Consider the following 55,953-nt stretch of genomic DNA (forward strand, 5'->3'; position numbering starts at 1 on the left):
TCACCTCAATCTCTACCCACACCCCCCGATCTCCTTTTGGGGGGGGTCCCGGTCGGGCCCGGGGCGCCCGGTTTTTTGTTTCGGGGGGGGGCCCACGGCCGTCACTCGAAGATCCGGTCCCTGACCGCCCTGGCCACGCCCGGGTCGTCGGAGAAGACTCCGTCGAGGCCAAGCCGGTAGAGCTTTTCCAGCCAGCCCGTCACGTCGCCCGTCGCGCGCGGGAAGGCGGGGTTGGCCGGGTTCCCGAGCCGGAAGTCCACTGGGAGCTGGGAGTTCTCCGGCCGAATGGTCCAGGTGTGGACCTGCAGCCGGACCCGGTGGGCATCCTGGATGAGGGTGGTCGGCTGCTGGGTGCGCCCCTCCGCGTCGACGGGGACGATCCGCCGGGTGTCGACGCCGACACCGTCCGCGTAACCCGCCACGTCACGCAGTCCCTCCGGGGTGACCATGGTGTCGTAGGTGCGCGGGTCTCCGGCCGCCGTCCAGTCGTACGGCGCGCCGGTCGCGTTGACCAGCTGGATCAGCGGCAGCCTGGTCTTCTTCCTCAGCTCACGCAGGTTCGCGGTCTCGAACGACTGGATGAAAACCGGGTCACGCCGCCCGCGCCAGCCGTACCTGCCGAGCACCTCCAGCAGCGGCTCCTCAAGAGAGAGCCCGATGGAGTCGAAGTAGCTGGGGTGCTTGGTCTCCGGGTAGACACCGACGCCGTGCCGCTGCGCGAGCTGGACGACCTCCTCGAAGGTCGGGATCTGCGCGAGCCCGTTGAAGACGGTGTTCTCCGGGCGCAGGTCGGGGATGCGCTCCTCCGCCTTGAGCGTCTTCAGCTCGGCGAGGGTGAAGTCCTCGGTGAACCACCCCGTGATGGGCCGCCCGTCGATGGTCTTGGTGGTACGGCGGGCCGCGAACTCCTGGTGGTTCTCCACGTCGGTGGTGCCGGAGATCTCGTTCTCGTGCCTGGCGACCAGCACGTGGTCCTTGGTTGAGACCAGGTCGGGCTCGATGTAGTCCGCGCCGAGCGCGATCGCGGTCTCGTAGGAGAGCAGGGTGTGCTCAGGCCGATGGGCGCTGGCGCCCCGGTGACCGATGACGATGGGAGCACGGCCTCGGTGGTCCGCCGTCGCGGGTTCGGGTTGTTGCAGCACAACCGCGACGGTACCGGTCACGAGAACGGCCAGCGCCACGGCCGAAAGCCTACGGATCATGCACAGGACGGTAGGAGCGGAAGGTGGCCGCCGAGTGCCGGGAACACGACCGGCACCGCACGCGGAGGTGACCGTCGGGGCGCCGGTGAAGCGAGGAGCTTCCGGGCTGCGACCGGAGGACGAGAGGTGCCGCTCCCCCGTGGCGTCCTGGCGGTCCCCGCGCACGGACAGGCGCCCCTGCCTGGCCTTTCCCGCCGAACGGGCGCCGACGGGAAAGGCTCAGAGCGTTGGAAGGACCTCAGAAGGGATACGTGGCGATGTCTGCCTGCATCGTCACCCACCGGGTCTCGGTGAACGCCTCGATGTTGGCCCTGCCTCCGCCGAAGCGCGAGCCGGTGCCGGAGGCGCGCAGGCCGCCGAACGGCGCCACCGCCTCGTCGTCGACGGTCTGGTCGTTGATGTGGACGATCCCGGTGGGGATGAGGTCGGCCAGCGCCAGTCCCCGCATCGCGTCCCGCGTGAGGATGCCCAGGGACAGGCCGTACTCGCTGTCGGCGGCCAGCGCGGCGGCCTCCTCCGCCGTGGAGAACGGCATGACCGGCGCGACCGGGCCGAACACCTCCTGGGCGTAGGCGGGGGCGCCGCCGGGCAGGTCCGCCAGCACCGTCGGCCGGTAGAACAATCCCTCATACGTGCCGCCTGCGGCCAACCGCGCCCCGGCCTCGACACTGCCGGTGACCAGGGCGTGGACCTTGTCGCGCTGACCCGCGTCGATCAGCGGGCCGAGCGCGACCTGCCCGCCCGCCGGGTCGCCGACCGGCAGGCGCTCTGCCTTCTCCGCCAGACGCGCGACGTACTCCTCCGCGATCGAGGAGTGCACCAGGTGGCGGCCCGTCGTCATGCAGATCTGCCCTTGGTGCAGGAACGAACCCCACGCCGCCGCGGAGACCGCCAGGTCCAGGTCGGCGTCCTCGAGCACGACCAGCGCGGAGTTTCCGCCGAGCTCCAGATGGGCCCGCTTGAGCAGCCGCCCGCACGCCTCGCCGACCCTGCGCCCCGCCGCGGTCGAGCCGGTGAAGGAGATCACCGGCACCAGCGGGTCGCCGACCAGCGTCTGGCCCGCCTCGACGCCGCCGGGCAGCACGTGGAGCAGCCCCTGGGGCAGCCCGGCCTCCTCGAAGACGCGGGCGATCGAGAAGCCGCCGGAGACGGCGGTGCGCGGGTCGGGCTTGAGGATCACCGCGTTGCCCAGCGCGAGCGCGGGCGCCACCGAGCGAATGGCGAGGATCAGCGGGAAGTTGAACGGCGAGATCACCCCCACGACCCCGACGGGAACGCGACGGGCCATGCTGAGCCGCTTCTTCGCGGTCGGCAGGATCTCCCCCAGTGGCTGGGAGGCCAGCGCGGCGGCCTCGTAGCACTCCTGGGCCGCGATGTGCGTCTCGGTGCCCGCCTTCGCGCGGACCGACCCGGCCTCGCGGACCAGCCAGTCCTGGATCTCGCTCTCGTGTTCCTCGAACAGCCGCCCGGCCCGCCGCAGCACCGCCGCCCGTTCCTCGAAGGAGGTGGCCGCCCACTCCCGCTGGGCTCGTACGGCCCGCACGACCGCCGCCGCGACATCCTCCGCGTCCGCCGTGCCGATCCGCCCGAGCTCGGCCCCGGTCGCGGGCTCGACCACGGCCGCGTCCCCACCCCGCGGAACGGTCCAGCCGTCCCCGAAGACCAGCCCCGTCCATGTTTTTGCGTCCATCAGCGTCATGGGGTCTCCCTCTGTCGAGACATGGTCCGAGGGACGACATGTTCAAAAATGAACATTCGTCCGCACGACGAACCTACACAGAGAGGACATCTGCTGACCATGGCATCTTTACCTCCATACAGTGGCGGGACGCACCGCGAAGTTCACCGGGCGAGAGCCGCCGCGAGGAGGGGGCACCGCACGCCCGCTCCTCGCCTGCCGCCCGCTTCACGAGTACGCCGTGGCCCCTGCCTCGGGCACAAGGTCTGCTATGGGCGGTATCACCCCATACGATGAGGCTCGTGCGCACCCTCGTCCTGTGGGACATCGATCACACACTGATCGCTGCCGGGCCGTTGACCAGGAAGATCTACGAGACGGCGTTCACCACCGTGACGGGCCGGACCATGGCCACGCACGGGCTGCCCTCGTTCGCCGGGCGGACCGATCGGGCGATCATCACCGAGACGCTGCTGATGCACGGCATCGAGACGTCCGAACCGCTGCTTCAGCGGCTTTCCCACGAGTTCGCCGCCGGGTTCGGTTCGCGGATCGAGGAAATCCGCGACCACGGCCGTGTCCTGCCGGGCGCCAGGGAGGCGCTGGCGGCCCTGGCGGCTCGCCCGGACGTGGTCCAGTCGGTGCTCACCGGGAACATGAAGCCCATCGCGATCAGCAAGCTGGCGGCGTTCTCACTGGACGAGTACGTGGACTTCGAGATCGGCGCCTACGGGCTCGACCACGGGGAACGGCCTCCGCTCGTACGGCTGGCACAGGTGCGGGCCGCGGACAAGTACGGCGGGGAGTTCGACGAGCACGGCACCGTCCTGGTCGGCGACACGCCGTACGACGTCCAGGCCGGGCACCACGGCGGCGCCCGGGTGGTCGCGGTGGCCACGGGAGCGAGCGACGAGGCGGCGCTGAGGCGGGCCGGCGCCGAGCTGGTGCTGGCCGACCTGGCGGACACCGACGCCGTGGTGCGGGCGGTGCTCGGCACGACGGCCTAGGCGCAGGACGTCCCGAAGGCTCCTGAACCACCACGCCCCCGACGCGATTCCGAGCGATGGGGCGTTCTTCCCACTCGGCAGGGTCTTTTCCGTTTGTCCCTGCGCTTCCCCGCTCGCGTGACAGGCTGTCGTCATGACATTTCCTGAGGTGACCATGACCTCGTCGGCACGCCGCGGACTGTTCTCGGGGATGTTCGCCAGGGGCGGCGCGGCGCCCGAGGTGTCGGACGCGGCGTGGCTGGCCGCGATGCTGGACGTCGAGGCGGCACTGGCCACGGCACAGGCGAAGGCCGATCTGGTGCCGTGGGAGGCCGCCGCCGCGGTGTGGGAGGCCTGCGCGCCGGAGCACTTCTCACCGGCCGAGCTCGGCCACGCGGCCGTACCGACGGGCAATCCGGTGATCCCCCTGGTCGCCGCCCTTCGTGAGCGGGTCAAGCCTGAGCTGCGCCGGTTCGTGCACTACGGCGCGACCAGCCAGGACATCAACGACACGGCGTCGATGCTGGTCGCCGCGCGCGCCCTGGCGCCGCTCACGGCAGACCTGTCCGCGTGCGCGGACGCATGCGCCCGGCTGGCCGCCGAACACCGCGACACCCTGGTGACGGGCCGCACGATCCTGCAGCACGCCGTACCGATCACCTTCGGCCTGAAGGCCGCGGGCTGGCTGAGCGCCGTCGACCATGGCCTGGCCGGTCTGGCCGGGCTGCGCCTGCCCGTCCAGTACGGCGGAGCCGCAGGAACCCTGGCCGTCCTCGGCGGACGGGGCCACGAGGTGCTGCCGCACCTGGCGGCGGAGCTTGGACTGGCCGAGCCCGCTCTCCCCTGGCACACCGACCGGACTCCGATCGCCCGGCTGGCCTGCGCCCTCGGCACCGCGGCCGGGGTGCTCGGGAAGATCGCGACCGATGTGAAGCTGCTGGCCCAGCCCGAGGTCGCGGAGGCGGCCGAGCCTTCCGCTCCTGGGCGCGGCGGCTCGAGCGCGATGCCGCACAAGCGCAATCCGGTCGGCGCGATGTCGGCGCTGGCCTGCGTACAGCGCGTCCCCGGCCTGGTGGCCACCGCGCTCAGCGGCATGCTCCACGAGCACGAGCGCGCGACCGGCCTCTGGCAGGCCGAGTGGGAGACGCTGAGCGACCTGCTCAGGCTCACCGGCAGCGCGGCGTCCTGGCTCCGTGAGGCGCTTGAGGGGCTGACCGTGGACACCGCGCGGATGCGGGCCAACCTCGGCGCGACGAGGGGGCTGTTGATGGCCGAGCACGTCGTCGTCAAGCTCGGCGGCACCCCGCAGGCCAGGGCGCTGGTCGACGCCGCCTGTGCCAGAGCCGCCGACGAGGGCGGCTCGCTGCGGGAGGCGCTGCTGGCCGCCCCCCAGGTGGACCTGACCCCCGGGGAGGTGGACGCCGCTCTGGACCCCGCGGGCTACCTCGGCTCGGCGGAAGCCTTCGTCGACCGGGCCCTGCGCGCGCATCGGGGAACGCCCTGACCGGCGTCGGGCGGCCCGGCCGCGCGGCCCCGGTCAGGGCTTGCGCCAGGTCGTGCGGACCTCGTGGATCGACAGCGCCGTCGAGGTGAGGAAAGCGGGAGCGGCATGGTGCGCGTCACCGCCTCGGTGGACGGCCTGCACTGGGCGGCTCTGGTCGCCGCCGTGACACTGAACACGGGCTACGACCTGTCCGCCGAGCGCGCCAAGGGGCTGTATACGGGGTAGCCGGGAGTCTGGTGCCAGAACCGAGCTGTAAGGCCCTGCGTCCTTTCCGATCGTCGGCACACCGATGTCTGCTCTGGCCGGTCGACGCCGGGGCGTGCCGGATCACGTCGGCCCGGGGTCCTGGCTCCTGATAACGAGCCCTGTCGGCGCTTACCGGCCGCTGACCGTGTTGCCCGTCTGACGACCTGATCCGTCGGGGCTCGTGCTTTTCGAGGCGTTCCACCAATGTGGACATGTGATTGGCTTCTCTTTCAGAGGCGACTGCGGTTGGCGTCGGCCTAGATGAGATCACCGCACGGTAGAACTGTAACGAGTCACGCCGCAAGCGGCAGACGAGCTGCTGATAAAGCCAACGGGGGCCAGGTCGACGCCGGCACCCGGTAGACATTTTCGAAAACAAGGCAGTCCTATTTTGGGCGCCAGTTCAAAATATGGGTCATACCGGGTGCCAGCGTCGAGGGTGGCAGGCCCAGCCGGGCCGTAGGTCAAGAATCACCGTTCCGATGCTCGTCACGCTCCGAATCTGCGGCCGGAACTTCGAGACCTTTTACTCTGGTCGCCGCCTACATGCGATGCAGATTCGCGTTGTCGATGACAAAGAACATGTTATGTCCCCGACAGCCCTTGGGGGGCGTGAACTTGGAATAGGCTTGATAGTGTGGTCGGATCCATGATCCACCCCCGCTCAAGGTATCCCCATCAAGGATCTTCTCCCCTATCGGAGTAATGACACCTCGCCTACCGTCCGAAGCGCGTAGCGGTAAGGTTTCTTTGGGCCATACCGGAACAGCGGTTCGTTCTGGTCGGTAATTGGTGGCAACCACAACTAGACAGGATTGGTCTGCGATCCACTTCAGACGTGCGGTCAGCGGCATCAGCTGGCTGTCGAATCGATCATTGTGTACGAGAATGACCGGGTCGGTACCGATCGCCGTGGAGCGGGGGGGGAGTCGGCTCTGTAGTGTTGCCAGCGGATTGACTATCGGCCACGCAGGCGGCCAGCGCCGTGATGCTAGCAAGTACGGCAGTGAGAGTCGCACGTCTCATATGGATTCACCTATGGCATGAGGTCTAGGCCCCGCACCAGGATGCGCGGCCCAGCATCGGATCTATCGGGTCCATACGTAATAACGTGCCCCGTTGTAGTATCGGTTCACCGGTGTGAAAGAGCACCACAGAACGCCACTGTCATCGTAGAGGGAGCCGCGTAGGACACCGTATGCTTCCCCGCCGTCCCGGTGGAACGGCCCACCACTGTCACCGTGGTCACATGTCGTGGCACCCACCGGGATGGTCGTCCTCACGAGGCCGCCGATTGTGCCGTCCATGGTGGTCTGGTTAATTGCGGCAACTGTGCCACAGCTTCGCCCCGTTTTGTATCCGAACTTGCACACAGCGTCACCTACCTTGGGGGCTGCGGATCTGGCGTCGGCATACTTCTTCTGGCCCCAGTCCCAGTAGAAGGTGCGAGTGGCCGTGAGTTCCGTGCCGTGATCGAAGTAACCGACATCGCCGCCGTTTCCGACGTAGCTCCACCTACCGGTGATGGTGGTGCAGTCACCGTCGCCAGATTGATTGCAGTAGGTCTCTGCAACGCCGGTCTCCACGCAGTGGCCAGCCGAACCGAGTCGCTTGGTGGCGCCGCTTTCGGAGATCAGGTTGAAGTTGGAGGTGCAGTTTTGGGGCCCGAGGTTGCCGCCTCCTCGAATGTATCCATCGAAGGGGCTGTCAAGCTGCTCCACGGTGCTGATGGACACGTTGACCTTGATAGCAGGGGTCGCCGCTCTCAGTGACGCTAAAGACGACTGTAACGTGTCGTTTGTCAGCGCTGATACGCTATCCGCCGAGGGTACCACGACACCCTCGATTCCCAGTTCAGGGTCATACCAGGTGCTGACTGCCTTCACGCCGGGTGCGCGCCGCAGAGCGCGGTCGATCTGCTCTTGGGCTCTGGATAGGTCAACCTCGATATAGCCAAGGTTTCCGCGTAACTCAACCTGACCAGGAAGAGTTTTAGCTAGTTGAACAGCTTGCTTTGGAATCGCGCCTTTGAAGCCGATCCAAGCGCCGCCTCCGTTCTTGTTGATGAAGCCGGATAGCTGATCAGGGAAAGCGGTTTTCAGTTGGCCGGAAACCCTGTCACCGTAGCGCTGGTAGCCGTATCGCTCGATTGCCTCTTCCAGAGGGATTTGCAGGGACTCGGCCATCCCCTCCAGGTCGTTGATCTGCGAAGCCGACAAGTCGTCGATCACGACGTCGGGGATGTCCACTGGGCCGTCAACCCAATTGGCGGTAGCGGAGCGTTCGGTCTTGATTTTCTCATCGATGTAGGCGTGGATTGCCTGCCGCAAGGTGATCTCTTGGGCGGTCGCTTCCTTCTATCGAATAATGATAGATAAGTCTTGATCTGAATCCTCTCGTGAGCGACCCAGGCAGTAAGTAGCCTGATACTGTCCGCGTTCTACCGCACCAATTCATTTCCTCCAGGGTGGACTGGGGGCCGCGGGCGGATACAGGGCGCCAGTCCATTCCCTTACCCGGGTGCGATGGTCGTGGGCCTGGTCGGCCAGGCCAGGCACCCGGGCCAGCAGTGCGTCGGCCTGTTCCTCATCATCGGTGCCCCGGCCAATTACCACGGCCAGTGCATCGATCAAGGTAGTTGTGCTGAGGCCGGGCAGCAGGCCGCGCCCAGTAGCGGCTGCTCGTGTGCCAGCAGTCGATCTTCCACCTCATCCGCGCCCTGTTCCCGGTCGTCCGCTCCTCTCGCCCTGTCGTCGTGCCTAAGGTTTTGGCTCCTGATAACGAGTCATCAGGCGACGTTCGCCTTGTGACCAGGCGTTTTCGCTGACCTTCAAGTGAAGTACAAGTACGTTCTGCGACTTTTGGTCACCGATGCCGAGATCGCAGGAGACTTTTCATGGGGGTTCGCAGCTTCTTCCCGGACAGCCGGATGGGCAGGTCGACGACGCCGTTTCTGCCATATGTGTCTGGACCGGGGGAGGTCCTGGAGACCGCGCGGCGCGATCTGCGGGTCATCGGGGACGCGAAGGAGATCTCGCGGGGAGAGCCGGGAGAGCCCGGAGAGAGGGTGGGCCCGAACGGGCTCATCGAGGCCGCGACGGATCTGGAGATCCGGGTGGAGCCATCACGATCCTGGCGGACCGCCTGTGTGGCGTACTCGGGTGCCTTCGACAAGGACAACGAGGAGGCCTTCGTCTCGTCGGCGGGCGGGAAAGCCGAGGTGTCTGACGAGACCACCGCGACGGACGTCCGGCGGGGTCTTAGGAGTCGTGCACCCGCCCGGCCGGAGACGGCGGCCATCGCTGTCTTCACCGCGGGTGCCACGATCGCCCTGGTCACCCTGGTCGCGTTCGGCGCCGTGCTGGACCAGGTCTGGCTGATGCCCCCGCTTGTCGCCAGCGCCGCCCTGGTCTTCGGTGCGCCGACCCTGCCGCTGGCGCAGCCGCGAAGCGTGATCGGCGGTCAGCTGCTGGCGGCGCTTACCGGATTCGCCGTGCTGGCCGTCGCCGGCTCCTCCATCTGGGCCGCCGCCGTCGCCGGTGGCCTGGCCCTCGGGGTCACGGCTCTGACTCGTACGCCGCACTCGCCCGCCGCCGCCACCGCCACGATCGTGGTGGCTCAGCAGCAGCCCGTGCTGCCGTTCCTGCCGATTCTCTTCGCCGCAACCGTCATCCTGGTGATCGTCGGCATGCTCGTCGGACGCAGCGGAGTGACAGCGCGCTACCCCACCTACTGGTGGTGACGGCCACGACTCCGCCGTTTCTCCCAGGAGACCCGCGATCGGATCGGTTTCGGGAATCTCCCAGCCGCTCGGCCAGTGTGGCGGGCGGCGCGATCTGCCGGGTGATCCGCGGGCGACAGAACGTTCGGTACGGGTCACCATGAACCCCATGGACGGCAATCGGGTGCTGGGCGTCGATGGATGCAAGAAGGGCTGGGTCGGTGTCGCCCTCGGCGAGGGGCGAGTGAGTGCGTACTTCGCAGCGCGGATCGGAGATCTCGTCTCCCGCGCAGAGGAGGGCGGCGCTCTTGAAGTCGTGGCTGTCGACATACCGATCGGCCTGCCTGACAGCGGGCGCCGGCAGGCCGATGTACTGGCGCGCCGGGAAGTAGGGCCGCGTTGGCAGTCGGTGTTCATGACTCCGACCCGTGCCGCGTTGGAGGCGGCCGACCACACGTCGGCCATCGCGATCAATCGTCGGCTGGCCGGTGAGGGGGTCTCGCGGCAGGCGTTCGCTCTGAAGAAGAAGCTGCTGGAGGTCGATCTGTGGGTCCACCGGGCACGACAGCATGTGGTCGAGGTCCATCCCGAGCTCTGCTTCGCCCGGTTGGCGGGCGCTCCTCTGCCGGTCCGCAAGACCACCTGGGCGGGTGTGGAACACCGGCGCGCCCTGCTCGCCGATGCCGGCATCGTGATCGCCGGGGACATCGGCCTGGCCGGTGTGATGGCGGGTGTGGACGACGTTTTTGACGCTGCGGTCGCGGCCTGGACGGCACAACGCGTTGCCGTGGGACAGGCCCGTTCCGTTCCCTGCCCGCCCCAGGTTTTCGGTGACGGCCTGTCCTGCGCGATCTGGGCTTGATCGGCCGTGAGGAGTACGGCCTACGTCCGTGACCACCATCCCCGCGACCAGGCGAGCACCGCGAACACGATTCCACCTTGAGGCGGGCAAGTCCGTGACGCGGATGAGCGGGCACGGGCTGAACCTGCTGGTGCGCCGCGCCGCCGTACGGGCCGGGCTGCCCAACGCCGAGGCGTTCAGCGCGCACTCGCTGCGCGCCGGCGGCGGCGCGCTCGGCCTACGCCGACGGCTCCAACCTGCGGGTGCGCTCCAGCGGCATCGTGCACGAGGTCGCGATGACGAAGTGGTTCGCCGACGAGCGGATGCCCGGCCCGGCGTGCATGGTGGGCGTCAGCGGGTGGGATCCGGGTGCGGCCCATCCGGACCGCGGGCCGGTGACGTGCCGCCGTTGCCTGAAACTCACCGGCACCGAGCCGCTCGGCGAGCAGCTGGAACTGTTCGCCGCCGCGGAGCAGGACGGGCCCGCGGACGGCGGGGACGGTCCGGCGGACCAGCCCACCAGTCCGGTCGGCCCTCCGATGCCGTCGAAGTAGGTCATCAACTCCGCGGGAACATTTGTCCAAGACTGATAGTCGACCGCCCGTGCATAGTCTCCGCATGAGTGAGTACGACATTGAGCACTCGCATGGGATGCACGTGGTCCATGACGGCCCGCGGCAGGCGCCGCCGTTGTTGCTCATCCACGGATCGGGGGCCTCGAGCGGCTTCTGGAACCCGGTGGTCCCGGCACTGGTCGGCCACCATCACGTCATCCGGGTCGACCTCCCGGGCTGCGGCCAGTCCCCGCCCGCGCCGTCGTACGACGTGCCTGCGCAGGCGGCCCGGGTGGCGGCGCTGCTGGACGACCTCGGCCTTCGTCACGTCGCCGCGGTCGGGCACTCCAGCGGCGGCTACGTCGCCACCGCGCTTGCCGAACAACGTCCCGACCTCGTAGGTTCGCTTGCACTGATCAGTAGCGGCCCAAGTCTGGATGCGCTCCTTCGGCAGCCGTTCATCCTTCGGGTCCTGTTGGCCTTGCCTTTGGGTCCGCTCCTCTGGTCGAGGCGCTCGGATGCGATGATCCGCAGGGGGATCAGCGCGACGGCCGCTCGCCCGGTGGACGTCCCGGACGACGTGGTCGCCGATGTACGGGGCATCACCTACCGCGTGATGAGGACGGTGCTGCGCCGGAACACCGCGTACATCGCCGAGCGGAGCGTGCCCGAGCGTCTCACCGCCCTCGAGGTCCCCGTGCTGGCCATCTTCGGCGCTGCCGACCCCCGTTGGAAGCCGTCGTCGGCGCACCAGTACGACGCAGTGCCGAACGCGCGGGTCGAGCTGCTGCCCGGTGTCGGGCACCTACCCATGTTGGAAGCGCCCGAGACGACCGGCAAACTGCTGCTGGGCTTCACGGCAACGGGCCGCTGACAGTCCGTCCATGATCCCTGAGGCCTAGACTGGTCACGTGTTGTCGATCGGGACGCCACCTGACCGGGTATGGGTGGACGTCGCAGTCCCACGCCCGTCGGTTCGGCTGCCCGGGGTCAGCATGGCCGGGTTCCGCCATCGTGCCCCGGCCTTTGTGGACATCGCCATGGTCGCGTACCCGTCCGTCACCCTGCTCGTCGATCTGAGCGGGGGAGAAGGCGTCATCTACGAAACCCATGGTCGGCACGAGCGCGGCAGTGTCGTCGTCGGGCTCCTCCCCGGCGATCTCCGGGCAACTGGCTGGGGAGTCGGCGAGTTCCTCCAGATCCGGCTGGAGCCGGTCGCGGCGGCTACGTTGTTCGGCGCATCGACCGAGCTCAGCGGGACGGTGGTAGCCCTTGAGGGGGTCTGGGGCCGCGACGCCGGGCGAGCCGAGGACAGGCTGCGCGCCGCCACGTCGTGGGACGAACGGTTCACGATCGCGGTGGACATCCTCGGCCGACGGCTGGGCGCCCACCCACCGGTCGATCCGCAGGTCGCCTACACCTGGCGGCGGACGCTCACCAGCCGGGGGCGGGTGCGGGTCGGCGGCCTGGCGGACGAGGTCGGCTGGAGCCGCAAGCGCCTGTGGTCCCGCTTCCGGTCCCAGCTCGGCATCACACCCAAACGCGCCGCCCGACTGGTGCGCTTCGACCACGCCGCCCACCTACTCGCGGCGGGTCACGCCGCCGCCCGCGTTGCCACCGAGAGCGGCTACGTCGACCAGTCCCACCTCCACCGCGAGGTCACGACGTTTGCCGGGCTCACGCCCACGGCCCTGGCCGTCGCGCCGTGGCTCGCGATCGACGACGTTGCGTGGCCGGCTTCATCGCCAACCCAGCGCCCGGCCTGGGACCGGATTGGCTCCCGTCGTGGTTCCACTGCGCTGACCTGGTCAGATGCCGTCCCAGGAACCAGATTCGCCAGGGTCTCTACGCGCGCGGGGTATCGGTAAGAACCGGGCCACTCGCCGGAGGCGGCGGCGGTCAGTCGAAGACCTCGGTGACTGCGGCCCTGACCCGGTGGCCGTTGCTGTCGACGACGAGATACCAGTAGTCGTCGTAGGGCACCTCCAGGACGACGGGGCTGATGTTGTAGAAGCCGCCGTAGTACTCGTACTGACCGCCGTCGAGGTAGGCCTGGTAGTCGTCGCTGTCCATGAGGCACACCCTGGCGGCCGAGCCTCGCAGTTCCACCTCGAAGCAGGTGCCGCCCGCGCGCGATCCGAGCTCTCAGTACAGATGCTCCACACGTCATTAGTAACGCCTCCCGCGATGGAACGGCAGGCAAAACCGGGGCCGACCGCTTGGAACGAGGCGCGACTTTCGCGACTTTCGCGACACCCTACGCGCACGCGCGAAGAAGGCCATGGACCCTGAAGAGGTGTGACGCGCGACGTTCTTTGACAGGGTCCCAGCGGCGTTCTTTGGCAGGGTCAGTTGGTCCCGATGACAAGGGCGTCGCGGGCGGCGTCGATGACCTCAGCAGTGATCCGGTCGATGTCGTCATTGAGGGTGAGCACGCGTTCGGCTTGGCTCATCAGCCGGGAGACTAGCCGGAAGTTGCCTGCGGTGGTTCGGGCGTAGCCGAAGTCCATAGACCCTCACCCGTCTCGAAACCTGACGCCGTGACCAGGGTTATGAGTAGTCACTGTCTCGATGGCCCCATCTCGCCCTGCTTCACATAAAAAGGACTCATATGTCCGTGTCTCACGGCAGTCTGACAGAGAGGGGGTCGAGTGCCACCCCAGACCGGCCCGCACCCTGGCCTCGCGCGCCTTCCTCTCGGTCCCCAAGGTTCGCGAGGCGGTGGCGCGACGGCCTGTGAAGCCGGGCCGTCGCGCCTGTCTCATGCCGTCTCAGCCGTCGGTGCGTCGGCGGAGGCGGGAAGCTCGGTGAGGCGTGCGGCGATACGGCGTGCGGCGTCTCCCGCCTCGGAGACGGAGGCCTGTTCGGCGCGCTCGCCGGTGACGTTCCAGAAGAACGTCCGCTCGTGGTGGTCGGTCCAGATGGTGACGTCGGCCTGTACGACGTTCAGCCGTGGGGCGCCGTCGTCGTGGCCGAGTGTGGTGAAGACGTTGTGGTTGATGAGGAGCTGCTGCAGGCGGCGCAGCGCGGTGGCCGCGGGGTCGTAGGCGCCAGTGATCTTGCGCATGGCGGTGGCGGCGGGCGTGCCGGGTGGGAACACGGTGGGCTCCTTCACGGTGGGGTGTGGCGGCCCCGGGATCGTCCGGCAGGCGACCTGTGGTGAGGTCACCGGCCGTTGGGGAATGATCCCGGGGCCGCCCGGGGAGGTGGCATGGTCCCGGTGACCCTTACGGGGGCTGCGGGGTCACCGCGGGGGCGGGACCCGCCACATGTTCATCACGGGGTTGAGGGCCTCCATCGAGCTCAGCGGCCGGGCAGGGGAGGTGGCCACGATCGTGTGGTCGCCGCGCCGGGATGCCGAGAAGCGGCGCCCGTACAGCAGCCACATCACCCCGGCAAGGCGTTGGGGTCGCTCGGCGGGCAGGTCATCGGGGAAACGCACACCGATCTCCTTCCGGGGGGAGGCGTTGGGCGGCGAGCCGTACGGCGGCCAGGGCGGGCGTGCGGTAGATCGCCCATCGAGACCTGCCGTGCTGTCCCCGGCGCGGGGCGGGCCACCAGATGTGCTTTCCGTCGGTCACGGCCACCAGGCCGGGCCCGATCGGTACGGCGACGCGGCCGGACTCGAACAGCAGCGTGTCCGTGTGAACGCCGTGGTCACGGAGCGCGGCCTGGAGTTCTGCGGCGACCTGTACGGCTTCAGCCATCTGCGGCCTCCAGCAAAGCCCTCAGGCCGTCGAGGTCACGGTGGCGAAGTCGCGCCTCATCATCAGAGGCTTCGGCAGGCCGGGCGCACCAGTCACCGTGGACGCCCTCTGCGATTTCCCGCCAGATCAGCCATTCGGGATGGGCGGCCTGAAGGACTTCGGCCGTGCTGGGCCCGAACGGCAGGAGAAGGTCCTTGTCGTTCACGCCGCTTACGTTACGAAGTCGCTCGATTACCAGCCAGTCGCGGAGCGCCGTAGATTACCGGCGCCACGCGCTGAACCGCTACGCGGCGTGGCACCTCAGCCGGTGAGGCCGAAGAAGTCCACCAGGGCCCGCTGCTCGTCGGTGAGCCTGCGCTTGGCGGTGCTGACGATCTCCCGGGTCGTGTCATGCCCGAGCTGTTGGTAGCGCAGCCACTCCGGTGCCTTCAGCCGCAGCCCCGTCATGATTTCCGTCGCCCGGCCGACGTCGCCGATCCGGGTGTTCGCGCGGGCCTCGTCCAGCAGTGCCCGGTTCCAGGTGCTGGAGACCGTACGCCCAACTCCACGGGGCAGCCTGCCGAACAGCTCGACCGCCTTGCCGGGCTTCCCGGCGACCATTGCGTTCTCCGCTTGATTGAGGGCTGCCGTCAGCGGCCCGAAGGATCGGTCGGAGTCGCCGTGGTGCTCGCGCCCGATCCGGTTACCGGCCAGGACGGCGAGATCAGCGTATTCATCCGCCTCGTCGGGCCGGTTGTCGCGGGCAGCCGCCGCGGAGGCTCGGCCCAGCAGTACTCCCCAAGAGCTCAGTTCCTCCGGGGTGGCGCGGGACATGCGAGGCTCAAGCTCGTCGGCGGCGTGTACGCACAAGTCCACGACCTCGCGGAAGCGCCCCTGCCGTATCATCGCCCACCCCTGGATGTTGATCGCGGCGCTCAGAAGCGCCGTGTCGCCGATGGTCACGGCATCCTGTTGGGACTTTTGGACGGCGATCAGGGCCAGATCATGGGCGCGGATCTGGATGAGGTAGCGAGCGGCCAGGCTGTAGGCGCTGGCGCGCAACCGCAACGCGTTGGCGCGGGTGGGGGCATCGGCGAGGTGGGCGACGTGGTGCTGGGCCGACAGCAGCAGCGGCGGCAGGAGCTGCGCGAGGTCGTCATACCTGTTGCTGTGGTAGATCGCGCCGACGGCCGCGACGGTCGTCGTGAGCCGCTGCAGGGACAGCTCGGCGGCGTCCGCGAAGCCGTACATCGGCTCCCCGCGCGGGCTCACCGCCGGGATGACCGCCGCCCGGATCGGGGCCAGCATCGTCTCAGGCGGCCCGTCGAGCACCGGCTCGGGCGGCCCTGCCGCGACGAACGTCATCGTGACCACGTCCAGCGCCCTGGCCAAGGCGTGATAGGTCTCCATTCGAGCGGTTCCGCCCTGCTCGATCTTTCTCACCACGCCGACGCTGACCCCGCTGGCATTGGCGAGTTCTTCCTGGGTGAGACCCCGGTTCATCCGCAGTGTGCGGATCCTGTCGCCGAGGCTGACGTGCTGCGCGGTACTTTCGGGCATGGCCCTGCACCTCCTGATGGCAACGACATCCACAGATTAGATGTGCGGGGTTCACTTGTATGCGGATCTCAACAGGACCCTCACTCCCGAGACGGGCCCGGGGTCACTCTCGCGAACACCTGGGCCTGGACCAAGCGCCGCATCGCCTTACGGGAATGATCCCCGTTGGGAGTTCCGGTGGAGACCCCACGGTTCCGGGTGGCAGGTCCGGTACGGATGATTTTTCGCGAGCACCACCGGCTCCCTCCTGACCGGCTGGGCGGATGACCTCGGCCGCGACACAACGCCATCACACACCGTGACTCGCCGACACGTTCCGTCATTCGTGCTACTAAGGGCTCGTTGATCTTTCCAGAGCACCTCAGGAGGTTCGATGGGACTCATCCGAGCAGGTCACGCCATAGCCCTGGCAGCCGTTCTGATGACCGGCCCCTTCCTGTCCGCGCCCGCGGCGAACGCCGCGGACGGCGCGGACGGCGACGCGGCGGCGAAGCCCGGTCTCAGGTTCAGGACGACCCTGGTGGCCAGGCACAGTGGCAAGTGCCTGGACGTGTCGGGCGTCAGCACACAGACCGGTGCCAACGTCCACCAGTGGACCTGCATCTACAACCAGCCCAACCAGGAATGGAACCTGGCCGCGACCAGCGACGGCTACTACACCCTCAGAGCCACGCACAGCGGTAAGTGCCTGGACGTTTCGGGTGTCAGCCTCGACAACGGGGCCAACGTCCACCAGTGGGACTGTCTCTACAACCAGCCCAACCAGGAGTGGAAGCTCGTCCAGCGGGACAGCGGCTACTTCATCCTCGTGGCCCGCCACAGCGGCAAGTGCCTGGACGTGGCGGGGGTCAGCACGGACGACGGAGCCAACGTCCACCAGTGGGCCTGCATCTACGGCCAGCCCAACCAGGAGTGGAGGCTCGCCTGAGCTGACGGCGCGAAGCGCCCCACGTCTCCGCGCCGGTCACGGTGCGGCGTGCCCGAAGACCCATGACGTTCCTGATCACGGTGCCCGATCAGGAACGTCCGGGGCTCAGAGGTCAGCCCTTCAGCGCCCCGGCCATGAGACCGCGCATGAAGAACCGGCCGAGCAGGACGTAGACGATCATGGTGGGGAAGGAGGCGATCAGGGCGGCGGCCATCTGCTGGCTGTAGGGGACGGTCTGGGCTCCGGCGATGTTGTTGAGCATCACGGTGATCGGCCAGCTCTGCGGCCCGGTGAGGAAGACGGCGAACAGGAAGTCGTTCCACAGCGAGGTGAACTGCCAGATGATCACGACCGCGAAGGCGGGTCCCGAGACCGGCAGCACCACCGACCGGTAGGTCCGCAGCATTCCCGCCCCGTCGACCCGGGAGGCCTCGATGAGCTCGTCCGGGATGGTGACGTAGTAGTTGCGGAAGATCAGCGTGCAGATCGGGATGCCGTAGACCACGTGCGCGAGGAGCAGGCCGGGGATCGCGCCGTAGAAGACGCCGTGCGCGCCGGTGAGCGACTCGGTGATCTCGTTGAGCCGGACCAGCAGTTGCACCAGGGGGATCATGACCCCCTGATAGGGGACGAACATGCCGAACAGCAGCAGCGTGAACAGCACGTCGGCGCCGGGGAAACGCCACTTCGACAGCACGTAGCCGTTCATGGAGCCGAGGGCCGCCGAGATCAGCGCCCCGGGTACGGCCAGCAGCACACTGTTGACCACGCCCGGCGCGAGCTTGTCCCAGGCGACCCGCCACGGCTCCAGCGTCCACGTCTCCGGAAGCGCCCAGGCACGGCCCGGGTCCGCCTCGGTCAGCGGCTTGAAGCTGGTGACCAGCAGCACGTAGATCGGGATCAGGAAGACGACCAGGAAGGCGAGCAGTAACGCCAGGCGGACGCCGCGGGCTGTACGGGCCCGGCGCCCGGCCCGCGCGCCCGGACTCCGCGCGCCCCGGTCCCGCCTCCCGCCCAGGGTGCCGCCGGCCGCCTCGGCCTTCACGACCGCCTCCCGCCGCGCTCTTTGCGAAGGGTCCAGACCAGGTAGGGGACGACGAACAGGCTCACCGCGAGCACGATGTACGAGGCGATGGTCGCGCCCTTCGCCGGATCATGGGAGTCGAAGACCGCGACCCACATGAACACCGCGGGAACGTCGGTGATGATCTGTTTGCCGGAGACCGCCACGATCAGGTCGAAGACCTTCAGCGAGATGTGGCCGAGGATGATCAGCGCGGACAGGGTCACCGGGCGGAGCAACGGCAGCACGACGTGCCGGTAGACCTGCCACTCGGTGCAGCCGTCCACACGCGCGGCCTCCCTGAGCTCCTCGGGGACGCCCCGGAAACCCGCCAGGAACAGCGCCATGACATATCCCGACATTTGCCATATTGCCGGGATGGCCATGGCCGCCATCCCCCAGTCCGGGTCCCGGAACCACTCCCACTGCAGGAAGTCCAGGCCCAGGAGGTCGAACAGCCGGTTCAGCCCCACCGCCCGCTCCGCCTGCCCCGAGTTCATCAGCCAGCGCCAGACGACCCCGGTCGCCACGAACGAGACCGCCATCGGAAACAGGTAGACCGCCCTGAACGTCCCCTCCCCCTTGATCCCCTTCTCCATGAGGAAGGCGAGCAGCCAGCCGAGCGCCAGCGCCCCGAGCACGAACACCGCGGTGAAGACGATCGCGTGGTGCACCGAGATGCCCCAGCGCTTCTGATCCCAGAGCGTGATGAAGTTCTCCAGGCCCACGAAACGCCCCTCGGAGATCTCGTCGTGCCTGTCCGTCATGGCCAGCCGGAGGTTCCAGCCGAGCATGCCGTACACAAAGACCCCGATGACGACGATCGACGGCGTGACGAGCAGCAACCCCGGCAGCCACCTGCGCACCCGTGTCACCGGCGTCCTTCCCGCCCGAGGGGCTTTCCTGACCGAGTACGGAGGGCTCCGCGGGCCCGCGGGCCATGGCCCGCGACCGGACGGGTTACCGGGCGCCGCCGGGGCGCCCGGTCCGCCTCACTGGCCCGAGTTCTTGGCGGCCTCGGCGAGCGAGGCCTGGAGCGCGGTCACGTTCCTGTCGGTGTGGAAGACGCCGACCGCCTCGTTGATCGCGACACGCCACGGGTCGTTGACGTTGACGCCGTGCTGGACGGACCCGGCGAGCCTGTTCGTGCTCCAGTCCTTCAGCGCGTCGGCGAGGTAGTCGGTGTAGAGGGAGGTGTCGGCGTCCTTGCGGGCGGGGATGGAGCCCTTCTTCGGGTTGAAGGCGTCCTGCCCCTCCTTGCTCGCGGCGACCTTCAGCCAGGCGATCGCCCCGTCGCGGTTCGGCGCGCCCTTCGGCAGGGTGAAGCTGTCGGACAGCCACATGAAGGTGCCGCCGGTGCCGGGTGAGGGCGCCCAGTCGAAGTCGGTCTTGGACTTCTTGCCCAGGCCGCCGTTCGGTGGGTTGTGGAAGTAGCCGTAGGCCCAGTCACCCATGATGGTGAACGCGGCCTGCCCGTCGGCCACCTGCTTGGCCGCGGGCTGCCAGTCGTCGGCCGGGTCCCCGGCGTAGGACAGGATCGTCTTGAAGTCGTTCAGCGCCTTGGTCATCGCCGGTCCCGACCAGTCGGAACCGGCCGTCCAGAGTTTGTTGTAGGCGTCGGTGCCGAGCGAGCCGAGCAGCACGTTCTCCAGCAGGTGCACCATCGTCCACTCCGAGCCGATCGCGAGCGGGACCTTGCCCGTCTGCTTGACCTTCTCCAGGGCCGCGACGAACTCGTCGATCGTCCTGGGCACCTCGGTCACACCCGCCTGCTTCAGCAGGGCGGGATTGAACCACATCACGTTGGAGCGGTGGATGTTCACCGGAACCGAGTAGATCTCGCCCTGCACGCTGATCTGGTCGACGAGCTGCTTCGGGAGGACGTCCCTCAGCTTGAGCTCGTCGTAGAGGAAGGTGACCGGCTCAAGCTGCCCCGCCTTGATGTATCCCTGCAGCTCGGCGCCCGCGTGCCCCTGGAAGGTGTCCGGCGGGGTGCCGGCCTGCAGCTTGGTCGTCAGCAGGGCGCGCGCCTTGTCTCCCGACCCGCCCGCGACGGCCGCGTCGAAGAACTCAAGACCGGGGTTGTTCTTCTCGAAGATCCCCTTCATGGCCTTCAGACCGTCCGCCTCTCCCGGCCCCGTCCACCAGGAGAAGACCTCGACCTTCTTCCTGCCACTCGCCTGCGGGCTCTGCCCCGCTCCCTGGCCACCGCTGCATGAGGTCAGGGTGAGCAGGGCCGCCACGGTGACCGCGACGGCCGCCCTCCAACGTCGTCGCATCGTTTCCCGTCCCTTCGGGGTAGGAGTCGCGCAGGTTCCCCGAAAACGATGACACCGTTGTCAGCGTGCCCGCATAACAATCAACGCATTTGTCAGCGAGTGGCGTCAAGGCGCGCACGGGTGACATCACACGCCGCAGTCACTCACGCCGAACACGCCGCGGTCACCCACGCCGAAGACCACATCACACACGCTGGACGGCTCCGTCGAGCAGTGCCAGGACGGTGACGCCGAAGTCGTGGATGGTCGCCGACAGCTCCTCCGAGGCCAGGCCCGGAGCGACCACGACCAGGGAGCCGCGCATCAGCGCCAGCCCGACCAGGGTCGTCAGGGCCAGGGTGGACGTCAGCGGCCAGGTCACCAGCAGGACGTCGGACTTCTCCAGCACGACGAGCCTGTCCAGCTCGCACATCCGCCAGATCAGGTCCTCGTGGGTGAACACGCTGCCGTCCTCGACCTGCAACGCGGGCTGTACGGACGGGTCGAGGTGCGGCAGCGGGGCCGGAGCGAGCAGCAGCAGGTCGGCGAAGTCGACGGTGTCACGCGCCTGGCCGAACGCGATCACCTGCCGGACCCTGGAGACGTCGGCGGCCTGCAGCGACGTCTCCGCCAGACCGGGGGTCGTGATCAGCAGCCGCGCGTCCAGCCGGACCAGCAGCTCGCCCATCTCCCCGCCCCGGGAGGCGACGGGCGCCGCGATCCCGCCCGCCGCGATGACGGTGTGCACCGCGAGGGTCTGGGCGGCCACGTTGTCCACGTGGATGCCCGCCACCTGCCGTCCTCGCGCACCCCTTCTGACCAGCCCTGAGGCTCCCCGCGTCACCTCCTCGGCCAGGCGGCGGTGGCCGTAGACCACCCCCGCGCCGAGATCGATCAGCGCGGGCCGGTCACCTCGCTCGTGCGCGCAGCCGAACACCGCCTCGGTGACGGTGGCCTTGATGGACGAGGAGGTGAATCTCATGCCGACGACCGTACGACCGACCTGTCCGAACGGGCATCGACAGATATATGTAAATGAGTGTGTATCCGGGCCCGCCCCCTCTGATGGGCCTTTCCCCGATTAGTTGATTCCCCGGCCTTCGGCACATGGGTGCGGGCTCGAGCCCTGCGCGGCTCGAGCCCGCTGCCGCGTGACCCGTGGCCTTCGGTCCCCACCCCTCCGAGGAGACCTCGACCGTCGGGAGGGACACGCGACGCTCCCGATGTGCTCGACCGAGACGCCTGGGATGGTGTGGGCCTGCCGTACCGGACCGCCGTCATGGCGGGTACGACCCGGAAGGCTGGGCGTCATCGGTCGAACACGAGGAAAACGTACGGTGGGCCGCCGGTACCGCGCATGCTCCGGAGTGCGTATCCCGAGATGTATCTGTGCGGCGGCCCGATGTGTAGCCCCTGTGTGTAGGGCGGTCGCGGCGTTCAGACGCGGTTGTGCTCGATGACCCAGGTCGCGACCTGGGTGCGCGAGGAGAAGCCGAGCTTGGCCAGGATGTTGGCCACGTGCCGGGCCGCGGTCGCGGGGCTGATCACCAGCTCGTCGGCGATGGCCTTGTTGCTCAGGCCCCTGGCGACCAGCTCGGCGATCTCCCACTCACGCCCGGTGAGCGTGGTGAGCGGGGCGGCGGCCGGGCCCTTGCCGGTCGGCAGCGGTATGTCGGCCTGCTCCTCGCCCTCAAGGGCGTAGCGGACCGCCTGCTCCTGGCTCATCTCCTTGCCGAGCGTCCACAGCTGGGCGACCAGCGCGTCGCCGAGCCGCGCGCGGGCGGGCTGGAGCAGCTCCTCCATGCGCGCGCCGAAGCCGGAGGGCATGACGACGCCGCTCATCGCGTGCCTGATCGCGGCCGAGGCTCCCGCCAGGCGCACCGCCCGCTGGTCGTCCTCCTCGGCCAGCGCGAGCTGGGCGAGCGTCTCGATGCGCCGGGCGACGCCGAGCCGCTGACCGGTCCCCCGGCACAGGCGCAGGCTCTCGATCAGCCGGGCGCGGGCGGTCGCGAGGTCTCCCTGGGCCAGGGCGATCCGGCCGAGGCCGGACAGGCAGGTGATGGTCTGCCAGTGGGCCGTGATGTCCTTGAGCATCTCGAGAGCCTGCTCGTAGTAGGAGCGGGCCTCAGCCAGGTCGCCCCGCATCCAGGCGACCTGGGCCAGACCGATGAGCGCGACCGGGGCGGCCCAGTGGTTGTCGAGACCGTTGGCGATCGCCAGCGCGGCCTCGAACGAGCGCTGTGACTCCTTGGCCCTCCCCTCGGACAGCGCGAACGTCCCCTCCATCGCGCGGATCACCATCTCGTGCCAGGGATCGTCGACCCTGCGCACCGCCTCCAGTGCCTCGTCCAGCAGGCACCGGGCCCGGTCAGGGCGCCGCTGGTAGATGGCGACCCAGGCCAGGATGGCCAGCGCCCCGCTGAGCGGCCCGTGCAGGCCCGCCGTCTTGCACAGTTCGGCCGCCTCGGTGCAGGCGTCCTGCGCCTTCCCCGGATCACCCTGGCCGAAGGCCACCTGGCCGCGCAGGACGAGGGCGTCGCCGCGCACGCGCGTGGGCAGCACCGCGGGCGTCGCCGCCAGCAGGCGGTCAAGCCACTCGTCGGCGGGAGTGAACCTGCCGCCCGCGATGGTCGGCCAGCGCAGCAGCACCAGGAGGTGCAGCGCGCTCTCCGGCTCGCCCGCCTCGGCCGACCAGCGCACCGCCGCCCACACGTTGGCCTGCACCTCGTCCAGCAGCACCAGCATCGGGCAGACCTCCGCCCAGGTCGGGCGGGGACGCCGGACGATCAGCTGGTGGATCCGGTCCGCGATCTCGACCATGTGGTCGCGATGCCGCCGTCTCAGCTCGGGCTCCTCACCGGAGCCCTCCAGCTGCTCCGCGGCGTACTGGCGGATCGTCTCCAGCATCCGGTAGCGCGTCTCGCCCGCGACCTCGGCGTCCGCGAGCACCAGGGACTTGTCCACCAGGCCGCACAGGACGCTCAGAACGTCCTCGGCCCACAGGCCGTTGCCGTCGCAGACCCGCTCGGCCATGTCCAGCGTCCATCCGCCGGTGAAGACCGCGAGCCGCCGCAGCAGGATCCGTTCCTGCTCCTTGAGCTGCTGGTAGCTCCAGTCGACGGTCGCCTTGAGCGTCTGGTGCCTGGCGGGGGCGGTCCTGTCTCCCGCGGACAGCAGCCGGAACCTGTCCCTGAGCCGGGCGTGGATCTGCTCGACCGTCAGCACCCTGCACAGCGCGGCGGCCAGCTCGATGGCGAGCGGCATCCCGTCGAGCGCCTCGCACAGGCTGGCGATCTCGTCGGCGTTGTTGTGGTCGAGGGCGAAGCCGCGCGCGGCGGCCTTCGCCCGGTCGACGAAGAGCCGTACGGCCTCGCTGGCGGCCGCCTGCTCCTGACCGGCCGCCCTGGGCAGCGTGAGCGGCGGAACCCGCCACACCGTCTCGCCCGCGACCCGCAGCGGCTCCCTGCTGGTGGTGAGCACGCGCACCTCGGGGCTGATCGTGAGCAGCGCCCTGCAGAACCGGGCGGACTCGTCGATGAGTGACTCACAGTTGTCGATGACCAGCAGTAACTGCCGGTCGGCGAGAGCGTCGAGCAGCGTTTCCGCCAGCGGGCGCGACGGCTCGGCCTTGACCCCGAGCACGGCGGCGACCCGGGGCACGATCAGTTCGTCACGCATCGCCTCGGCCAGCTCGACCAGCCAGACGCCTCCGGGGAAGTCCGCCGCCAGGTGGGTCGCCACCTTGACCGCCAGCCTGCTCTTGCCGATGCCGCCCGTCCCGCACAGGGTCACCAGCCGGGCGACACCGAGCAACTTGACGAGCTCTTCGACGTCGGCCTCGCGGCCGACGAAGTCGTTGGGCTCGAGGGGGAGATTCCCCCCGGCAAGAGAAATGTGCGCGGTGTCCTGTGTCATCGGCTCTTAATGAGGTCGCGGGGCAGCCGTCACAGAAAGTGTGACACCAATTACCGTGCCGTGCCCAGGCTTAGCACCATTTCGGATGCTCGGATTGCCTGACCGTCCCTAATGTCAGGCCGCAGGGAATTAGTGGCGGCGGGTGCCACCCTACTGACCGTGACCGGCCATCGGATGGCGAACTGTCGGGGAGGCGATTCACACTGCAAACATGCCGGACACTCCCCCAGCCTCTAATCCCGCCTCTCCCCCCTCCCCACGCCGCGCTCCCGACGCCCTGCCCGATCCCCCGTCTCCCCCGTCCCCCCGCAAGGCTCCCGACGCCCTGCCCGGCTCCGCGTCTCCTCCCTCCCCGCGCCGGGCGCGCGACACAGCGTCCGACACAGCGTCCGACGCCCCGCCCGGCTCCGCGTCCAACACCGTGCCCGTTCCTCCGCCCGGCGTGGCGCCTCCTGTTCCCCCGCCCGGCTCCGCGCCCGTTCCCTCGCCTGGCACAGCGTCCGGCACAGCGTCCGGCACGACGTCCGGCACGACGTCCGATCCGGTGCTCGGCGAGCTCAACCTCTCCGAGTGGTACGCCCACGTCAACAAGATGACCGGTATCGGCTTCCTCACCATCTCCAGGCGCCTGCCCGCCCTCGTCGCGCAGGCCGTACGGCTGGGCTGGCTGGCCAGCCCCCGCGACACCGTCATCACGATCAGCCTGAGCCTGTTCAGCGGCGTGTTCACCGCGTTCGGACTGCTGGCCACGACCGGGGTGCTCTCCGCCCTGTTCCAGGCGGGCCCGACCCCTGAGCGGGTCGTCGCCGCGTTGCCCAGCCTGATCCTGGTCGGGGTCGCGGGCACCCTGCGCACGCTGACGCAGGCGGGCGCGGGCTGGGCCCAGTCCCGGCTCGACCCCCAGGTGAGCCGAATCGCCGAGGAGCGGCTCTACGGACTGACCAGCCAGGTCGGCCTGGCGGCCTTCGACGAGCCCGACTTCCACGACACGCTCCAGCGGGCCAAGGCACGCGGGGTCGCGACGGCGGACAGGGTGGTCGGCACCGCCATCAACGTGCTGACCGCGCTCATCGGGATCGTGGCGGCGGCCGGCGTGCTCGGGGTGCTCCATCCCGTCCTTCTGCCGCTGCTGGTGCTGGCAGTGCTGCCGGACGCCTGGGCGGCGGTCCGCACCGCCCGCATGCGCTACACCGCGATGTACGCGATGATCCCCGCGAACCGGCGTAAGTGGATCATCTCGGAGCTGCTCGCCGAGCGTGAGTCCGCGGCCGAGGTGCGTTCCTTCACGATGCGGGGCTTCCTGCTGCGGATGTACGACGCGGTGGCGACCTCGGAGCAGAACGTCATGCTCGGCCTGGCGCGGCGGGAGACGTTCGCGAGGATCCTCGGCGAGGCCCTCAGCGGGCTGGGGACGGCCATGGTCTACGTCGCCCTCGGCCTGCTGCTCGCCGCGGGCTCGGTGCCGCTGGCCGTGGCGGGCACCGCCGTACTGGCGATCCGCTCCGGCCAGACCTACCTGTCGAACCTGCTGTACGCGACCAATCGCCTCTACGAGGAGGGGCTGTACTTCACCGACTTCCTCGACTTCTGCACGGAGGCGGAGAGCCGCGTCAGCCCGGAACGTCCGGGGAAGACTCCGGAGACGTTCGAGCGGATCACCGCGGAGGACATCGTCTTCACCTACCCGGGCTCAGAGACCCCCGCGCTGCGGGGAGTCTCCGTCCACATCGACGAGGGCGAGGTGATCGCCCTCGTCGGCGAGAACGGCTCGGGCAAGACCACGCTCGCCAAGCTCCTGTCCGGCCTCTACGAGCCGGACAGCGGACGCGTGCTGTGGGACGAGACCGACCTGGCGGAGGTGAACCTCGACGAGCTGAGACGCAACATCGCGGTCATCGCCCAGGACCACACGCGCTGGCCGCTGACCGCCAGGCACAACATCAGCATGGGCACCGACAAGGGAGAGGCGGCGCTGGTCGCCGCCGCCGAGGTCGCGGGCGCCGATCAGGTCGTGGCCGAGCTGCAGCACGGCTACGACACCCTGCTGGACAGACGGTTCAAGGACGGCCAGGAGCTGTCCGGCGGCCAGTGGCAGCGGATCGCGATCGCCCGCGGTTTCCACCGGGACGCCCCGCTGCTGATCTGCGACGAACCGACCGCCGCTCTCGACGCCCGCGCCGAGCACGCCCTCTTCGAGCGCATCAGGCGGCACGCGGACGGCCGTACCGTCCTGCTGATCACCCACAGGCTGGCCAGCGTCCGTTACGCCGACCGGATCTACGTCCTGGACCACGGCAGGATCGTGGAGCACGGCACCCACGAGCAGCTGATCGGCCTCAACGGCCTCTACGCCGACCTGTACGGCCTGCAGGCCAGCGCCTACTCGGCCTGATCGGCGGGCCTGTGGGAGAGGACCTACTCGGCCTGATCGGCGGCCCCGCGGGAGCGGGGCTACTCCGCCTGGCCGTCGGACTCGCCGGGCGGAGCCTCCTGGGCCTGATCATCCGGACCGGACGGCCCGAGTACGGCCCGCATGATCGCCCTGGCGATCGGAGCCGCGACCTGACCGCCCGACCCGCCGTGCTCGACGAGAACTCCCACCGCGACCCTGGGGGCGGCCGCCGGGGCGAAGCCGGTGAAGACCGCGTGGTCCTGGCCCGTGGTGGAGTTCTCCGCGGTGCCGGTCTTCGCGGCGACCTCGACGCCCGGGATGGCGGCGGCCTCTCCCGTACCCCCCGGCCGGGTGACCGTGACCATCATCGCGGTCAGCAGGTTGGCCTCCGCCGCCTCCATCGTCCTGCGGTACGGCGACGGCTCGGCCCCGTCGACCACCGCACCGTCGGCGAGCCGGATCTCCTCGACCAGGTAAGGACGCATCAGTGAGCCGTCGTTCGCGACCGCCGCCGACAGCATGGCGACCATGAGGGGGGTCACCCTGGTGTCGAACTGCCCCAGCGCCGACATGGCGGTCTGCGCCTGGTCCATGTTCTGAGGAAACACGCTCTCCGCGACAGGCATGGGCACGGTCAGGTCGTCGGCGTCGAAGCCGAACGCCCGTGCCTGCTCGCGCAGCGTTTCCTGGCCGAGGTCGATGCCCAGGTTGGCGAACGGGGTGTTGCAGGAGAGCTTGAACGCGTAGGCCAGCGGCGGGTTGCCGTCCCCGCAGGAGACGCCGCCCGCGTTGTGAAGGTAGGCGCCGCTTCCCGGCAGGCGCAGGGTGGCGGGCGCGCTGACGCCGGTGGTCGGACGGTACCTTCCCGAACCGAGCGCGGCGGCGCTGGTGACGACCTTGAAGGTGGATCCCGGCGGATAGTTCCGCTGGATCGCCCGGTTCAGCAACGGGTCCCGGGGGTCGCTCCGCAGCAGTCTGTCGGCCCTGTCCAGCTCGGCGCCGTCGAAGGTCGTGTAGACGTTCGGGTCGTAGGAGGGGAAGGAGACCATGGCTAGTATCGCGCCGGTCTCCGGCTCGATGGCGACGGCGGCCCCGCGCAGCCCCGTGGCGCGCAGTCCCTCGTAGGCGGCCCGCTGCGCCCTAGGGTCGATGGTGAGCCTGAGCGTCGCCCCAGCCCCAGCCCGCGTGCCGTCCATCAGCGCGCGCAGCTTCACCCGGGGGTCGGTGCCGGACAGCACCGCGTCCTGCGCGCGTTCGATCCCGGTGGCGCCGTAGAGCGAGAGGTGACCGGTCACCGGCGCGTAGAGAGGGCCGCCGGGATAGACGCGCCGATACCCGTACCTGCCGCCCTGGCTCTCAACGCTGGTCGCGACGACGGTGCCGTCACGCAGCAGAATGTCGCCCCGGGGACCGTCGAACCGGGCGATCGTCGTCCGCTGGTTGCGCGGGTCGTCGGTGAGCCGGTCGCTCCGGAAGGCCTGGAGGTAGGTCACGTTGGCCAGCAGCGCGAACATCATGACTCCGCACGTCAGGGCGACGTGCCGAAGTGGAATGTTGATCCGGCGTGCGCGCGGTGCGGCCATCGGCCCTCCCCCGGTCCCGCTACCGGTTTAACAGGCGAAGCGGAAAGGAGGGGCCGCTATGGGGCAAAGCGGTCGTACGACTTCACCAACCACCGCTACGGCCCCGGCTCACACACTCCGCACCTGCCGCCACCACGGCCCCCGGCCCCGCGCATCGTCCCGGAACCGTCCGGCGGCTCGCTCCGGCCGACCGCGCCGACCGCGCCGACCGCGTCAGCCGCGTCCGGCACGTCCGGCACGGCACGTCCGGCGCGTCAGCCGCGTCCGGCGCTCCGAGCGAGCGGCTCGCACTGGGGCATGTCGACCACGTCGCGGTAGTAACCGATCTTGGCCTGGACCGCCCGCTGCTTCTCCCGCAGGTTGGCCACCTGCTCCTCGACCCGCCGGTCATGGGCCTCGAGCAGCGCGAGCCGGTCGGGGATCGTGTGGTCGCCCGCCCTGACCAACTCCGCGAAGCGGAGCATCTCGGCGATCGGCATCCCGGTGTCCCGCAGACAGCGGATCGTGCCGAGCCATCCGACGTCGTCCTGGGTGAACCTGCGCTGTCCGGCCGCGTTGCGGCCGACCCTCCTCAGCAGTCCGATCCGCTCGTAGTAACGCAAGGTGTCGAGGCTGAAACCGGTCTCCTCAACCACCTGTCCCGGCGTGTAGACACTCACGTCCGGCAGCATCCCACCTGGAGCGCACTCCAGGTCAAGCCGAACGCCCCCCGGACGACCGCCCGGCCCGCGCCCCGCCCCGGGCCGCCTTCCTTCCCCACCCGCAGCCCGCCCCGGGCCGCTTTCCTCACCCGCGACCCGCCCTGCCCCCAGGATCGCCCGTGACACGCGGGCTCGCGTGTCACGAGCGGGCCCCGGGCGACCCCGTTGGGCGGTGTCAGGGGCAGGCAGGCGAGATCAGTCGTTGGGCAGGTAGTCCGACAGATAACGGCGGACCAGGCGCTTGCACTCGCCGATCAGCTCGGGGTCACCGTCGCGCCGGGAGCGGAAGGCGAGCTTGAGCACGGCGTCCGCCGCCTCGACCGCGACGATCAGCGCCCTGTCCAGTTGCGGCCCCATCGGGGCGCCGAGCAGCTCGATGGTGATCGTACGAAGCCTGTCGGCCACGATGACGTTGTTCTCAAGGGCGGCGTCGAGCATCCGCTCGGTCCCCTTGAGGGCGGGACCGCCGGGGGTGGGCAGCACCTCACCGAAGTCGACGACCGCGAACCCCGGCGTTGACCGCTTCATCGCGACGAACTCGTCGATCGCGAGGTCGACCATCTCGGTCCAGTCGGACAGTTGCACCGTCGCGAGCCGCGCGGTGACGCGACCGAGGAACGCCTCCAGGTTGCGCAGCGCGAGCGCGCGCACCAACCCCTGCTTGTCGGGAAAGAACTGATAGAACGTGCCAATCGGCACCTCGGCCCGGCGCGCGACCTCCTTGGTGGTCAGGGCCTCGTAACCCACCTCGTCGAGTAACCGCGCGCACTCGTCCAGCATTCGCTCGACGCGTTCGAGGCTGCGGCGCTGAGCCGGACGACGGCGGAGCGTCCCTCCGGAAACGTTCGTCATCACTCCATCATCCACTATGTGACTGACAGCGATTATCATGATCTTTATTGACGTCTTCTATGATCTTTATTGACGTCTTCTGGAGGATGAATGTTCCTTTGGGGAACGGCGACCGCGTCCTACCAGATCGAGGGCGCCGTCGCGGAGGACGGTCGGGGCGTCTCGATCTGGGACACCTTCACCCACCGGTCAGGGCGCGTCCACGACGGTCAGACGGGCGAGGTGACCTGCGACCACTACCACCGCTGGCCGGAGGACATCGCGCTGATGGCGGACCTCGGCGTGAACTCCTACCGCTTCTCCGTCGCCTGGCCCAGGATCCAGCCCGAAGGCAGGGGCGCGGTCAACCAGGCGGGACTCGACTTCTACGACCGGCTGACCGACGCACTGCACGAGCGGGGCATCGTCCCGGCCGCCACGCTGTACCACTGGGACCTGCCGCAGGCCCTGGAGGACGAGGGCGGCTGGCTGAACCGCGAAACCGCCTACCGTTTCGCCGAGTACGCCGCTCTGGTGGCCGACAGGCTGGCCGACCGGATCCCGGTGTGGATCACCCTGAACGAGCCGTTCGTGCACATGGTGTACGGCTACGCCCTGGGCAACCACGCCCCGGGCAGGTCCCTGCTGCTGGACGCGCTGCCGGTGGCCCACCACCAGTTGCTCGGGCACGGGCTGGCCGTACGGGCGCTGCGTGAGCGGGGCGCCGAACGGGTGCTGATCACCAACAACTGCACCCCGGTCTGGCCGGCCTCTGACGATCCGGCCGACCTGGCCGCCGCCGACGCCTACGACACGCTGCACAACCGCCTGTTCAACGACCCCGTACTGCTCGGAACCTATCCGGATCTATCCGCGTACGGCATCGCGCCTGTCCCTTCCCGGAACAGCACCCTCCCCAGCGCGCCCGCCGACCATGTCCGGAACAGCGACCTCAACGCCTCCCCCGACCGGGCCCGCGACGGCGCCCCCGTCTCCTTCCTCGACTGCGTCCTGGAGGGTGACCTCGACATCATCGCCACTCCCGTCGACGGCCTCGGCATCAACTATTACAACCCCACCCGGATCGCCGCCCCGACCGCCGAGGGCCTGCCGTTCACCGACACCGGCATCACCGGCCATCCCGTCACCGGCTTCGGCTGGCCCGTCGTCCCCGACGGCCTGCGCGAACTCCTCACCGGCCTCAAGGCCCGCTACGGCGACGCCCTTCCGCCCGTCTACGTCACCGAGAACGGCTGCTCCCACCCCGACCTCCCCGGCCCCGACGGCGTGGTGGACGACCAGGCCAGGATCGCCTACCTCGACGGCCACATCGAGGCCCTGGAGCGGGCCAGGGCGCAGGGCGTGGACGTGCGCGGCTACTACGTCTGGTCCCTGCTGGACAACTTCGAGTGGGCCGAGGGCTTCACCCAGCGCTTCGGGCTGGTCCATGTCGACTTCCCCACCGGCAAACGCACCCCGAAGGCTTCATATCACTGGCTCAGAAACCGAATCACGAAATAGGAAAGCCGTTCCCGGGCCTCCGCTTTCGAAAATCCCACTGGCGGCTCAGGTATTCCAGATGCGAAACGCGATTCGAATCCCCGGAAACCGGACGGTACGGCCCGCCGCACGTGGCCCGACACCGCACCCGAGCCGACCCGGCGCGGGACCCGATACAGGTCGGGCCGGATACGGTGTCGGGCCTGCCCCGGTGCGGGACCCGATCCGCCATCACGCCTCCTGGCCGCCGTCCTCCTCCGCCTCCCTGCCCAGCGCGGACAGCCGCTCGAACTGCTCGTCGGACAGCGAGACCTCCAGCGCGGCGACGTTCTCCTCCAGGTGCCTGGGCGAGGTGGTGCCGGGGATCGGGATGACCGTCGGGGAACGGCGCAGCAGCCAGGCGAGGGCCGTCTGGGACGGGGTCGCGCCGATCTCCTCCGCCACGGCCGCGACCGGGCTGTCCGGCCCGGCGTGCCCGCCCATCGCGATCGGAAAGAAAGGCAGGAAGGCGATACCGTGCGCGGCGGCGTAGTCCACGACGTCGTCGTGCTGCCGGGTGACGAGGTTGTACATGTTCTGCACTGCGGCGATCGGCGTGATCTCCGCTGCCTCCCTGAGCTGCTCGACCGTCACCTCCGACAGGCCGATGTGCCGGACCTTGCCCTCGTCCCGCAGCTGCTTCAGGGCGCCGATCTGGTCGGCCAGCGGCACGTTCGGGTCGATCCGGTGCAGCTGGAGCAGGTCGATCCGCTCGACACGGAGCCGCCGCAGGCTCAGCTCGGCCTGCTGCCTCAGGTAGGCGGGGTTGCCGAGCGGGATCCATTCGGCGGGGCTTGGCCGTACGACACCGATCTTGGTGGCGATCACCAGTCCCTCAGGGTATGGGTGCAGGGCATCGGCGACGAGTTCCTCGTTCGCCCCCAGCGCGTATGAGTCGGCGGTGTCAACCAGCCCGACCCCCAGTTCGACCGCCCTGCGCAGTACGGCCAGCGCGCCCTCGCGGTCGGCCGGAGCGGTCCAGATCTGGGCGGCCCCGGCCTCCGCCGGCTTCTCCGGCCCGTCGGCCAACCGCATGGCGCCGTACCCGATCCGCCTCACCGTCAGGTCACCGCCCAGGGCGAAAGTGGTGGTCACCGCTGCGTTGTCTGTCGTGTTCGTCATGTCCGCAACGCTAGAAGCTCACATCCATGTGAGCTTCAAGCCGGTGTGAGACAGATCACAAGGATCTCGTCGCGGCGATTCCGGATGAGATCACCCGCCCGACGCCTTGTACAGAACGGACCCGGCGAAGGCCCAGTGGGACCGGCGAAATCTGATCAACGCTCGTGTGAGGTGACCCCGTGCAGACCAGCACCCTGGACCGCAGGACGAAGAGCGGTACCGCGAACACGAGGAAGAACCTCATCACCCCGGCCCGCGGGGCGACCCCCAGCCCCTCCACACGCGGGACGAACCTTGGCTCTTCCAACCGCGAGATGAAGATCGGCGAGCTGGCCCGCGAGACGGACGTGAGCCCCCGCCTGCTGCGCTACTACGAGGAGCAGGGCCTGCTCACCTCACACCGCAGCGAGAGCGGCCATCGCCACTACACGCCCGAGACCCCGACGATCGTCCGCCACATCCGCACCCTCCTCGCGGCGGGCCTGCCCACCCGGACCATCCGCGACATCCTCCCCTGCATCGAAGGCCCGGGCCCTGACCTTCACCCCTGCGTCCGGAACTACCTCCAGGACCACCTCAAAGATCTCGACACCCAGATAACCACCCTCCAGCAGTCCCGCTCCTCCATCGCCGCCCTTCTGACCGCCACGGAGAAAACCCGCGCCTGAACCGGCTACGGCAGAGCACCTCCCCTTTTTCTCATCCAAGAGAATCTGATAGCGAAATACATCTGACCGCTTCGTTGCCAGTCGGGCGATCTGTACACCTCTGGACCTGCCGCATTCACACACCGTCCAAGAAAGGCCCCCCATGGACAACATCTCCTGAAGTCACACGACTGGAGCAGTGAAATCATCAACGACCTCAAGCTTCGGACCTTCACCGCCGCCAAATCAAGAGACGTAAGACAAGAAGCCTTCAGAAACGAAAGCTTTTTGAATTACCTGAAAAATTAAGCATCCACAGCAAGGTCGCGCCGAACACCTTCGTCCGTGTATGCATGGACGGCAACTGGAAGCTCAGACCAAAAGCCAATCAAGGCGATTCTCAGCGGAGATATCTCCTGGTCAATCATCCTGCCGTCCGCAGAGCACACGATCTTTGTGATCGACTCTCCGGCAGCGAACTCCAAGAGACGAAGCGAAGCTCCCGCACCGTTGTTCAGGTCCGGCTCGGAGATCCATACTTCGGAAGCACCGATGTTCACAACGTCGTCCGGTACGACGAGCCGCGCCGAGAAGACGTCTGGATAGTCTCCGGTGCCCGAATCAACACCGAGGGAAGTCCAGGAACCAGTCCGGCCCCGAGCAGCCACCGACAGTTCGGAGGCCAACCTTCCGTTCCCTCTATGACGTAAGAACAGAACAGCTCCCACTCCGGCCTCCGCGTCCCGCCATCGGGCGACCGGTACGACCTCCCCACGCCAGGGAGGTCGCAAGGTCACGAGAGCTGATGCCTCAAGAACAAGAGGAAGCAGATCCCTCTTCGACTTCGACGCCGCCATCGCAATCACTCCGATTCTGAGCGCTCAGACCGGCGCTTATCTTGCCCAGCAAGTGTAGTGGGCGTTACTGAGGTTGAACTCATAGTGTCGTGTGCGGTTATGCCGACGTGAGGGTCAGGCCTGTTCCCGCGAGGCAGCCGTCGATGAGGTCGCTGCAGTATTGAATGATGCGCAGTCCCTGCCGGACGGTGCGAATCAAGTGCTCCGGGCCAGTGAAGGCGATGTTGGACAGGAAGCAGCGCCATAGCAGCGACCAGATGCCCTCGACCGGATTCAAGTCGCTCGAACGCCCTCGCGCTCACCTACGACCTGCTGGGTGAGTTCTCCACCGCGGGCCGCCACTACGAGCGCGCACTGGAGCTTTTTCGCGATGTCGGTGATCAGGACCGCGAGAGGACGCCCCTTGGCAATCTGGGTATCTTCCATGCGCGCAGATGTCAGTTCGACAAGGCGATGAACTACTGGCGGCAGGCACTGACGTATTTCAGCCGGGTGGGGAATCCTCACGGCGAGGCCGCGATCCATATGAACATCTCCACCGCCGGAAACCGCATCGTCCGGCCGGAGCTGGTGATAAAGCATGGTCTCAGCGCGTTGGATCTCTATCGAGAGCTGTCGGAGCCTCATGGAGAAATCTGCACGCTCAACAACCTGGCTCTCGCCTTCACGTACGCGGCCGACCACGAAGCGGCTGCCAGAGCCCTGGAACAGGTGGAAGAACTCCTTCGCGACTTCGACAACCTTGAGGCCAGAGTGCACACCGCAGGCACAGGCGGAGCCATTCACCTGCTGAACGGCGATCTCGAACAGGCTGTGATTTTGCTGCACGAGGCCCTGGAGTTGAACAGAGAGCTGAACGATCCGCACATCGAATGCGAGACGACGAACCGGCTCGGCCGCGCCTGCCACGGCCTTGGTGACCACAGAGCCGCCGTGGCCCACCGCCTCCGGGCGCTGGCGGTCGCCGAGCGCGTCGACGACCGCCTCGAAATAGGGCACGCCCACGAGGGGATCGCCGACGGCCTGGAGGCTCTCGGCGACCGTGAGAACGCCGAGACACATCGTGGAAAGGCGCGCGCGGTCCTCGCCGACCTCGGCATGTCCCCGCCTTCCTCCGTCGAATGACTCACATGCGCACAGGCCCGGCCCCACGATCGGGCGGGTTCCCGCCGCCGCTTCATCCCGATCGCTCGGGCCACGAGCCGACTGTTCGAGGCTCCAGGAGGACATCCCGGGGCAGAGCCTGGTGAGGTCTCCGCGAGCGGCTTCCTCATGGGAAGACAGAGGCTATGCGCGGCGAGGACGCCACCCGGTGTCGGCTGGATGTCCTCGTGCGTATCCCCAGAAGGTCGATACAGGTATTTATCCCGTTATGTCCCGATCGCGGTGGATGAACACTGGCTTCATCGGACAGGACTCCGCCGCCCGGCGGGGATCAGCGGGAATCGAAGGACGAGTCATGTCGCCGTACCAGCCTCCGCAGCCGCCAGGCACCACCCAGGACCCCTGGGCGCCCGCTGCCGCGACACCCTGCTCCCTCTGGGGCGGCGACAGGGGCCCGCTCCGCTTCCGCACCTGGGAGGCCGCCCGCCGGCGCCTCGGCTTCACGTGCTTCGAGCCCTTCTCCGCGCCCGGGGCGCGCCGCCTGGTCTCCGCCACGCTGGACGGGTGGGGACTCATCGGACACGGCAGGGTCGCGGGAACGCTGGCCGACGAGGTGGTCACCGGCGCGCTGCGCCGTGGGCGCGGACCGGTCCGGCTGACCCTGTCCCACGAGGACGGCCTGCTGCACTGCGAGGTCGAGGACACCGCCTCGCCCTCACAGGGTCCGGTGACCGAGGAGCGCGAACGTGAGCTCTATCTCCTGGACCAGGTGGCCTGCTGCTGGGGCGTCAAGCGTACGCCCACGGGAGAGATCGTCTGGTTCGGACTCCCCACGGGAAAGCCCGGGAAACCGGGAGGTCACCGGCGTGTGGGAGGGCGTCAGAAGACCGAGACGTGGACGTGGTCGTAGTGGTTGGCGGTGATGCCGCCCCGGTCGGACATCATCCGCCAGCCCGCGCCGGTGCGGATGTCATAGTAGCGCTGCTGCCAGATGATGTACATGATCCCGAGGTCGCGGCCGTTGTCGATGGCCCACTGGGCCAGGCGGTCACCGCGTTCCTTGGCCTCGGGGGTCGGCATGCGGCCACCGGTGCTCATCATGAAGTCGCAGGCCCGGCCGCTGCCGTGCTCGCCGGGGTCGCCGGGGCGCAGGCAGCCGTAGCTGTAGGGCATCGGGAAGTTCTGCAGGATGGTGTTGCGCACGCTGATCATGCGGGGGGTCAGGCCCTCCCCGCCGCTGGGCTGCTGGAAGCCGTACTTGGCGAGCAGGCCCTCGATGCGGACGCGGTCCTTCTTGAGCTTGACGATGTCGTCCTTGAGTTTGACGATCTTCGCCTCGGCCGCCTTCTCCGCGTTCTTGGCGTCCTTGATGAGCTGTTTGATCCGGTTGAGCTGGCCGGCGCGCTGACCCGCGAGGTAGGAGATGGTGGCGGCCCTGTCGAGGGCGATGCCGGGGTCGCCCTGGAAGGCCAGCAGGTTGGTGTCGTCCAGGATGCCGCCCATGTACGAGGTCTGGGCGAAGCGCATGACGGCGGTCTGCGCGGTGGCCAGGGTCCGTTTCAGGCTCTTGGCGTTCTCGGTGGCCTTGCTGGCCTGGACCCGGGTCTCCTCCAGGCTCTGCACCTCGCCCCGGTATCTCTTGTTGAGCTCGCTCGCCTCCCGGGTGAGCTTCTTCAGCTCTGCCTCCGGGTTGGGTTTGGCCGCCTGGCGCACCGCAGCCCCGGCCATGACCGGGGTCGTGAGCAGGGCGGAAAGCATGACGCACAGCGCGATCGAGCGACTCGATCTCACGCTTCGCTCACCTCCAGAGCCCCCTCATGGCCGGAGCGAAACTATAGAAGACGATCTTGAGGCCCGCCACCGAAACGATGGAACTCCCGCACCATTGACGAACTATCTACCAGTCTGCGGTGCTTTAAACAATTGCCCCTGGGGTCACAATCTTCTCTCCGGTCACTCATCCACCCTCCGGGGCGCCCCTTGCCGTCGCCATTAGAACATGATTCGGTCTCATCGACAGGGCAGAGCCCGGCAATCGTCGGCATTGCGGGCCCCTCCCCCTCGACCGACACTGTCCGGGTAGGCACCGGCTCACGACCGGCTCCGGCCACCGACCAGGAGGCACCGCTCATGTTCCACGACACGTTGTTCATCGGGGGCGACTGGGTGGCCCCTTCGGGCACCGGGACGATCGAGGTCGTCTCCCCCCACACGGAGGAGGTCGTCGGCCGTGTCCCCGACGGGACCCCCGCCGACATGGACCGCGCGGTCGCCGCCGCCCGCCAGGCGTTCGACCGCGGCCCCTGGCCGCGGATGACGATGGCCGAGCGCGCGGCCGTCGTGGGCAGGCTCGCCGAGGTCTACGCGGCGCGCCAGGCGGAGATGGCCGAGCTCATCACGCTGGAGATGGGCTCCCCGATCAGCTTCTCCCGGATGGCCCAGGCCCCCCAGCCGCTCGGCATGCTGCGGTACTACGCCGAATTGGGAAAGACCTTCCCCGTCGAGGAGGAGCGCCCCGGCACCTTCGGCCCGGTGACCGTCCGCCGCGAGCCGGTCGGCGTGGTCGCCGCCGTGGCTCCGTGGAACGTTCCCCAGTTCGTCATCATGACCAAGCTGGCCCCGGCCCTCGTCGCGGGCTGCACGGTCGTGATCAAGCCCGCGCCGGAGACCCCGCTGGACGCCTACCTGCTGGCCGAGATGATCAAGGAGGCGGGCGTCCCCGACGGCGTCGTCAACGTCGTCGCCGCCGGGCGCGAGACGAGCGAGTACCTGGTGTCCCACCCCGGCGTCGACAAGGTCGCCTTCACCGGCTCGACGGCGGCCGGGCGCCGCATCGCCGGAATCTGCGGCGAGCAGCTCAAGCGGTGCACCCTCGAGCTGGGCGGCAAGTCAGCGGCGATCATCCTGGACGACTGCGACCTGCCCTCCGCGATGGGCTTCCTGTCGATCGCCTCGCTGATGAACAACGGTCAGGCCTGCGTCGCCCAGAGCCGCATCCTCGCCTCGCGGGCCCGCTATGACGAGGTCGTGGACGCGGTCGCGGCGATGGTCAGGAGCATGCCGGTAGGAGACCCCGCCGACCCCGCGACCGGCATCGGGCCGCTCGTCGCCGCCAGACAGCGGGAACGGGTCGAGGGCTACATCAGGCTCGGCATCGAGGAGGGGGCAAAGCCGGTCGTCGGCGGACTCGGCCGCCCGCGCGATCGGGGCTGGTACGTCGCGCCGACCGTCTTCGCCGGGGCGACCAACGAGATGCGCGTCGCCAGGGAGGAGATCTTCGGCCCGGTCCTGACCGTGATTCCCTACGAGGACGAGGCGGACGCGGTCCGCATCGCCAACGACACCGACTACGGCCTGGCCGGCACGGTGTGGACCTCGGACACCGAACGCGGCCTCGACATCGCCCGCCGGGTCCGCACCGGGACCTACGGCGTCAACCTTCTCATGATCGAACCGAGCTCCCCGTTCGGCGGTTTCAAGAACAGCGGCGTCGGCCGCGAGCTGGGTCCGGAGGGCCTGTCGTCCTATCTGGAGTACAAGTCCATCGCGCGCCTGGGCTGACGCCCGGTTCTCCCCGAACCGGCCCGCCAGAGCCCTGTCGGCCCGCCAGAGTCCCGCTGCCCCCTCCAGGCCCCGCCGCCTCGCCAGAGCCCCGTCCATCCGTCAAGACTCCCGCCCATCCGCCGGAACGGTCCTGGCGTTCCCCGCCTGCCCGCCCTGTCCGTCCACCCGATCCGTCCGACGGGGGAAGAGGCCAGCGGCCCAAGAGCGTGCTTGTACGGCTCCGCGGAGCCGTACAAGCACGCCTGCGGATGCATGAACGGCCCAGCACGCCCCCGCGACGCTGGGCCACCGCCTGTCTACCCGAGTTGTCCCACGACTCCCGCGAAAGCGGAGGGCCGAGTCCCGTGGACCTCTCCCGGCGGATCTCATCCATCTGATTTAGGTAGACGCGTTTTACCCACGATTGGTTCGAGAAATAATCTCGAGAGTTTGCCGGGAGATCTCCAGCTCCTCGTCCGTGGGGATCACGGCGACCTTCACGGCCGTGCCGTCGGGCGAGACGATCCGCTCTCCCCGCGCGTTGCGGGCCGGGTCGACGGCGATGCCCAGCGCCCCGAGGCCGTCCAGCGCGGTCTGCCTGACCAGCGGAGAGTTCTCCCCCACCCCTCCGGTGAACGCGATCACGTCGACCGTGCCGAGCACCGCGTAGTAGGCGCCGACGTACTTGCGCAGCCGGTGACAGTAGACCGAGAAGGCCAGCTCCGCATCGGGATCCCCGGCGGCGAGCCGCTCCTGTACGGCCCGCATGTCGTTGTCGCCGCACAGGCCGAGCATGCCGCCGCGGCGGTTGAGCAGGGTGTCGATCTCGTCGAAGGACATCCCCGCGGCCCGGCCGAGGTAGATGACGACCGCCGGGTCGAGGTCACCGCTGCGGGTCCCCATGACGAGGCCCTCGAGCGGGGTCATGCCCATCGAGGTCTCCAGGCAGCGCCCGCCGGAGACCGCGGAGGCGCTGGCCCCGTTGCCCAGGTGCAGCACGATCACGTTGCCGCCCGGCCTGCCGACCGCGGCCGCGGCCTCGCGGGAGACGTAGGCGTGCGAGGTGCCGTGGAAGCCGTAGCGGCGGATCTTCCACCGCTCCGCCAGCTCCCTGTCGATCGCGTACGTCGCCGCGGCAGGGGAGATCGTGGAGTGGAAGGCGGTGTCGAAGACCGCGACCTGCGGCAGGTCGGGGCGCAGCCGCCGGGTGACCTCGATGCCCGCCAGGTTGGCCGGGTTGTGCAGCGGAGCGAGCGGGATCAGCTCCTCGATCTTCGCGACCACCTCGTCGGTGATCAGCGTGGGCTCGGTGAAGGTCGTGCCACCGTGCACCACCCGATGCCCGACCGCGGTCAGCTCCGGGGAGTCGAGCCCGAGGCCCCGCTCCGCCAGCTCCGTCGCGACGATCTTCAGGGCCGCCTCGTGGTCGGCGGCCGGGGACCCCGGCTCGCCGATCCGCTCGACCATGCCGGACGCCAGCCGCTCCGTGCCGGCCAGCAGACGGTACTTCACCGAGGACGAACCGCTGTTGAGCACCAGTACGCGGCTCACCGCGCCTCCTTCTCGTCTTCCTGTTCCTGGGCCTGGATGGCGGTGATGGCCACGGTGCTCACGATGTCGGTGACCAGCGCGCCTCGCGACAGGTCGTTGACCGGCCTGCGGAGCCCCTGCAGCACGGGCCCGACCGCGACGGCCCCGGCGGAGCGCTGCACGGCCTTGTAGGTGTTGTTCCCGGTGTTCAGGTCCGGGAAGATCAACACGGTCGCCCGGCCCGCGACCGGGGAACCGGGCAGCTTGGCCGCCGCGACCCTGGCGTCGACCGCCGCGTCGTACTGGATCGGCCCCTCGACCAGCAGGTCCGGCGCCCGCTCGACGACCAGCGCGGTGGCCTCGCGTACCTTGTCGACGTCGGCTCCCGTGCCCGAACGCCCCGTCGAGTACGACAGCATCGCGACCCGCGGCTCGATGCCGAACCGCTGCGCCGTACGGGCAGAGGAGATGGCGATGTCGGCGAGCATCTCGGCGTCGGGATCGGGGTTGATCGCGCAGTCGCCGTAGACGAGCACCCTGTCGGCCAGGCACATGAAGAACACCGAGGAGACGATCGAGGTGCCGGGAACCGTCTTGACGATCTGGAACGCGGGCAGGATCGTGGCGGCGGTGGTGTGCGCGGCACCGGAGACCATGCCGTCCACGACGCCCCGGTGCAGCATCATCGTGCCGAAGAAGTTGACGTCGGCCATCACCTCCCCTGCCCGCTCCCGCGTCATGCCCTTGTGCGCCCTCAGCTCGGCGTACTCACGGGCGAACGAGTCGCGTAGCGGGGAGGTCACCGGATCGACGACGGTCACGCCCGACAGGTCGAGGCCGAGGTCGCCGATCCGCCTGCGGATCACCTCCTGCCTGCCCAGCAGGGTGAGGTCGACGATGCCGCGCCGCATGAGGACGTCGGCCGCCCGCAGGATCCGGTCCTCCTCCCCCTCCGGCAGCACGATGTGCCGCCGCTCCGCCCTGGCCCGCTCCAGCAGGGTGTGCTCGAACATCATCGGGGTGAGCCGCTCCGAGTGGGCCAGCTCGATCCGGTCCGCGAGGTCGGCGGTGTCCACGTGGGCCTCGAAGTGGCCCAGGGCGGTCTCGGTCTTGCGCGGGTTGTCCACGGTGAGCCGCCCCTCCAGCCCGGCCAGGGTCGTGGCGACGGTGAAGCTGTCCGCGGCGGCCGACAGCACCGGCACCCCCGGCGCCAGTCTGGCGGTGAGGTCCTTCACGGCCTCCGTCGGCTCCTCCCCCAGCGTCAGGACCACGCCGGACGGCCTGACGGTGCCCGCGGCCTCCGCCGCGACCGAGGCGAGCAGCAGGTCCGCCCGGTCACCCGGCGTGATCACCAGCGCCCCGTCGGCCAGGTGCTCGAGGAACACCGGGAGCGTGGCCCCGCCGAACACGAACCCCAGCACGTCCCTGCGCAGCGCGTCCTCGTCACCCTGGACCCGTTTGGCGTCCACGGCCTGGAGCACCTGGCCGACCGTCGGCGCGGACAGCGAAGGGTGTTCAGGGATGGTGTAGCAGGGCACGGGAAGGCCCGGGTCGACGGACATCCCCCTCGGCACCCGGTTGGCGACGACCGCGAGCACCGTGCTGCCGAGGTCGGAGAAGACCTGGTAGCCGGTGCGCGTCTCCATCGCGACCTCGGTGGCCCGCTCGCCGTGCGCGCCCACGACCACGATCACCGGGGCGCCGAACTCGGCGGCGAGGCGGGCGTTGAACGCCAGCTCCCTGGGCAGGTCGTCGGTGGCGAACGAGCTGCCGAGCACCAGCAGCGCGTCGCACTCCCGCTCCAGCGCGTGGAACCGGGCGACCAGCCTGGCGACCAGTTCCTCGGTGCCGTGACGCGCGTAGATCTCCGCGGCGTCCTCGGCCGTGACGCCTGTCTCCGAGGCCGCGGGGCGGTATCTCGCGTTGAGCAGTTCGAGGGTGCGGTCGCCGTCCCTGGTGATCGGGCGGAAAACCCCCGCCCTGCGGACGCGGCGGGTGAGCAGTTCCATCAGGCCGAGCTCGACGATCTGCCTGCCGTCCCCGCGCCCGAGACCTGCCACGTAGATGCTGCGCATACGCCCCCCTGTGCCACGAAACCATGCCGTGAAACCGTACGAAACCGTGCCGTGAGACCTCCGCTCCGAAGGAGTGAACACCCTCGAAGCGTCATCGGTGTGAACTCCGGGTCTCAGGGCGCTCACCGCCCCGAAACCACCGCGGACCTGCCCTCCGCCGGCTCGCGCGGGCCCGGCGACCGCCCCGAGCCCCGAGGGTCCGGGAGTCAGGAGTTGGCGGCGACCCACTCGCCGATCCTGCGGACCAGCCCGGGAGTCGCCGCCGACTCGGCGTGGCCGTATCCCGGTTCGATCCACAGCTCCCTCGGCTCCCCGGCCGCCTCGTAGATCTGGTGGGCGTGGTCGAGGGGGAAGAAGGAGTCGGCGTCGCCGTGGACGACCAGCAGCGGGGTCGGTGAGATGTCCGCGGCCGCCTCGTACGGGGCCGTGGGAACCGGATCCCACGTTCCCTTCCTGATCCGGGTCCGCTTGCCGACCCGCGCGGCCCAGCGTCCCAGCGGGCGCTCGATCGCCCAGTGCACCTGCCGCATCGGCCGGGTCTCCCGGTAGTACCACCGCGCGGGTGCGCTGACCGCGACCACGGCGTCCACCTCTCCGCCGCGGGGAAAGCCGTCCTGCCCGGCCCCACCTGGCGGCCCGCCGTGCCCGTTCTCACCCGTGGGCCGCTCACCGTCCCGCCGCGCCCGCCTCATCGCCCCCTGCCGGCCCGCGTGCCGTACGGCGACCGCCCCGCCCATCGAGAACCCGACGACGGCGACCCTGGTGTAGCCGATCGCCCGTGCGTGCCGTACCGCCGCGTCCAGGTCGAGGATCTCCAGGTCTCCCACGGTCGACTCGCCGGCGGAGCGACCATGGCCGCGGAAGTCGAAGGAGATCACCCCGCCGAACCCGCTGAGCACGTGGGTGATCCGCCGTGTCGGGCGCTCCCTGAGCGATCCGGTGAACCCGTGTGCCAGCACGATCCCCAGGTCGCCGGGCCTGCGCGGCGGCGTGTGCGCGGCCTCGATCCGCACGTTGTCCTCGGTTCTGAGCATCACGGCGAACGACGGCGCTAGAGGCATGTCCCGAGCTTAGAACCGTCAGGCCTCACGCTGTCCCGGCCGCGCGCCGCGCTCGCGCCAGTGGGAGGGGATCTGCAGCCGCCCCGCATCGCTCAGGCGGCGTTTCGCGATGATGAGGAAAGGGGCGAAGAGCAGCCAGCCGCCCAGGGACCAGCACACCACGTACGGCCCCGCGGCACCGTCCAGCGAGCTCATCCGCAGGGGGACGGCGACGACCGCGACGGCCCAGCCCGCGGCGACGACCGTGTGGAGAACCACCAGCCTGCTGAGCCTGAAGGCTCGCCTGAGCTGTTCGCCGCCGAACCGCCGGTGCACCCACCAAGCGAGGAGGGCGACCGACAGGATCGTCCAGGCCCGGGGCAGCAGCAGGGGGAAGCCGACCTCGAAGGACGTCGGGAGCAGGAAGACCATCGGCGCGAGGCACAGGAAGGAGGCGAGGGAGGCGGCGTTGAGCCGCAGGTTGTCGTCGTCGAACCCCTCGGCCGTCGCCCTGGCCAGGGCACGGCGGCGACGTAGCTCGGCGCGGACGCCGTCCCCCTTGAGTTCGGCCCAGACCACCCAGCCGAGCAGCCACAGCAGGCAGGCCGCTCCGGCGACGATCAGCGTCCCGGGAAGCGAGTCGCCGCTGGGCAGGACGGGAAAGCCGAGCGCGTCGGCGACCCGGGCGTCCGCTTCGCTGATCAGCCGGATGAGGAGGATGCCGACCGCGGCGCCGAGAAGACCCGTAAAGCCCCTTCCGGCCGCCCGCCGGAACCCTCCCCGCCTCTCCTCGCCCGAGCCGTCCCGCGCCCGCCCGTCACGGTGGTCCCGTCCCGAGCGCTCTTCCCGCGGGGAGTCGAGAAGGGTTTCGACCTCGGCGCGGAGTGAGGCGGATTCCTCGGCCGAGGCGTCGCCCGCCAGGGCCAGGGCCCCGGCCAGATCACGGCGGGCCGCCTCGGGATCCCCCCGGCGGGCGTGGATCATCGCGCGCAGGAGAAGCGGTTCCGGCTCCTCGGGGTGATCGGCGATCAGCCGGGTCACGTAGGAGTGCGCCCAGAGATAGTCGCCCCTGGCGCAGAGGCGGCGGACATGATCCACGTCAGATGCCACAGATCGGATTGTGACAGCCCGCCATATCGGAGAAAAGGGCTGATCCGTACGTCGAAAAGGTGACTTCGCGGTGAACAGAGGAGCCCGGTCCGGCACGGGCGTGAGAGCGATTGTCCGGATCAACTAAAATGAAGGGGCCGCACGGTCCGCGGCCAGCCTCCACGATCACAGAGTGAGACTCCATCATGCCTTTGAACAGCCGCGATGACCTGCGGAACATCGCTATCATCGCGCACGTCGACCACGGCAAGACCACTCTCGTGGATGCCATGCTCTGGCAGTCCGGAGCGTTCCGGGCGAACCAGGATGTCGATGACCGTGTCATGGACTCCAACGACCTCGAGCGCGAGAAGGGCATCACCATTCTCGCGAAGAACACCGCGGTCAAGCACGGGGACATGACCCTCAACATCATCGACACCCCCGGCCACGCCGACTTCGGCGGTGAGGTCGAGCGCGGCCTGTCGATGGTCGACGGCGTCGTGCTGCTGGTCGACGCCTCCGAGGGGCCGTTGCCGCAGACCCGCTTCGTGCTGCGCAAGGCGTTCGCCGCCAAGATGCCGGTCATCCTGTGCATCAACAAGGTCGACCGTCCCGACGCCCGGATCAAGGAGGTCGTGGACGAGGTCTACGAGCTCTTCATGGACCTGGACGCCACCGAGGAGCAGATCGACTTCCCGATCGTCTACGCCTCGGCCAAGGCGGGCCGCGCCTCGCTGAACCGCCCCGAGGACGCGGGGATGCCGGACTCCGAGGACCTGGAGCCGCTCTTCCAGGTCATCAAGGAGACGATCCCGGCTCCGACCTACGACCCGGGCGCCCCGCTGCAGGCGCACGTCACCAACCTAGACGCCTCCTCCTACCTCGGCCGGATCGCGCTCTGCCGCGTCCACCAGGGCACCATCAAGAAGGGCCAGCAGGTCGCCTGGTGCCGTACGGACGGCAGCATCCAGCGGGTGAAGATCACCGAGCTGCTGATGACCGAGGCGCTCGAGCGCAAGCCCGCCGAGGAGGCGGGCCCCGGCGACATCATCGCGATCGCCGGCATCCCGGACATCATGATCGGCGAGACCCTGGCCGACCCCGAGGACCCGCGTCCGCTGCCGCTGATCACGGTCGACGAGCCCGCGATCTCGATGACCATCGGCACCAACACCTCGCCGCTGGTCGGCAAGATCAAGGGTTCCAAGGTCACCGCCCGCATGGTCAAGGACCGGCTCGACAAGGAGCTCATCGGCAACGTGTCGCTGCGCGTCCTGCCGACCGACCGGCCCGACGCCTGGGAGGTCCAGGGCCGTGGCGAGCTGGCGCTGGCCATCCTGGTCGAGCAGATGCGCCGTGAGGGCTACGAGCTGACCGTCGGCAAGCCGCAGGTGGTCACCAAGACCATCGACGGCAAGGTGCACGAGCCGGTCGAGCGCCTGACCGTCGACTGCCCGGAGGAGTACCTCGGTGCGGTGACGCAGCTGCTGGCCGTGCGCAAGGGCCGTATGGAGCACATGACCAACCACGGCACCGGCTGGATCCGGATGGAGTTCGTGGTTCCGGCGCGCGGCCTGATCGGCTTCCGGACCGAGTTCCTCACCGAGACTCGCGGCACCGGCCTGGTGCACCACGTCTTCGACACCTATGAGCCGTGGTTCGGCGAGCTGCGCACCCGTAACAACGGCTCGCTGGTGGCCGACCGCCCGGGCCCCGTGACTCCGTTCGCGATGCTGAACCTGCAGGAGCGCGGTGTGCTGTTCGTCCAGCCGACCACCGAGGTCTACGAGGGCATGATCGTCGGTGAGAACTCACGCTCGGACGACATGGACGTGAACATCACCAAGGAGAAGAAGCTCACCAACATGCGCTCGTCCACCAGTGACGAGACCGAGAAGGTGATCCCGCCGCGCCTGCTGTCCCTGGAGCAGGCGCTGGAGTTCATCCGCGAGGACGAGTGCGTGGAGATCACTCCGGAGAACGTGCGCATCCGCAAGGTCGTCCTGGACGCGGCGACCCGTGGCAGGAGCGCCGCCCGCGCCAAGCGCAGCAGCTGATCCCGCCCCGCTTCCGCGAGGAAGCGGATCCTCTCATAGAAAGGGCGCCGGACCTCAGGGTCCGGCGCCCTTTCGCCGTCCGGCCTCCCTGCCCTCCCCGTTCGCCTGGGCCCCTCCCCGTTTGCCCGGGAGAGCGGCGGCGGTCGTTCCCGGGGCCGCACGCCGTGCTTCCGTCTCCGCGGCTGCGCGTCGTGCTTCCCGCGCCACGTTTTCCGGTTCCCCGCGCGGGCGCCTCGATTATCGGGTTTCACGGGCTTCCAATGGGCACCGATTTCGAGTGGCCGATTTATCGGGTTTCCTTGGCCGTCGCGCGAGAACGTCGGCCGCCCACACAGAAGTGATCGGTTACCCACCTCGCGTTTTTCCCTTGAAACGTCGTCCTTTAGAGGGCGGGGGACGGAGCCGTGCCTGCTTGAGGGGCAGATATGGCCGTCCTGGAGAGCGGAATCAAGGTAGCGTGTTCGAAACGGCGCTTACGACCTCATCATCGATGAACCGCCGAAGGCTTCGGGGGCAAGGCGGTCATTTGAGGCTGCCCGCGTCCAGGAATTACCACTCAGCACATCGAAGGACAGCATCAAGAGAATGGCAGAGGAGAAATGGACCTGAGCAATCTCCCGTGGCGAAAGTCGAGTTTCAGCAGCCCCAACGGAGGCGACTGCGTCGAGGTCGCCGAACTCGCCATCGCCTCACCCCGGCCCGAGCACAAGCGGGATGCCAGCCATGCCGTACGTGACAGCAAGGACCCTTCGGGGCCCGTCCTCTACTTCACCCCCATCGAGTGGCGGGTCTTCATCGACGGCGTGAAGTCCTCCGCGTTCGACTCCGGCCTCGGACAGGCCAGAGGGACCGCCCGGCCCGAACGCCCCGGGCTCACTGAACGGTCCGAGCAGGCCGGGCGGTTCAAACCCGGCCGGAGCGGAACGGCGCCGCACGACCAGGCGGGCGCCGAGTACGCCCCATAGGCGGCGGAGTACCTCAGGCGGGTGGGCGGAGAGCCCCCGGCCCCATCGCCGGGGACTCTCCCCGCGAAAGGGGTACCGCGGCACCCCTTTCGCATTCATCGGTCAGGACGTCACCGCGCACTGTCCCCGATCCTGCTTGACGGGCCCCTCCTTGTTCGGGCGTACGTCGAAGTCGAAGATCGCCGTGGGCAGGTAGAGCGAGCAGCACGCGTTGGGGATGTCGACGACGCCGCTGATCCGGCCTTCGATGGGGGCCGAGCCAAGGAGCAGGTAGGCCTGCTCACCGGTGTAGCCCCACCTCTTGAGGTACTCGATGGCGTTGAGGCAGGCACGGCGGTAGGCCACCGTCGCGTCGAGGTAGTAGTTCGTGTTGGTGTCGTGGTCGACCGAGATGCCGATGAACGACAGGAACTCCGAGTAACGCGGCTCGACGTTGCCGGGCATAAAGAGGGGGTTGGTGCTGACGCCGTACTTCTCCATGCCTCCCTTGATGAGATCAACGTGGAAGTCGATGAAGCCTCCCATCTCGATCGCCCCGCAGAAGGTGATCTCACCGTCGCCCTGGCTGAAGTGCAGGTCGCCTCCCGAGAGCTTGGCGTCCTTCACGTGGACGGGGTAGAAGACGCGTGCCCCGCGGGTGAAGTTCTTGATGTCGTGGTTGCCGCCGTTCTCTCGCGCCGGCACGGTACGGGCTCCCTCATGGGCGATCCGGTTCGCCACGTCGCCGGTCGCCTTTCCCGCCAGAGTGTTGTCGGGCAGCGGTGGCAGGCCCAGCGCCGGGACCCGGCCGGGGTCGGTGTCGATGAGCGCCTGCTCCCGCCGGTTCCAGCTCGCGAGCAGCTCGGCCGACGGCGCCGTGCCGAACAGGCCGGGGTGGGTGATCCCGGCGTACCTGATGCCGGGGAGGTGGCGTGACGTCGCGTATATGCCGTTGAAGTCCCAGATGGCCTTGTAGGCGTCGGGGAAGTAGTCGGTCAGGAAGCCGCCACCGTTCACCTTGGCGAATATGCCGGTGTAGCCCCATCCCTGTCCCGGTGCGTCGCCGGTCTCCTGGGGGACCGGGCCGAGGTCCAGGATGTCGACCACCAGGAGGTCGCCGGGTTCGGCGCCTTCCACTCCGATGGGACCGCTCAGCATGTGCGCGAGGGACAGGTCCACGTCCCGCACGTCGTTGGCCGAATCATTGTTGTGCAACTGGGCGTCGGTCCATTCGCGGCACTCGACGCGGAACACGTCTCCTGGACGCACCATGGCGGCCACGGGTATGTCCGGGTGCCATCGGTTGTGACCCGGTACCTGTTGATCACGCATTGACCTTGACTGGTCCACAGTGAAAACGACTTTCGGCATGACAGCTCCTTCTCATGGACACGTGCGTGATGACCGGATATCCGCAGACCTCATCACCTCCTCCCCCCGGTTCCTCTCATGACCGCGGGCCGATGGACCGGCCGGGTCAGCCGGGTCGCCTGACCCACCGGGCGACCGGCGGTCCTAGTGCGCCGTGATCGTTTCGCCGCCCGCGGGACCGGCCCGGGTGGGAACCGCGCCCCGCTTCCTCGTCAGCGCCCACAGCGCGCCGAAGACCACCACACCGAACACGGCGAGCACCGTGGCGACGACGTTCTGGTTCCAGCGTTGCCAGTAGCCGGTGAGCAGGAGGAAGGCCGGGATGGCCGCGGTGACCCATCCCTCGATCGCCGCCACCCAGCCCGTGTAGGTGGCCAGATGCTCGTGTTTGAGTCCCAGCAGCAGGAAGAACAGCAGCCACAGGAACGACCAGTAGAGCCAGATGACGCCGAAGGGCTTGTCGTTGAGAATCTTGAAGTTGGCGAACGAGTAGCCGAGCGCCATGATGGCCACGAACAGCGAGAAGTAGCCGATCCCCGTGCCGTCGAACCCGCCGAGCAGGCCGATGCCGACGTAGAGGTAGGTGAAGCCGAACAGGAAGATCCCAGAGGCGCCGAGGATCGTCTTCGCGTCGTTGTTCGCGGTGATGATCAGCACGGTAGGCGTGATCACCTGTAGCGCCCCGACGAAGAGGTTGAAAATGGCCGCCGCCCGTGCATCGACCTTCTTCAGCAACATCAGCCCGTTGATGAAAAGCACCGCACCGACGTAAAGCAGTCCGACGTTTCCCATCGGTGACACACCCCCTAGTGTCCGTGACGGGCCATTCCCGGGTGAGCCTCGCGTCTGCGCACGCCGCACGACGGCGCGGGCCACGCCCCGGCCACGCACGTCATGGGCCGCGACCGGATCCGCTCAGGCCAAGCACCGGATGCCACGGCCCCGGACCCACACGAACGTGTTGTCTAGTGTTGTTCTGGCGAGTTCCGTTCTCTTCTGTCTGTGCTGTTTCGTTGCTCACGCGCTCGCATCCCGGGGCATGCTCACGCGCTCATCGGGTTCACGCGTTCACAGCCGGGGCAGGCGTGCCAGTGCCGGGTGAGGCGGCGGCGAGGGACGCCGCCCGCGGGGCACCCCGGAGACGACCTCGGGCGCGTCCCGGCTCCGCTCCTCACGGGCGAAGGCGCCGGACAGGGCCGGGGGCACCCAGGAAAGGTTCGGCGGGGAGAAGACGCGACGGGCATCGCGCTCACATGTGACGCAGCCACGCGCCAGTGGTGCGGTCCCCATCGGAAGTTGGACATCAAAGCATCCACAATCCGGGCAGACATACTCATACGTTGCCATGGGCGCCTCCCCCACGCATCCAAGGGCGGGAAACCCTTCCCCGAACCTCGGCTGACGGCGTCGCGGATCCATGAAGGCCCGGATCCACGTTTCCGGACTATCCGAAATCTGGCCGACCTGTCAAGGCCCGAGTCAGGGGCGCCGTACGGCCTACACCGCGAAACACGGGGCAGCCGGGCAGAGGAGCCGCGGGCCGTAAACGAACCGAGACCGAGGGGATACCGAGTGGATAAGGAGCCCCGAGCAAGCCGTCTCCGGACGCCCCACCCCGGGAACGCCGAGCTCAGTCGGTCGGCAGGTGGACGGTGAGCCACTCGACGAGCGGGGTGAGGTCACGCCAGACGACGCGCACCCGGTCGAGAACCTCGGGGGTGTGCACCCACACCTCGGGCTCGAGGCGGCGGCCCGCGTGCAGGGACCTGTGGCGGAGCAGGTCGAGGCGGGGGTGGTCGTCGGGGACGCCTCTCGGCCGCGTCTTGAGGCGGTCACCCTCGACCGTGTAGCCCGCCGCGCGCGCCTCGGCCACGATCCGCTCCAGCGGCACGCCGCTGATCTCCTCGTCGACCGCCTGGCGGTAGCGGGCGAGCTGCCCGCCCTGCGCGGAGTAGAGGCCCGCGCCGACATGGAGCCCGGCGGCGTCGAGCTGAACGTAGTAACCGATGGCCTCACCGGTCGGGACGTACGCACCCTGGTGCGTCTTATAAGGCGACTTGTCCTTGGAGAAGCGGACGTCGCGGTTGGGGCGGAACAGGTGCACCCGCCCGAACTCCGCCTCCAGCTCCTCGCCCAGCGCGGCCATCGGAGCCTTCACCATGTCCTCGTAGACCCGCTTGTTGCGGGTCCAGTAGGTCTTGGAGTTGTCCGCCTCGAGGCCCTCGTAGAACACGAATGCCTCATCGGGAAAGCCGCTGAAACCCATGCCGCCCATCGTGCCACCCACCGCCGACAATCACGGAATCTCCGAGGACGCGATCCCCCTCTTGCCGTCGCCCAGGCTGGTGTACCCCCTGCCGGGGACCAGGCGGCCAACGCCGTACAGCTCGGAGAGCGTCACGAACGCATACCCCTGCTGGGCGAACCGGTCCAGGATGGCGGGGACGGCGTCGATCGTGGTGGCGTGGATGTCGTGCATGAGCACGATGGATCCCGGAGTGGCCTGGGTCGCGCGCTGGGTGACCAGCGAGGTGTTGCGGTCGCGCCAGTCCAGGGTGTCGACGTTCCACAGGATCTGGGCGAGCCCCTCACGGGCGGCCGCGGCGGCGACCCGTTTGTTGGTCGCCCCGTACGGCGGGCGCATCATCGTCATCTTGATCCCGGCCAGCCGCCTGACGATCTTCTGGGTGCTGGTCAGCTCGTATCTGAGCGCCTTCTCCGAAAGCTGGGCGAGCGGCAGGTGGTTCCAGGTGTGGTTGCCGACCTCGTGCCCCTCGGTGACCATCCTGCGGAGGTTCTCCCCCCGGTCCTCGGCCACCATCCGGCCCAGCACGAAGAAGGTGGCCCTGGCCTGGTGCCCGGCGAGGATGTCGAGCAGCCTCCCGGTGAGCTCTCCCGGCCCGTCGTCGAAGGTCAGCGCAACGCATCTGATCCGCGCGCAGTCGATCCCGCGCCGCCTCGGCGGCTTCGGGAAGCTGTTGTCCGGCCACTGCGGCTGAATCCCGGTCAGCTTCTCGGCCAGCTTCTCCGGGTCGAACGGCGGCGTCTCCTCGGGGGCGGGCGTGACGGGCGCGGACTCGACCTCGGCGCTCAGCACGGCGACAGGGGGGTCGCAGCCCGCGACCCCCAGCAGGAACACCATGGCAGGAAAGATCCACAGCCGCACACTCGCCCCCGAGAGCCGGGCGGGGGCTACGGATAGTCTCCGGCCACGTCCCCCCGCAGAGTCCTGGCTAGTTCGTCCCACCAGGATGGGACATCTGCCTGTAGTTCCGCGTAGCGACGCGCCACCCGAATGGCGCATCCTTCCGGATCCGTGCCCAGATGGCGGCGTTTCACCTGTCCCTCCTGCCACCGATAGAAACCATCCCTGAAGCGGACGACCAGCCCGATCCACACCGACAGGGTGCCGTCGCCAACCTCGTAGACGCCGGTGATCCCGAGCCCGACCAGCCCGGCACGGAGCCTGTCTATGGCCTCCCCCGTCGCGACGGGCTCGCTCACCCCCCACCTCCCCAGTGAGAAGAGGAATCACACGGCCGGGGGGCACACCCGTTGGCCGGCGGGCTCACCGCACCGGCAGGGGACAGCGAAAGCGACATAGTGTAATGATGCGACTCCACGGCGTCTCCTGACACCTGTTCACCACTATTGGTCAGGCGTCCCTCGAGGTTCCGTCACCACCATCGTGAACCGGAGCGGACTCTCCCCCAGGTTGGCGTACCTGTGCGGCCGGTCGGCGGAGAACACGACGGCGCCGTCGACGCCGACGACGTGGCTTCTGCCGTACACCGAGAGGGTGAGCTCCCCCTCGATCACGGTCAGCATCTCCCTGGTGCCCGGCGGATGGGCGTCGCCGTCGTGGTGGTCGCCGGGGGCCAGGCGCCAGTCCCACAGCTCCAGGATCGACGGCGCGTCGGTGCCGACCAGCAACCGGGCCGAACTGGCCTTCCCGTGCGGGAACGTGACGACGTCCGCAGCCTGGACCACCCGCACCACGGGGGTGTCGGAAACCTCGACCATCCGCGCGACCGTCACGCCGAGCGCGTCAGCGATGCGGGTGAGCGTGTTGATGCTGGGATTGGTCCGCCCCTGCTCGACCTGGACGAGCATGCCGCGGCTCACCCCGGAGCGCGCGGCCAGCTCGTCGAGCGTCATCTGCCGGTGCGCCCGCTGGGCTCGCACGTTGTTCGCGACCGCCGCGGTGATCGTCTCGGGATCCATGAGTCCAGTGTAATGACCGTGATTTGCAGTATTTTGTACCTTATATATTGTACTAATAGTGCAACTCATTGATCCGAGGTGAAGAATGATCGCTGTGGTGCTGGCCACGCTCTGCGCGGTGGTCTACGGCACGGCCGACTTCTTCGGCGGCCTGGCCACTCGCCGGTCACGCGTGCTGGCGGTGGTGGTGCTCTCCCAGCTCGCCGGGCTGGCCCTGGTGGCCGGGCTGCTGCCCTTCCTGCCCGGCACCCCGACGGCGGAGACGCTCGCCTGGGGCACGGCGGCAGGGATCTCGGGCGCCGCCGGACTCGTGCTGTTCTACCGGGCGCTGGCCACCGGCGTGATGTCCGTCGTCGCCCCGACGACCGCAACCACCTCCGCCGCACTGCCCGTGCTGTTCGGCCTGGCGACCGGGGAACGGCCGGAGCCGACGGCGCTCCTCGGCGTGGCTCTCGCGCTGGTCGCGGTGCTACTGGTGAGCCGCGACACCTCCCCCGCCGCCGCGGGACGGGGTTACGGGCCACTCCTCACCTCGCTCGCCGCGGGCGCGGGGTTCGGCGGCTTCTTCGTTCTGCTCGCACAGGCTCCCGACGGCTCCGGGATGTGGCCGCTGTTCGGCGCGCGACTGTCCTCGATCACCCTCATCGCCCTGCTGGCCCTCGCGACCCGCCGCACCCTGCGGCCGGGGACGGGCGCGCTGCGGATCATCGTGACGGCGGGAGCCCTCGACATGACGGCCAACGTGCTGTTCATGCTCGCCCAGCAGCGCGGCATGCTGAGCCTGGTCGGCGTCCTGGTCTCCCTCTACCCGGCGAGCACCCTGGTGCTGGCCAGATACGTCCTGAAGGAGCGGCTCAACGCCGTGCAGGTCGCGGGGATCGGCGTCACCCTCGCGGCGGTCGCGCTGATAGCCGCGAGCTGAGCCGGCGTCCGCGGGCCCCGCCCACCAGCGCCCACCAGCGCCCATCAGTGCCCGCCAGTGCTCATCAGTGCCCGCCAGTGCCCACCACAGCCCACCGCGTCCCCGGGCCCGCGCCCGGGGAGAGAACTCAGGCGGCCTGACGCTGCTCGGGCAGTCTGAGGGCGCCCTCCTCGCGGGCGTAGTCCTCCAGCATGGCCCTGAGCTGGCGGCGGCCACGGTGCAGGCGGGACATCACGGTGCCAATGGGCGTGCCCATGCGCTCGGCGATCTCCTTGTAGGCGAAGCCCTCGACGTCGGCCAGGTAGACGGCGACCCGGAAGTCCTCGGGCAGGGCGCGCAGGGCGTTCATCACGGCGCTGTCCGGCAGCTGCTCCAGCGCCTCGGTCTCGGCGGACTTGAGCCCGGAGGACATGTGGGACTCGGCGGCGGCGAGCTGCCAGTCCTCGATCTCCTCGGTCGCCGAGAGCTTGGGCGAGCGCTGCTTCTTGCGGTAGTCGTTGATGAAGTTGTTGGTGAGGATCCGGTGCAGCCACGCCTTGAGGTTGGTGCCCTCCCGGAACTGGTGGTAGGAGGTGAACGCCTTGGCCACCGTCTCCTGTACGAGATCCTCGGCATCAGCGGAGTTGCGGGTCAAACGCATCGCGGACGCGTAGAGCTGGTTGGTAACCGGCACGACATCGCGCTCGAACCAGTCCTGGCGCTGCTCTTCGGTCATCGTGATCACGTGTTCTTCCCCCTTGTGCTGATTCCCCCCGCTACCGTCCGACACAGGCACGACACACCCTTTCCGACGGCTTGTTGCATGCTCCCAGGCAGCTTGTAAGCGGGCCGTTAAGAGCTGTTCTGCCTGGTCAGGAGGGTGATCGGTGGCTGCTTCGAGGGCGGCTACGACACGCCCTACAGCCGGACAAGTCTCATTATCGTAACATCCTCCTCCAGGTATGACAGAAGTTGTGTCCATCATCACATAACCCCAGCTCGCGATACGTTTGAGCCCATGGAATACGTGGACAGGCATGACCCTTATACCCGCTCCTGGGTGGCCGAGGCCATCCGCCGAGTCGAGGCCGACGCCCATCGAAGCTGCGACACCCATCTCCACGTCTTCCCGCTTCCCGCCTCCTGGGGGGTAAACCTCTACCTGAAGGACGAGTCCGTCCACCCAACCGGTTCACTCAAGCATCGGCTGGCACGTTCCCTTTTCCTGTACGGCCTGGCCAACGGCTGGATCGGCCCCTCGACCACGGTCGTCGAGGCGTCGAGCGGCTCGACGGCGGTGAGTGAGGCCTACTTCGCCAGACTGGTCGGCGTGCCGTTCATCGCGGTGATGCCCGCCTCGACCTCTCCCGAGAAGATCGCACTGATCGAGTTCTACGGCGGCAGCTGTCACCTCGTGCGCGACCCTGGAACGATCTACGAGGAGTCGCACCGGCTCGCGGCCGAGGCCGGCGGCCACTTCATGGACCAGTTCACCTACGCCGAACGGGCCACCGACTGGCGCGGCAACAACAACATCGCCGAGAGCGTCTTCCAGCAGATGGAGATGGAGCCCTACCCGGAGCCCTCCTGGATCGTGGTCGGCGCGGGGACCGGCGGCACCTCCTCGACCATCGGCCGCTACATCCGCTACCGGCGGCACCAGACCCGGCTGGCCGTGGTCGATCCCGAGGGGTCCGCCTTCTACCCCTCCTGGCGCACCGGCGACGCCGCGACCACCGCCCCCGGCTCACGCATCGAGGGCATCGGCCGTCCCCGGGTCGAGCCGTCCTTCATGCCCACCGTGATCGACCGGATGATCCAGGTTCCGGACGCCAGGTCCATCGCGGCCATGCGCTGGGTCCGCGAGGTCACGGGCCGCGACGTCGGCGGCTCGACCGGCACCAACGTGGCGGCGGCCGTACAGATCCTGCGCGAGATGCGCGAGGCGGGCGAGCAGGGCAGCGTCGTCACCCTGATCTGCGACGGCGGCGAGCGTTACCGCTGCACCTACGGCGACGACACCTGGCTGGCCGAGAGCGGCCTGGACATCGTCCCCCACCTGGAGGAGCTGAGGTCCTTCCTGGCCGAACCCTGAGCGGATCCCGGACGGACGGCCGGACCTCCCGGACGGCCTGAGAGGCTCCGCCTGTCTCACGGGCCCGCCTGTCTCGCGGGCCCGCGACCACCAACACCGTGACGCCGGGGGCGACCTCAACGATCAGGTCGATCAGTTGTCCCAGCCGCTCTGGGGCACCCTC

General features: G+C 68.8%; 50 protein-coding genes and 2 pseudogenes. 18 read left to right on the top strand and 34 right to left on the bottom strand.

Going from position 1 to position 55,953, the window contains the following annotated elements; translation table 11 throughout:
- Positions 1–101 precede the first annotated feature (101 nt).
- Together AB0395_RS32465 and AB0395_RS32470 are read right to left on the bottom strand one after the other, a co-directional pair.
- A complete protein-coding gene (locus AB0395_RS32465) occupies positions 102–1,202 on the bottom strand; it encodes a glycerophosphodiester phosphodiesterase (protein ID WP_366287709.1) in 1,101 nt (366 codons plus the stop codon).
- Positions 1,203–1,440: 238 nt separating this feature from the next.
- Entirely contained in the window at positions 1,441–2,901 is a 1,461-nt protein-coding gene (locus tag AB0395_RS32470; protein ID WP_366287711.1) for a benzaldehyde dehydrogenase, read from the bottom strand.
- A 281-nt stretch (positions 2,902–3,182) separates the two neighbouring features.
- On the opposite strand from AB0395_RS32470, the gene AB0395_RS32475 reads away from it, so the two are divergent.
- A complete protein-coding gene (locus AB0395_RS32475) occupies positions 3,183–3,887 on the top strand; it encodes a haloacid dehalogenase-like hydrolase (protein ID WP_366287713.1) in 705 nt (234 codons plus the stop codon).
- A 133-nt stretch (positions 3,888–4,020) separates the two neighbouring features.
- Positions 4,021–5,370 (top strand): 3-carboxy-cis,cis-muconate cycloisomerase, encoded by a 1,350-nt coding sequence (pcaB, locus tag AB0395_RS32480; protein WP_366287715.1) that lies wholly within the window; start codon positions 4,021–4,023, stop codon positions 5,368–5,370.
- A gap of 1,334 nt (positions 5,371–6,704) precedes the next feature.
- Here pcaB and AB0395_RS32485 read toward each other — a convergent pair.
- Positions 6,705–7,946 carry a S1 family peptidase gene (locus AB0395_RS32485; protein WP_366287716.1) on the bottom strand — a complete coding sequence of 414 codons (1,242 nt, stop codon included), beginning with the start codon at positions 7,944–7,946 and terminating at the stop codon, positions 6,705–6,707.
- A gap of 566 nt (positions 7,947–8,512) precedes the next feature.
- Here AB0395_RS32485 and AB0395_RS32490 point away from each other — a divergent pair.
- The 5 genes from AB0395_RS32490 (at position 8,513) to AB0395_RS32510 (ending at position 12,600) form a co-directional block, all read left to right on the top strand.
- Positions 8,513–9,358, top strand: coding sequence for an HPP family protein (locus tag AB0395_RS32490; RefSeq protein WP_366287718.1), 846 nt, complete (start codon positions 8,513–8,515; stop codon positions 9,356–9,358).
- Between the two features lie 163 nt (positions 9,359–9,521).
- Entirely contained in the window at positions 9,522–10,199 is a 678-nt protein-coding gene (locus AB0395_RS32495) for a DUF429 domain-containing protein (RefSeq protein ID WP_366287719.1), read from the top strand.
- 242 nt (positions 10,200–10,441) lie between these two features.
- On the top strand, positions 10,442–10,732 hold the full coding sequence (locus AB0395_RS32500; protein WP_366287721.1) for a hypothetical protein: 291 nt from the start codon (positions 10,442–10,444) through the stop codon (positions 10,730–10,732).
- Between the two features lie 64 nt (positions 10,733–10,796).
- Positions 10,797–11,606 (top strand): alpha/beta hydrolase, encoded by an 810-nt coding sequence (locus AB0395_RS32505; RefSeq protein ID WP_366287722.1) that lies wholly within the window; start codon positions 10,797–10,799, stop codon positions 11,604–11,606.
- A gap of 73 nt (positions 11,607–11,679) precedes the next feature.
- Positions 11,680–12,600 carry a helix-turn-helix domain-containing protein gene (locus tag AB0395_RS32510; RefSeq protein WP_366287724.1) on the top strand — a complete coding sequence of 307 codons (921 nt, stop codon included), beginning with the start codon at positions 11,680–11,682 and terminating at the stop codon, positions 12,598–12,600.
- 31 nt (positions 12,601–12,631) lie between these two features.
- Here the strand turns inward: AB0395_RS32510 and AB0395_RS32515 are convergent.
- The 7 genes and pseudogenes from AB0395_RS32515 to AB0395_RS32545 form a co-directional block, all read right to left on the bottom strand.
- Positions 12,632–12,853 (bottom strand): annotated as a pseudogene (locus AB0395_RS32515) (DUF1883 domain-containing protein); the annotation flags it as partial.
- A 227-nt stretch (positions 12,854–13,080) separates the two neighbouring features.
- Positions 13,081–13,242 (bottom strand): hypothetical protein, encoded by a 162-nt coding sequence (locus AB0395_RS32520; RefSeq protein ID WP_366287726.1) that lies wholly within the window; start codon positions 13,240–13,242, stop codon positions 13,081–13,083.
- A gap of 251 nt (positions 13,243–13,493) precedes the next feature.
- The gene (locus AB0395_RS32525; protein ID WP_366287728.1) at positions 13,494–13,832 is read right to left on the bottom strand and encodes a hypothetical protein; all 339 of its coding nucleotides are present in this window, start codon (positions 13,830–13,832) and stop codon (positions 13,494–13,496) included.
- Between the two features lie 144 nt (positions 13,833–13,976).
- The gene (locus AB0395_RS32530) at positions 13,977–14,174 is read right to left on the bottom strand and encodes a hypothetical protein (RefSeq protein WP_366287730.1); all 198 of its coding nucleotides are present in this window, start codon (positions 14,172–14,174) and stop codon (positions 13,977–13,979) included.
- Positions 14,158–14,439 (bottom strand): hypothetical protein, encoded by a 282-nt coding sequence (locus AB0395_RS32535; protein ID WP_366287732.1) that lies wholly within the window; start codon positions 14,437–14,439, stop codon positions 14,158–14,160. The genes AB0395_RS32530 and AB0395_RS32535 overlap by 17 nt, the downstream gene beginning before the upstream one ends.
- Positions 14,432–14,644 carry a hypothetical protein gene (locus AB0395_RS32540; protein ID WP_366287733.1) on the bottom strand — a complete coding sequence of 71 codons (213 nt, stop codon included), beginning with the start codon at positions 14,642–14,644 and terminating at the stop codon, positions 14,432–14,434. Before AB0395_RS32540 ends, AB0395_RS32535 begins: the two co-directional genes overlap by 8 nt.
- A 95-nt stretch (positions 14,645–14,739) precedes the next feature.
- Complete coding sequence (locus AB0395_RS32545; RefSeq protein ID WP_366287734.1) at positions 14,740–15,978, bottom strand: helix-turn-helix transcriptional regulator; 1,239 nt, start codon at positions 15,976–15,978, stop codon at positions 14,740–14,742.
- 373 nt (positions 15,979–16,351) lie between these two features.
- On the opposite strand from AB0395_RS32545, the gene AB0395_RS32550 reads away from it, so the two are divergent.
- Complete coding sequence (locus AB0395_RS32550; protein WP_366287736.1) at positions 16,352–16,906, top strand: RICIN domain-containing protein; 555 nt, start codon at positions 16,352–16,354, stop codon at positions 16,904–16,906.
- Between the two features lie 112 nt (positions 16,907–17,018).
- On the opposite strand, the gene AB0395_RS32555 is transcribed toward AB0395_RS32550, so the two are convergent.
- The 5 genes from AB0395_RS32555 to AB0395_RS32575 form a co-directional block, all read right to left on the bottom strand.
- Positions 17,019–17,843, bottom strand: a complete 825-nt coding sequence (locus AB0395_RS32555) for a carbohydrate ABC transporter permease (protein ID WP_366287790.1) — start codon at positions 17,841–17,843, stop codon at positions 17,019–17,021.
- Positions 17,844–17,947: 104 nt separating this feature from the next.
- Positions 17,948–18,844, bottom strand: a complete 897-nt coding sequence (locus tag AB0395_RS32560) for a sugar ABC transporter permease (RefSeq protein ID WP_366287738.1) — start codon at positions 18,842–18,844, stop codon at positions 17,948–17,950.
- Positions 18,845–18,961: 117 nt separating this feature from the next.
- Positions 18,962–20,248 (bottom strand): extracellular solute-binding protein, encoded by a 1,287-nt coding sequence (locus AB0395_RS32565; protein ID WP_366287740.1) that lies wholly within the window; start codon positions 20,246–20,248, stop codon positions 18,962–18,964.
- Positions 20,249–20,432: 184 nt separating this feature from the next.
- On the bottom strand, positions 20,433–21,209 hold the full coding sequence (locus AB0395_RS32570) for an AMP-binding protein (protein ID WP_366287742.1): 777 nt from the start codon (positions 21,207–21,209) through the stop codon (positions 20,433–20,435).
- A 455-nt stretch (positions 21,210–21,664) separates the two neighbouring features.
- Positions 21,665–24,142 carry a tetratricopeptide repeat protein gene (locus tag AB0395_RS32575; RefSeq protein WP_366287744.1) on the bottom strand — a complete coding sequence of 826 codons (2,478 nt, stop codon included), beginning with the start codon at positions 24,140–24,142 and terminating at the stop codon, positions 21,665–21,667.
- A 544-nt stretch (positions 24,143–24,686) separates the two neighbouring features.
- On the opposite strand from AB0395_RS32575, the gene AB0395_RS32580 reads away from it, so the two are divergent.
- A complete protein-coding gene (locus tag AB0395_RS32580) occupies positions 24,687–26,534 on the top strand; it encodes an ABC transporter ATP-binding protein (RefSeq protein WP_366287745.1) in 1,848 nt (615 codons plus the stop codon).
- A 59-nt stretch (positions 26,535–26,593) separates the two neighbouring features.
- Here the strand turns inward: AB0395_RS32580 and AB0395_RS32585 are convergent, their stop codons facing one another.
- The 3 genes from AB0395_RS32585 to AB0395_RS32595 all read right to left on the bottom strand — a co-directional run bounded on the left by AB0395_RS32585 (position 26,594) and on the right by AB0395_RS32595 (position 29,670).
- Complete coding sequence (locus AB0395_RS32585; RefSeq protein WP_366287746.1) at positions 26,594–28,117, bottom strand: penicillin-binding protein 2; 1,524 nt, start codon at positions 28,115–28,117, stop codon at positions 26,594–26,596.
- 254 nt (positions 28,118–28,371) lie between these two features.
- Positions 28,372–28,788 carry a MerR family transcriptional regulator gene (locus AB0395_RS32590; RefSeq protein WP_366287748.1) on the bottom strand — a complete coding sequence of 139 codons (417 nt, stop codon included), beginning with the start codon at positions 28,786–28,788 and terminating at the stop codon, positions 28,372–28,374.
- A 225-nt stretch (positions 28,789–29,013) separates the two neighbouring features.
- Entirely contained in the window at positions 29,014–29,670 is a 657-nt protein-coding gene (locus AB0395_RS32595; protein ID WP_366287750.1) for a TetR family transcriptional regulator, read from the bottom strand.
- A gap of 90 nt (positions 29,671–29,760) precedes the next feature.
- Here AB0395_RS32595 and AB0395_RS32600 point away from each other — a divergent pair, with 90 nt between their 5' ends.
- Positions 29,761–31,170 carry a family 1 glycosylhydrolase gene (locus tag AB0395_RS32600; protein ID WP_366287752.1) on the top strand — a complete coding sequence of 470 codons (1,410 nt, stop codon included), beginning with the start codon at positions 29,761–29,763 and terminating at the stop codon, positions 31,168–31,170.
- 210 nt (positions 31,171–31,380) lie between these two features.
- Here AB0395_RS32600 and AB0395_RS32605 read toward each other — a convergent pair whose 3' ends face one another.
- Positions 31,381–32,310 (bottom strand): aldo/keto reductase, encoded by a 930-nt coding sequence (locus AB0395_RS32605; protein ID WP_366287754.1) that lies wholly within the window; start codon positions 32,308–32,310, stop codon positions 31,381–31,383.
- Between the two features lie 179 nt (positions 32,311–32,489).
- Here AB0395_RS32605 and AB0395_RS32610 point away from each other — a divergent pair, with 179 nt between their 5' ends.
- Positions 32,490–32,978, top strand: coding sequence for a MerR family transcriptional regulator (locus tag AB0395_RS32610; protein ID WP_366287755.1), 489 nt, complete (start codon positions 32,490–32,492; stop codon positions 32,976–32,978).
- A gap of 284 nt (positions 32,979–33,262) precedes the next feature.
- Here the strand turns inward: AB0395_RS32610 and AB0395_RS32615 are convergent, their stop codons facing one another.
- Positions 33,263–33,643 (bottom strand): hypothetical protein, encoded by a 381-nt coding sequence (locus AB0395_RS32615; RefSeq protein ID WP_366287757.1) that lies wholly within the window; start codon positions 33,641–33,643, stop codon positions 33,263–33,265.
- Between the two features lie 414 nt (positions 33,644–34,057).
- Between AB0395_RS32615 and AB0395_RS32620 the strand changes: the two genes are divergently transcribed.
- Both AB0395_RS32620 and AB0395_RS32625 read left to right on the top strand, forming a co-directional pair.
- Entirely contained in the window at positions 34,058–34,939 is an 882-nt protein-coding gene (locus AB0395_RS32620) for a tetratricopeptide repeat protein (protein ID WP_366287792.1), read from the top strand.
- A 334-nt stretch (positions 34,940–35,273) separates the two neighbouring features.
- On the top strand, positions 35,274–35,828 hold the full coding sequence (locus AB0395_RS32625; protein ID WP_366287759.1) for a hypothetical protein: 555 nt from the start codon (positions 35,274–35,276) through the stop codon (positions 35,826–35,828).
- On the opposite strand, the gene AB0395_RS32630 is transcribed toward AB0395_RS32625, so the two are convergent.
- Positions 35,798–36,709, bottom strand: a complete 912-nt coding sequence (locus tag AB0395_RS32630; RefSeq protein WP_366287761.1) for a hypothetical protein — start codon at positions 36,707–36,709, stop codon at positions 35,798–35,800. The genes AB0395_RS32625 and AB0395_RS32630 overlap by 31 nt on opposite strands.
- Before the next feature lie 339 nt (positions 36,710–37,048).
- On the opposite strand from AB0395_RS32630, the gene AB0395_RS32635 reads away from it, so the two are divergent.
- Positions 37,049–38,479 carry an aldehyde dehydrogenase gene (locus AB0395_RS32635; RefSeq protein ID WP_366287763.1) on the top strand — a complete coding sequence of 477 codons (1,431 nt, stop codon included), beginning with the start codon at positions 37,049–37,051 and terminating at the stop codon, positions 38,477–38,479.
- A gap of 396 nt (positions 38,480–38,875) precedes the next feature.
- Here the strand turns inward: AB0395_RS32635 and AB0395_RS32640 are convergent, their stop codons facing one another.
- The 4 genes from AB0395_RS32640 to AB0395_RS32655 form a co-directional block, all read right to left on the bottom strand.
- Positions 38,876–40,012: an acetate kinase gene (locus tag AB0395_RS32640; RefSeq protein WP_366287764.1), complete on the bottom strand. Its 1,137-nt coding sequence runs from the start codon at positions 40,010–40,012 to the stop codon at positions 38,876–38,878.
- The gene (gene pta, locus AB0395_RS32645; protein WP_366287766.1) at positions 40,009–42,066 is read right to left on the bottom strand and encodes a phosphate acetyltransferase; all 2,058 of its coding nucleotides are present in this window, start codon (positions 42,064–42,066) and stop codon (positions 40,009–40,011) included. Before pta ends, AB0395_RS32640 begins: the two co-directional genes overlap by 4 nt.
- A gap of 206 nt (positions 42,067–42,272) precedes the next feature.
- Complete coding sequence (locus tag AB0395_RS32650) at positions 42,273–43,127, bottom strand: alpha/beta hydrolase (protein WP_366287768.1); 855 nt, start codon at positions 43,125–43,127, stop codon at positions 42,273–42,275.
- Between the two features lie 18 nt (positions 43,128–43,145).
- A complete protein-coding gene (locus AB0395_RS32655; RefSeq protein ID WP_366287770.1) occupies positions 43,146–44,216 on the bottom strand; it encodes a hypothetical protein in 1,071 nt (356 codons plus the stop codon).
- Between the two features lie 185 nt (positions 44,217–44,401).
- Between AB0395_RS32655 and typA the strand changes: the two genes are divergently transcribed.
- Positions 44,402–46,255 carry a translational GTPase TypA gene (typA, locus tag AB0395_RS32660; protein WP_366287772.1) on the top strand — a complete coding sequence of 618 codons (1,854 nt, stop codon included), beginning with the start codon at positions 44,402–44,404 and terminating at the stop codon, positions 46,253–46,255.
- Positions 46,256–46,854: 599 nt separating this feature from the next.
- Entirely contained in the window at positions 46,855–47,220 is a 366-nt protein-coding gene (locus tag AB0395_RS32665) for a DUF397 domain-containing protein (RefSeq protein WP_366287774.1), read from the top strand.
- A 102-nt stretch (positions 47,221–47,322) separates the two neighbouring features.
- Here the strand turns inward: AB0395_RS32665 and fmdA are convergent, their stop codons facing one another.
- From fmdA to AB0395_RS32705, 8 genes and pseudogenes are all read right to left on the bottom strand, one after another.
- Positions 47,323–48,570: a formamidase gene (fmdA, locus tag AB0395_RS32670; RefSeq protein ID WP_366287776.1), complete on the bottom strand. Its 1,248-nt coding sequence runs from the start codon at positions 48,568–48,570 to the stop codon at positions 47,323–47,325.
- Positions 48,571–48,714: 144 nt separating this feature from the next.
- The gene (locus tag AB0395_RS32675; protein ID WP_366287794.1) at positions 48,715–49,362 is read right to left on the bottom strand and encodes an AmiS/UreI family transporter; all 648 of its coding nucleotides are present in this window, start codon (positions 49,360–49,362) and stop codon (positions 48,715–48,717) included.
- A 276-nt stretch (positions 49,363–49,638) separates the two neighbouring features.
- Positions 49,639–49,776 carry a hypothetical protein gene (locus AB0395_RS32680; RefSeq protein ID WP_366287798.1) on the bottom strand — a complete coding sequence of 46 codons (138 nt, stop codon included), beginning with the start codon at positions 49,774–49,776 and terminating at the stop codon, positions 49,639–49,641.
- Between the two features lie 21 nt (positions 49,777–49,797).
- Positions 49,798–49,989, bottom strand: a pseudogene (locus tag AB0395_RS32685) (zinc ribbon domain-containing protein); the annotation flags it as partial.
- 211 nt (positions 49,990–50,200) lie between these two features.
- Positions 50,201–50,836, bottom strand: coding sequence for a DUF2461 domain-containing protein (locus AB0395_RS32690; protein WP_366287778.1), 636 nt, complete (start codon positions 50,834–50,836; stop codon positions 50,201–50,203).
- Positions 50,837–50,866: 30 nt separating this feature from the next.
- Positions 50,867–51,712 (bottom strand): polysaccharide deacetylase family protein, encoded by an 846-nt coding sequence (locus tag AB0395_RS32695; protein WP_366287780.1) that lies wholly within the window; start codon positions 51,710–51,712, stop codon positions 50,867–50,869.
- A 50-nt stretch (positions 51,713–51,762) separates the two neighbouring features.
- Entirely contained in the window at positions 51,763–52,074 is a 312-nt protein-coding gene (locus tag AB0395_RS32700; protein WP_366287782.1) for a hypothetical protein, read from the bottom strand.
- Between the two features lie 144 nt (positions 52,075–52,218).
- Entirely contained in the window at positions 52,219–52,794 is a 576-nt protein-coding gene (locus AB0395_RS32705) for an XRE family transcriptional regulator (protein WP_366287784.1), read from the bottom strand.
- 85 nt (positions 52,795–52,879) lie between these two features.
- On the opposite strand from AB0395_RS32705, the gene AB0395_RS32710 reads away from it, so the two are divergent.
- Entirely contained in the window at positions 52,880–53,716 is an 837-nt protein-coding gene (locus AB0395_RS32710; RefSeq protein ID WP_366287786.1) for a DMT family transporter, read from the top strand.
- Positions 53,717–53,843: 127 nt separating this feature from the next.
- Here AB0395_RS32710 and AB0395_RS32715 read toward each other — a convergent pair whose 3' ends face one another.
- Entirely contained in the window at positions 53,844–54,431 is a 588-nt protein-coding gene (locus AB0395_RS32715) for a sigma-70 family RNA polymerase sigma factor (RefSeq protein WP_366287796.1), read from the bottom strand.
- A 282-nt stretch (positions 54,432–54,713) separates the two neighbouring features.
- Here AB0395_RS32715 and AB0395_RS32720 point away from each other — a divergent pair, with 282 nt between their 5' ends.
- A complete protein-coding gene (locus AB0395_RS32720) occupies positions 54,714–55,790 on the top strand; it encodes a PLP-dependent cysteine synthase family protein (protein ID WP_366287788.1) in 1,077 nt (358 codons plus the stop codon).
- Positions 55,791–55,953 lie beyond the last annotated feature (163 nt).

Origin of the sequence: Streptosporangium sp. NPDC051023 (genome assembly GCF_040689595.1) — a bacterium.
In the GTDB taxonomy this organism is placed as follows: Bacteria; Actinomycetota; Actinomycetes; order Streptosporangiales; family Streptosporangiaceae; genus Streptosporangium.

Bases quoted from the DNA above. Each gene is read 5' to 3' on its own strand.
- AB0395_RS32465 (WP_366287709.1), bottom strand. From the start codon at position 1,202: ATGATCCGTAGGCTTTCGGCCGTGGCGCTGGCCGTTCTCGTGACCGGT.
- AB0395_RS32470 (WP_366287711.1), bottom strand. From the start codon at position 2,901: ATGACGCTGATGGACGCAAAAACATGGACGGGGCTGGTCTTCGGGGAC.
- pcaB (WP_366287715.1), top strand. From the start codon at position 4,021: ATGACATTTCCTGAGGTGACCATGACCTCGTCGGCACGCCGCGGACTG.
- AB0395_RS32490 (WP_366287718.1), top strand. From the start codon at position 8,513: ATGGGGGTTCGCAGCTTCTTCCCGGACAGCCGGATGGGCAGGTCGACG.
- AB0395_RS32505 (WP_366287722.1), top strand. From the start codon at position 10,797: ATGAGTGAGTACGACATTGAGCACTCGCATGGGATGCACGTGGTCCAT.
- AB0395_RS32520 (WP_366287726.1), bottom strand. From the start codon at position 13,242: ATGGACTTCGGCTACGCCCGAACCACCGCAGGCAACTTCCGGCTAGTC.
- AB0395_RS32535 (WP_366287732.1), bottom strand. From the start codon at position 14,439: ATGGCTGAAGCCGTACAGGTCGCCGCAGAACTCCAGGCCGCGCTCCGT.
- AB0395_RS32545 (WP_366287734.1), bottom strand. From the start codon at position 15,978: ATGCCCGAAAGTACCGCGCAGCACGTCAGCCTCGGCGACAGGATCCGC.
- AB0395_RS32550 (WP_366287736.1), top strand. From the start codon at position 16,352: ATGGGACTCATCCGAGCAGGTCACGCCATAGCCCTGGCAGCCGTTCTG.
- AB0395_RS32565 (WP_366287740.1), bottom strand. From the start codon at position 20,248: ATGCGACGACGTTGGAGGGCGGCCGTCGCGGTCACCGTGGCGGCCCTG.
- AB0395_RS32570 (WP_366287742.1), bottom strand. From the start codon at position 21,209: ATGAGATTCACCTCCTCGTCCATCAAGGCCACCGTCACCGAGGCGGTG.
- AB0395_RS32575 (WP_366287744.1), bottom strand. From the start codon at position 24,142: ATGACACAGGACACCGCGCACATTTCTCTTGCCGGGGGGAATCTCCCC.
- AB0395_RS32585 (WP_366287746.1), bottom strand. From the start codon at position 28,117: ATGGCCGCACCGCGCGCACGCCGGATCAACATTCCACTTCGGCACGTC.
- AB0395_RS32590 (WP_366287748.1), bottom strand. From the start codon at position 28,788: ATGCTGCCGGACGTGAGTGTCTACACGCCGGGACAGGTGGTTGAGGAG.
- AB0395_RS32595 (WP_366287750.1), bottom strand. From the start codon at position 29,670: ATGACGAACGTTTCCGGAGGGACGCTCCGCCGTCGTCCGGCTCAGCGC.
- AB0395_RS32600 (WP_366287752.1), top strand. From the start codon at position 29,761: ATGTTCCTTTGGGGAACGGCGACCGCGTCCTACCAGATCGAGGGCGCC.
- AB0395_RS32605 (WP_366287754.1), bottom strand. From the start codon at position 32,310: ATGACGAACACGACAGACAACGCAGCGGTGACCACCACTTTCGCCCTG.
- AB0395_RS32625 (WP_366287759.1), top strand. From the start codon at position 35,274: ATGTCGCCGTACCAGCCTCCGCAGCCGCCAGGCACCACCCAGGACCCC.
- AB0395_RS32635 (WP_366287763.1), top strand. From the start codon at position 37,049: ATGTTCCACGACACGTTGTTCATCGGGGGCGACTGGGTGGCCCCTTCG.
- pta (WP_366287766.1), bottom strand. From the start codon at position 42,066: ATGCGCAGCATCTACGTGGCAGGTCTCGGGCGCGGGGACGGCAGGCAG.
- AB0395_RS32650 (WP_366287768.1), bottom strand. From the start codon at position 43,127: ATGCCTCTAGCGCCGTCGTTCGCCGTGATGCTCAGAACCGAGGACAAC.
- typA (WP_366287772.1), top strand. From the start codon at position 44,402: ATGCCTTTGAACAGCCGCGATGACCTGCGGAACATCGCTATCATCGCG.
- AB0395_RS32665 (WP_366287774.1), top strand. From the start codon at position 46,855: ATGGACCTGAGCAATCTCCCGTGGCGAAAGTCGAGTTTCAGCAGCCCC.
- fmdA (WP_366287776.1), bottom strand. From the start codon at position 48,570: ATGCCGAAAGTCGTTTTCACTGTGGACCAGTCAAGGTCAATGCGTGAT.
- AB0395_RS32675 (WP_366287794.1), bottom strand. From the start codon at position 49,362: ATGGGAAACGTCGGACTGCTTTACGTCGGTGCGGTGCTTTTCATCAAC.
- AB0395_RS32690 (WP_366287778.1), bottom strand. From the start codon at position 50,836: ATGGGTTTCAGCGGCTTTCCCGATGAGGCATTCGTGTTCTACGAGGGC.
- AB0395_RS32695 (WP_366287780.1), bottom strand. From the start codon at position 51,712: ATGGTGTTCCTGCTGGGGGTCGCGGGCTGCGACCCCCCTGTCGCCGTG.
- AB0395_RS32705 (WP_366287784.1), bottom strand. From the start codon at position 52,794: ATGGATCCCGAGACGATCACCGCGGCGGTCGCGAACAACGTGCGAGCC.
- AB0395_RS32710 (WP_366287786.1), top strand. From the start codon at position 52,880: ATGATCGCTGTGGTGCTGGCCACGCTCTGCGCGGTGGTCTACGGCACG.
- AB0395_RS32715 (WP_366287796.1), bottom strand. From the start codon at position 54,431: ATGACCGAAGAGCAGCGCCAGGACTGGTTCGAGCGCGATGTCGTGCCG.
- AB0395_RS32720 (WP_366287788.1), top strand. From the start codon at position 54,714: ATGGAATACGTGGACAGGCATGACCCTTATACCCGCTCCTGGGTGGCC.